Annotated in this window: 45 protein-coding genes and 5 pseudogenes; 22 read left to right on the top strand and 28 right to left on the bottom strand. The window is 42.2% G+C overall.

Features of this window, described 5'->3' with window-relative positions; genetic code table 11:
• Positions 1-89: 89 nt before the first annotated feature.
• Positions 90-452 carry a DUF3024 domain-containing protein gene (locus ED652_RS20415; RefSeq protein WP_122055993.1) on the bottom strand — a complete coding sequence of 121 codons (363 nt, stop codon included), beginning with the start codon at positions 450-452 and terminating at the stop codon, positions 90-92.
• Between the two features lie 266 nt (positions 453-718).
• Here ED652_RS20415 and ED652_RS20410 point away from each other — a divergent pair, with 266 nt between their 5' ends.
• Positions 719-1,534 carry a phosphate ABC transporter substrate-binding protein gene (locus ED652_RS20410; protein ID WP_065104576.1) on the top strand — a complete coding sequence of 272 codons (816 nt, stop codon included), beginning with the start codon at positions 719-721 and terminating at the stop codon, positions 1,532-1,534.
• 155 nt (positions 1,535-1,689) lie between these two features.
• Here the strand turns inward: ED652_RS20410 and ED652_RS20405 are convergent, their stop codons facing one another.
• The 3 genes from ED652_RS20405 to ED652_RS20395 form a co-directional block, all read right to left on the bottom strand.
• Positions 1,690-2,376: a MaoC family dehydratase gene (locus tag ED652_RS20405; protein ID WP_122055992.1), complete on the bottom strand. Its 687-nt coding sequence runs from the start codon at positions 2,374-2,376 to the stop codon at positions 1,690-1,692.
• A 338-nt stretch (positions 2,377-2,714) separates the two neighbouring features.
• On the bottom strand, positions 2,715-5,867 hold the full coding sequence (locus ED652_RS20400) for an efflux RND transporter permease subunit (RefSeq protein ID WP_122055991.1): 3,153 nt from the start codon (positions 5,865-5,867) through the stop codon (positions 2,715-2,717).
• 11 nt (positions 5,868-5,878) lie between these two features.
• Positions 5,879-7,015 (bottom strand): efflux RND transporter periplasmic adaptor subunit, encoded by a 1,137-nt coding sequence (locus tag ED652_RS20395; RefSeq protein ID WP_122055990.1) that lies wholly within the window; start codon positions 7,013-7,015, stop codon positions 5,879-5,881.
• A gap of 259 nt (positions 7,016-7,274) precedes the next feature.
• Here ED652_RS20395 and ED652_RS20390 point away from each other — a divergent pair, with 259 nt between their 5' ends.
• The gene (locus ED652_RS20390; RefSeq protein WP_004731749.1) at positions 7,275-7,718 is read left to right on the top strand and encodes a dCMP deaminase family protein; all 444 of its coding nucleotides are present in this window, start codon (positions 7,275-7,277) and stop codon (positions 7,716-7,718) included.
• Positions 7,719-7,856: 138 nt separating this feature from the next.
• Here the strand turns inward: ED652_RS20390 and ED652_RS20385 are convergent, their stop codons facing one another.
• The 3 genes from ED652_RS20385 to pepT all read right to left on the bottom strand — a co-directional run bounded on the left by ED652_RS20385 (position 7,857) and on the right by pepT (position 10,612).
• Complete coding sequence (locus ED652_RS20385; RefSeq protein ID WP_122055989.1) at positions 7,857-8,699, bottom strand: mechanosensitive ion channel family protein; 843 nt, start codon at positions 8,697-8,699, stop codon at positions 7,857-7,859.
• Between the two features lie 136 nt (positions 8,700-8,835).
• Entirely contained in the window at positions 8,836-9,303 is a 468-nt protein-coding gene (locus tag ED652_RS20380; RefSeq protein WP_122055988.1) for a DM13 domain-containing protein, read from the bottom strand.
• Between the two features lie 76 nt (positions 9,304-9,379).
• Positions 9,380-10,612, bottom strand: a complete 1,233-nt coding sequence (gene pepT, locus ED652_RS20375; RefSeq protein WP_122055987.1) for a peptidase T — start codon at positions 10,610-10,612, stop codon at positions 9,380-9,382.
• 348 nt (positions 10,613-10,960) lie between these two features.
• On the opposite strand from pepT, the gene ED652_RS23825 reads away from it, so the two are divergent.
• From ED652_RS23825 to ED652_RS20365, 3 genes are all read left to right on the top strand, one after another.
• Positions 10,961-11,107 carry a hypothetical protein gene (locus ED652_RS23825; RefSeq protein ID WP_009844784.1) on the top strand — a complete coding sequence of 49 codons (147 nt, stop codon included), beginning with the start codon at positions 10,961-10,963 and terminating at the stop codon, positions 11,105-11,107.
• 347 nt (positions 11,108-11,454) lie between these two features.
• Positions 11,455-12,507, top strand: coding sequence for an aldo/keto reductase (locus tag ED652_RS20370; RefSeq protein WP_122055986.1), 1,053 nt, complete (start codon positions 11,455-11,457; stop codon positions 12,505-12,507).
• A gap of 212 nt (positions 12,508-12,719) precedes the next feature.
• Positions 12,720-13,454: an RNA methyltransferase gene (locus ED652_RS20365; RefSeq protein ID WP_122055985.1), complete on the top strand. Its 735-nt coding sequence runs from the start codon at positions 12,720-12,722 to the stop codon at positions 13,452-13,454.
• A 97-nt stretch (positions 13,455-13,551) separates the two neighbouring features.
• On the opposite strand, the gene fdxA is transcribed toward ED652_RS20365, so the two are convergent.
• Positions 13,552-13,875: a ferredoxin FdxA gene (gene fdxA / locus ED652_RS20360; RefSeq protein WP_122055984.1), complete on the bottom strand. Its 324-nt coding sequence runs from the start codon at positions 13,873-13,875 to the stop codon at positions 13,552-13,554.
• Positions 13,876-14,129: 254 nt separating this feature from the next.
• Between fdxA and ED652_RS20355 the strand changes: the two genes are divergently transcribed.
• A complete protein-coding gene (locus tag ED652_RS20355) occupies positions 14,130-15,761 on the top strand; it encodes an NAD(P)/FAD-dependent oxidoreductase (protein ID WP_122055983.1) in 1,632 nt (543 codons plus the stop codon).
• Between the two features lie 131 nt (positions 15,762-15,892).
• Here the strand turns inward: ED652_RS20355 and bluB are convergent.
• Positions 15,893-16,397 (bottom strand): annotated as a pseudogene (gene bluB / locus ED652_RS20350) (5,6-dimethylbenzimidazole synthase).
• Between the two features lie 167 nt (positions 16,398-16,564).
• On the opposite strand from bluB, the gene ED652_RS20345 reads away from it, so the two are divergent.
• The 3 genes from ED652_RS20345 to ED652_RS20335 all read left to right on the top strand — a co-directional run bounded on the left by ED652_RS20345 (position 16,565) and on the right by ED652_RS20335 (position 18,972).
• Complete coding sequence (locus ED652_RS20345) at positions 16,565-17,761, top strand: DEAD/DEAH box helicase (RefSeq protein ID WP_010431064.1); 1,197 nt, start codon at positions 16,565-16,567, stop codon at positions 17,759-17,761.
• 113 nt (positions 17,762-17,874) lie between these two features.
• The gene (locus ED652_RS20340; RefSeq protein ID WP_102560538.1) at positions 17,875-18,279 is read left to right on the top strand and encodes a PPC domain-containing DNA-binding protein; all 405 of its coding nucleotides are present in this window, start codon (positions 17,875-17,877) and stop codon (positions 18,277-18,279) included.
• Positions 18,280-18,348: 69 nt separating this feature from the next.
• Positions 18,349-18,972: a PolC-type DNA polymerase III gene (locus tag ED652_RS20335; RefSeq protein WP_004731776.1), complete on the top strand. Its 624-nt coding sequence runs from the start codon at positions 18,349-18,351 to the stop codon at positions 18,970-18,972.
• Positions 18,973-19,042: 70 nt separating this feature from the next.
• Here ED652_RS20335 and ED652_RS20330 read toward each other — a convergent pair whose 3' ends face one another.
• From ED652_RS20330 to ED652_RS20305, 6 genes and pseudogenes are all read right to left on the bottom strand, one after another.
• Positions 19,043-19,903 carry a DUF6279 family lipoprotein gene (locus tag ED652_RS20330; RefSeq protein WP_122055982.1) on the bottom strand — a complete coding sequence of 287 codons (861 nt, stop codon included), beginning with the start codon at positions 19,901-19,903 and terminating at the stop codon, positions 19,043-19,045.
• Between the two features lie 135 nt (positions 19,904-20,038).
• Positions 20,039-21,064, bottom strand: a pseudogene (locus ED652_RS20325) (ISAs1 family transposase).
• A gap of 680 nt (positions 21,065-21,744) precedes the next feature.
• Positions 21,745-22,923 carry a hypothetical protein gene (locus ED652_RS20320; protein WP_162929970.1) on the bottom strand — a complete coding sequence of 393 codons (1,179 nt, stop codon included), beginning with the start codon at positions 22,921-22,923 and terminating at the stop codon, positions 21,745-21,747.
• Positions 22,924-24,182: 1,259 nt separating this feature from the next.
• Positions 24,183-25,424: a nucleotide sugar dehydrogenase gene (locus ED652_RS20315; RefSeq protein ID WP_122055980.1), complete on the bottom strand. Its 1,242-nt coding sequence runs from the start codon at positions 25,422-25,424 to the stop codon at positions 24,183-24,185.
• Between the two features lie 399 nt (positions 25,425-25,823).
• Positions 25,824-26,154: pseudogene (locus ED652_RS20310) on the bottom strand (hypothetical protein).
• A 150-nt stretch (positions 26,155-26,304) separates the two neighbouring features.
• Positions 26,305-27,394 (bottom strand): annotated as a pseudogene (locus ED652_RS20305) (helix-turn-helix domain-containing protein).
• A gap of 351 nt (positions 27,395-27,745) precedes the next feature.
• On the opposite strand from ED652_RS20305, the gene ED652_RS20300 reads away from it, so the two are divergent.
• The gene (locus ED652_RS20300) at positions 27,746-28,168 is read left to right on the top strand and encodes a hypothetical protein (protein WP_122055979.1); all 423 of its coding nucleotides are present in this window, start codon (positions 27,746-27,748) and stop codon (positions 28,166-28,168) included.
• A 44-nt stretch (positions 28,169-28,212) separates the two neighbouring features.
• Positions 28,213-28,680 (top strand): annotated as a pseudogene (locus tag ED652_RS20295) (N-acetylmuramoyl-L-alanine amidase).
• A gap of 198 nt (positions 28,681-28,878) precedes the next feature.
• Here ED652_RS20295 and ED652_RS20290 read toward each other — a convergent pair.
• The 7 genes from ED652_RS20290 to ED652_RS20260 form a co-directional block, all read right to left on the bottom strand.
• Positions 28,879-31,050 carry a polysaccharide biosynthesis tyrosine autokinase gene (locus ED652_RS20290; protein WP_122055978.1) on the bottom strand — a complete coding sequence of 724 codons (2,172 nt, stop codon included), beginning with the start codon at positions 31,048-31,050 and terminating at the stop codon, positions 28,879-28,881.
• 123 nt (positions 31,051-31,173) lie between these two features.
• Complete coding sequence (locus ED652_RS20285; protein ID WP_122055977.1) at positions 31,174-31,614, bottom strand: low molecular weight phosphotyrosine protein phosphatase; 441 nt, start codon at positions 31,612-31,614, stop codon at positions 31,174-31,176.
• A gap of 83 nt (positions 31,615-31,697) precedes the next feature.
• The gene (locus tag ED652_RS20280; protein WP_122055976.1) at positions 31,698-32,834 is read right to left on the bottom strand and encodes a polysaccharide export protein; all 1,137 of its coding nucleotides are present in this window, start codon (positions 32,832-32,834) and stop codon (positions 31,698-31,700) included.
• 623 nt (positions 32,835-33,457) lie between these two features.
• On the bottom strand, positions 33,458-35,731 hold the full coding sequence (locus tag ED652_RS20275) for a YjbH domain-containing protein (protein WP_122055975.1): 2,274 nt from the start codon (positions 35,729-35,731) through the stop codon (positions 33,458-33,460).
• A complete protein-coding gene (locus ED652_RS20270) occupies positions 35,731-36,624 on the bottom strand; it encodes a capsule biosynthesis GfcC family protein (protein WP_122055974.1) in 894 nt (297 codons plus the stop codon). Before ED652_RS20270 ends, ED652_RS20275 begins: the two co-directional genes overlap by 1 nt.
• Before the next feature lie 17 nt (positions 36,625-36,641).
• Positions 36,642-37,343 carry a YjbF family lipoprotein gene (locus ED652_RS20265; protein ID WP_122055973.1) on the bottom strand — a complete coding sequence of 234 codons (702 nt, stop codon included), beginning with the start codon at positions 37,341-37,343 and terminating at the stop codon, positions 36,642-36,644.
• A 101-nt stretch (positions 37,344-37,444) separates the two neighbouring features.
• On the bottom strand, positions 37,445-37,660 hold the full coding sequence (locus tag ED652_RS20260) for a hypothetical protein (RefSeq protein ID WP_122055972.1): 216 nt from the start codon (positions 37,658-37,660) through the stop codon (positions 37,445-37,447).
• Positions 37,661-37,910: 250 nt separating this feature from the next.
• On the opposite strand from ED652_RS20260, the gene ED652_RS20255 reads away from it, so the two are divergent.
• The 5 genes from ED652_RS20255 (at position 37,911) to ED652_RS20235 (ending at position 42,627) form a co-directional block, all read left to right on the top strand.
• On the top strand, positions 37,911-38,345 hold the full coding sequence (locus tag ED652_RS20255) for a rhodanese-like domain-containing protein (RefSeq protein ID WP_016786319.1): 435 nt from the start codon (positions 37,911-37,913) through the stop codon (positions 38,343-38,345).
• A gap of 99 nt (positions 38,346-38,444) precedes the next feature.
• The gene (gene secB / locus ED652_RS20250; RefSeq protein WP_004733234.1) at positions 38,445-38,921 is read left to right on the top strand and encodes a protein-export chaperone SecB; all 477 of its coding nucleotides are present in this window, start codon (positions 38,445-38,447) and stop codon (positions 38,919-38,921) included.
• A gap of 325 nt (positions 38,922-39,246) precedes the next feature.
• Positions 39,247-40,329 (top strand): NAD(P)H-dependent glycerol-3-phosphate dehydrogenase, encoded by a 1,083-nt coding sequence (gene gpsA / locus ED652_RS20245; RefSeq protein WP_122055971.1) that lies wholly within the window; start codon positions 39,247-39,249, stop codon positions 40,327-40,329.
• Positions 40,330-40,376: 47 nt separating this feature from the next.
• Positions 40,377-41,198, top strand: coding sequence for a serine O-acetyltransferase (cysE, locus tag ED652_RS20240; protein ID WP_009847961.1), 822 nt, complete (start codon positions 40,377-40,379; stop codon positions 41,196-41,198).
• Positions 41,199-41,475: 277 nt separating this feature from the next.
• On the top strand, positions 41,476-42,627 hold the full coding sequence (locus tag ED652_RS20235; RefSeq protein ID WP_122055970.1) for a murein hydrolase activator EnvC: 1,152 nt from the start codon (positions 41,476-41,478) through the stop codon (positions 42,625-42,627).
• 62 nt (positions 42,628-42,689) lie between these two features.
• On the opposite strand, the gene ED652_RS20230 is transcribed toward ED652_RS20235, so the two are convergent.
• Complete coding sequence (locus ED652_RS20230) at positions 42,690-43,328, bottom strand: TetR/AcrR family transcriptional regulator (protein WP_122055969.1); 639 nt, start codon at positions 43,326-43,328, stop codon at positions 42,690-42,692.
• Between the two features lie 108 nt (positions 43,329-43,436).
• The gene (locus ED652_RS20225; RefSeq protein WP_122055968.1) at positions 43,437-44,600 is read right to left on the bottom strand and encodes a nucleotide sugar dehydrogenase; all 1,164 of its coding nucleotides are present in this window, start codon (positions 44,598-44,600) and stop codon (positions 43,437-43,439) included.
• Between the two features lie 152 nt (positions 44,601-44,752).
• On the opposite strand from ED652_RS20225, the gene rfaD reads away from it, so the two are divergent.
• From rfaD to waaF, 4 genes are all read left to right on the top strand, one after another.
• The gene (rfaD, locus tag ED652_RS20220) at positions 44,753-45,694 is read left to right on the top strand and encodes an ADP-glyceromanno-heptose 6-epimerase (RefSeq protein WP_122055967.1); all 942 of its coding nucleotides are present in this window, start codon (positions 44,753-44,755) and stop codon (positions 45,692-45,694) included.
• Between the two features lie 176 nt (positions 45,695-45,870).
• A complete protein-coding gene (gene lpxM / locus ED652_RS20215) occupies positions 45,871-46,854 on the top strand; it encodes a lauroyl-Kdo(2)-lipid IV(A) myristoyltransferase (protein ID WP_122055966.1) in 984 nt (327 codons plus the stop codon).
• Complete coding sequence (locus ED652_RS20210; protein ID WP_122055965.1) at positions 46,854-47,576, top strand: glycosyltransferase family 25 protein; 723 nt, start codon at positions 46,854-46,856, stop codon at positions 47,574-47,576. Before lpxM ends, ED652_RS20210 begins: the two co-directional genes overlap by 1 nt.
• Positions 47,573-48,598, top strand: a complete 1,026-nt coding sequence (gene waaF, locus ED652_RS20205) for a lipopolysaccharide heptosyltransferase II (protein ID WP_122055964.1) — start codon at positions 47,573-47,575, stop codon at positions 48,596-48,598. Before ED652_RS20210 ends, waaF begins: the two co-directional genes overlap by 4 nt.
• 13 nt (positions 48,599-48,611) lie before the next feature.
• Here the strand turns inward: waaF and ED652_RS20200 are convergent, their stop codons facing one another.
• Genes ED652_RS20200 through ED652_RS20185 form a run of 4 tightly spaced genes read right to left on the bottom strand, consistent with a single transcriptional unit; the run spans position 48,612 to position 52,229 of the window.
• On the bottom strand, positions 48,612-49,547 hold the full coding sequence (locus tag ED652_RS20200; RefSeq protein ID WP_122055963.1) for a WavE lipopolysaccharide synthesis family protein: 936 nt from the start codon (positions 49,545-49,547) through the stop codon (positions 48,612-48,614).
• Between the two features lie 5 nt (positions 49,548-49,552).
• Positions 49,553-50,275 (bottom strand): glycosyltransferase family 2 protein, encoded by a 723-nt coding sequence (locus ED652_RS20195; RefSeq protein ID WP_122055962.1) that lies wholly within the window; start codon positions 50,273-50,275, stop codon positions 49,553-49,555.
• Positions 50,276-50,277: 2 nt separating this feature from the next.
• Positions 50,278-51,858, bottom strand: a complete 1,581-nt coding sequence (locus ED652_RS20190) for a capsular biosynthesis protein (protein ID WP_122055961.1) — start codon at positions 51,856-51,858, stop codon at positions 50,278-50,280.
• The gene (locus ED652_RS20185; RefSeq protein WP_122055960.1) at positions 51,849-52,229 is read right to left on the bottom strand and encodes a capsular biosynthesis protein; all 381 of its coding nucleotides are present in this window, start codon (positions 52,227-52,229) and stop codon (positions 51,849-51,851) included. Before ED652_RS20185 ends, ED652_RS20190 begins: the two co-directional genes overlap by 10 nt.
• Before the next feature lie 144 nt (positions 52,230-52,373).
• Between ED652_RS20185 and ED652_RS20180 the strand changes: the two genes are divergently transcribed.
• Complete coding sequence (locus ED652_RS20180) at positions 52,374-53,717, top strand: O-antigen ligase (RefSeq protein WP_122055959.1); 1,344 nt, start codon at positions 52,374-52,376, stop codon at positions 53,715-53,717.
• Positions 53,701-54,957 carry a lipid IV(A) 3-deoxy-D-manno-octulosonic acid transferase gene (gene waaA / locus ED652_RS20175; protein WP_122055958.1) on the top strand — a complete coding sequence of 419 codons (1,257 nt, stop codon included), beginning with the start codon at positions 53,701-53,703 and terminating at the stop codon, positions 54,955-54,957. Before ED652_RS20180 ends, waaA begins: the two co-directional genes overlap by 17 nt.
• Positions 54,958-55,014: the final 57 nt, after the last annotated feature.

Here is a 55,014-nt window from a genome sequence, read left to right as displayed (position 1 = left end):
TCATAGCATGATCCTGATTTTACTGAAAATCAAGCATCTTCAATGATCACAGGTATAGATAGGTGGATGACCTAAGACCACTGCGTTAACTAAGACCAAAAATAAGACTTAGGATCTTTTTCTATTTCAGACAAAATAGCATCAAGATCCTTAGATTTAGGAAGGTAGGGATAAGGTCCCCAGTGAATGGAATCGGTGCTGACTTCGGCTTCAAGCGGCACCATAACCAGCCAACAAGTCAACGACTCATCAAAAGTAACGCAGGCGATTTCGTTTGTATAATCACTATGGGATGAGTCGAGCAAATAGTGGGCCTGAGAGAACAAGACACCACCCTCACACTCTTCATATAAGGATTTACCTAGCTCGACAGGTAAACTGCGATTTCGAGAAGTACAGAGCTTTTCAGCCCCAATTAAAAGCCGGTTAAGTTCTATATGAATGACGGACATAACACCCCTTCTAATTTAATAGAAATTTCAATCAGTCTCTAATTAGCTTAGGACTCAACAAACACTTTAGCGAACAAGGGCAAATAAAATACCAACCGCGCTCTCATATCCGCTCTTCTTTCGTAAAGCCGTCCCTCACTCATGAACCAACGTTAGCGGTATTGGTTTAAAGATTCCGGACACTAAATCACGAATATGAATTTTCACAAAAGTGTCATATAACCGACCTATCATATGCGACAAATGTTATTAACTAGGAGTTGTTTATGTTACGAGTCGCGCTTGCCTCTCTTTTATCCTTAGCCCTTTCTTCTCATGCTGCTTATGCACAAGAAACCAATATTTCGGGCTCCACTTCTGTTGCTCGAGTGATGGATGTATTAGCAGAGGAGTACAACAAGACTCATCCTGATAATTACATTGCAGTTCAGGGCATAGGCTCTACAGCTGGCATTACCATGGTGAATAAAGGTGTCGCTGACGTGGGTATGAGCTCACGTTACTTAACCAACCGTGAACAGAGCGAAGAGTTACAGGTATTCCCAATAGCCTTTGACGGCCTAGCAGTCGTAACCAATCGTTCGAATGCCGTGAATAACATCACTCGTGAACAGCTATTCGATATCTACAAAGGTAAGGTAACGAATTGGAAGGAAGTGGGTGGTGCCGACCAACCTATCGCGGTCGTAACTCGTGAAGCTTCTTCTGGTTCACGCTACAGCTTCGAAAGCTTGCTTGGTTTAACGAAAATCATTAATGACCGTCGAGTGTCTGACATCAATCCAAATAACTTGGTTGTAAACAGCAACAGCATGGTAAAAACAATCGTTAACCATAACCCACACGCTATTGGCTTTATCTCTGTTGGCTCTGTCGATCGTTCGATTAAGGCAATCACATTTGAAGGCGTTGAGCCAACATCAAAGAACATTGCGAACCACAGCTATGAACTGGCTCGTCCGTTTTTGTTGCTACACAAAACAGATGCAGTTTCGGATGAAAGCAAAGATTTCATTAAGTTCGTGAAGTCAAAGCAAGGGCAAGATCTTATCGAAGAATACGGCTATACACGCATTAAGTAGCAAAGAGCTATTGAGCTATTGAGCTATTAGTTATGTTAGTAATGCTGTGATGTCTATTTGATATGACACAAACAAAAAAGAGAGAGCATTTAGCTCTCTCTTTTTTTGGAATCTATAATCTTCGTCTAAGAATAATTTCTCTTAAAAGCAAAGTATTAAAAGTGAAGTTGAATCACCGACACTATCACTGCACCAGGGCGACGAACCCCTTCGATTTCTACGCGGATTTCTCGCTCAATCTCTAAACCCTTTTTGATTGGCGTTACTTTTGTCAACGTGCTCTTAGCGCGAACGTTACTGCCAGACTTAACAGGGTAAGGAAAACGAACTTGGTTAAGACCAATGTTCACAACCATTTTAGCTGTTGGGAATTGAGATTTGTCTGGATCAACACTGTCAGTCAATCTTGGAAGAAGAGACAAGGTCAAAAAGCCATGTGCGATAGTCGTTTTGAAAGGTGAATCCGTTTCTGCCTTAGAAGGCTCAGTATGGATCCACTGCATGTCTTCAGTCACTAAACCAAACTGGTTAATGCGCTCTTGACTTACATTAATCCAATCGCCAGTATGAATAACTTCACCGATCTGCTGATTAAGCTCATTCAACACAAGTTGTGCTTCAGGCTTAATTTCGATCGGCTTCTCGATCGGCATAACTGGTGCATCTTCATTAACTGCAGGTTCGTGGTGATCACGAACCCATGCGAAGAAATGACTATTTTGCGTGCGGTTCAGGAAGTCGCCCCAATACTCTCTAAGAGCTGGAGACATCCATTGCATAAACTCAGAGTGTTGCGAAGAAACGCTATCGCCTCGGTGTTTAAATAAATCAATGACCTTCATAAGAACCTCAGTGCATAAAAATTTCAATATAACGTGTTAATTTTGAAACACTTCACACTATTGTGCAAATGTTTTCGAGCGTACAAACGTTAGCTGAACCACCACTTCCAGTTAAATATCAACAACTTAAAAATAAAACATCATTTTATTAGACACCTAAGTTTAGAGTGTTAACTCCATCACATAATAAACATCTGATTATATAAACTACTTTTTTATTCACGTTCGGAATAAGAAAAAGGCTTAGCATCACACTAAGCCTTATTTTTCGTAAGAGAATGGTTTTTATAAGGAAACGATTTTTACCAAAAAATTGTCCCTATGAGTAAAAAGTTCCTTTACTCATCATCGAGTGGAATCAACTTAGTATTACCACCGTGTGCTTTTTCCCGCTTACGTTGCACGAATGCATAGAAGCCTGGGATTAGGAACGTACCCGCTAACAACACACATAACAGACCACCGATCAGGGAAATACCCAACGAGTTCTGGCTCACGTGACCAGCACCCGCTGCGAAGATAAGCGGGAAGATACCTAAGATGAACGACCAAGAGGTCATGTTCACAGCACGGAAACGCAGCGTACCGCCCTTCACTGCCGCATCTTCGATTGATGCATCTTTCTCTTCACGCTCAACTTTCGCGAACTCCACAATCAAAATTGCATTCTTCGCGGCCAAGGCTATCAAGAGAACCAAACCAATTTGCGCATAGAGATTCAGCGGTGTGCCTGTCAGGTTCAGCGCCAAGAAAGAACCTAAGGTTGCAACCGGTACCACTAAGATAATCGCTATAGGGATTGTCCAACTCTCGTACTGCGCCACCATGAACAGATAGATGAAGATCAGAGCCAGTGCAAAAGCAAAGATTGCTTGGTTACCTGCTAGTACTTCTTGGTAAGCCATGCCTGTCCATTCGTACTGATAGCCTTGAGGCAGCACGTCAGCTGCGACGCGTTCCATCGCTGCAATTGCATCACCACTTGAGTAACCCGGCGCAGGTTGGCCTTGGATTACTGCACTGCGGTACATGTTGTAACGCCATGCTACATCTGGTTCAAAGATCTGGTCGTAAGTCACCAATGTGCTTAACGGGATCATCTCGCCATTAGACGAACGCACGTGGAATCGTTGGAGATCATCCATGCTGCTACGGTGTTCACTGTCAGCTTGCATGGTCACGCGGAAGTTCTTACCAAACATGGTGAAATCATTCACGTACAGTGAACCAAGATTACCTTGTAGCGTTTGGAATATTTCCGACAACGGAATGCCTAATTGCTGAGCTTTCTCACGGTCGATATCGACATAGTAGTGAGGAACGTTGGCACGGAAAGTACTGAACGTGTGTGCAATCTCAGGCTGTTTGTTCGCCTCCGCAATCACGTCATTCATTACCATCGCCAGATCAGTTCGGCTACGGCCTAATGTATCTTCAAGAACAAATTCGAAACCAGAAGCAGCACCCATACCCGGAACGGCTGGAGGTCCCATCGCAAATACAATCGCCTGAGGCAGTTCAGTGGCTGCTCGACCATTAATACGTTGCGAGATAGCTTGTGCGGAATGTTGACCATCCAGTGCGTTACGCATATCCCAATCATGCAGCTTTATAAATAGCGACGCGCCATTCGAAGCAGAAGCGCCCGTCATGAATGCGTAGCCGTTAACCAGTGTCACACCATCAACGCCCGGCTCTTGCTCAACCATCTCTAACAATTGCTTTGTCACATCTTCTGTACGAGACAGTGATGCTGCGTCAGGAAGTTGCACGTTAACCAGCAAGATACCTTTATCTTCTTGAGGTACAAACGCCGTAGACGTGGTTTTCGCAAAGTAAGTTACTGCTGCTAGCGCGACTACAAAGAAGGTAAATAGCAAAACGCCCTTTTTCACAAGGAAGCCTGCAATTTGACCGTATTTGTTGGTTACAGATTCAAGACCACGGTTAAACGCTTGATACCAACGTGCTGTGTTACCACCACCCTGTTTAAGAACCAATGAACACAATGCCGGAGACAAGGTCAGTGCGTTAATTGACGAGATAACAACCGCGATACAGATAGTCAGAGCAAACTGGCGATACATGATGCCTGTAATACCCGGAAGCATCGCTACAGGGATAAACACGGCGAGTAGTACCAACGTAGATGTCACAATTGGACCCGTTACTTCTTTCATCGCGATCAATGTTGCTTTACGCGGTGAGATCGTTGGGTCTTTGGCCATCGTGGTATCTACGTTCTCGATAACCAAGATCGCATCATCTACTACGATACCAATCGCCAATATCAAACCAAACAGGGTTACTGTGTTGATGGTAAAGCCTGTCATCTGCATGATCGCAAAAGTACCAATCAAAGATACCGGAATCGCAACCACCGGAATCAAGGTCGCACGCGCACTACCTAAGAACAGATACGTTACCGCGATAACCAGTAAGATCGCTTCAATTAGCGTTTTTACTACACCTTTGATCGACTCTGCAACGAAGAGTGTGGTGTCATAACTCGCCTCATAAGCAACGCCTTCAGGGAAGTTTTTGCTTAGATTGTCTAGCATCGCCATTACTGCTTTACCACTTTCCAGCGCGTTAGCGTCTGACTGAAGTGACAGCGTTACGATTGAAGCATCTTGACCACGGTATTTACCATTACCATCGTAGAACTTTTTACCCAGCTCAACACGTGCAATGTCTTTTAGGTAAACCGTTGAGCCGTCTTGATTTGCACGAAGCACAACATTTTCAAACTCATCAGCCGTTTCTAGTCGGCCTTTTGTTACCAAGTTGAACTGCACTTCTTGCGCGTCGTTATAAGGCGCGGCTCCGATACGGCCTGCAGCGACTTGAACGTTCTGCTCCGCCAACGCGCGATTCACGTCAGAGGTGGTTATATTCAGGTTAGCCATTTTCTCAGGGTCTAGCCAAACACGCATCGCGTATTCACCACCACCCAAAACGTTAACTTCACTAATGCCCTTTACACGAGCCAATTGGTCTTTAATGTTCAAGTTCACGTAGTTGATAAGGAATTGGTCGTTGTACTCTCCGTTCGGCGAGTAGAAGTTCAATACCATCAATAGGTCAGGTGAACGCTTCTTGACCGTTACACCCACCATTCTTACTTCTTGTGGAAGTTTCGATTCGATCTGAGCAACGCGGTTCTGAACGTTGACCTGAGCCATATCTGCATCAGTACCGACATCAAAGGTTACGTTAAGGTTATATGAACCATCGTTAGCACTTTTAGAAGACATGTAGATCATATCTTCTACGCCATTCACCGATGTCTCTATGGGGTCGGCTATCGCCTGTTCTACTACTTCAGCACTTGCACCTGTGTAGTATGCTGACACGCTAACAGAAGGTGGGCTAATTTTTGGATATTCAGCTACTGGTAAGATAGCGAGAGAAATCGCACCTGCCAGCGTTAATATAATGGATATTACAAGGGCAAACTTAGGCCTTTGAATAAAGAAACGACTCAACATAAATAGCCCCCTTACTCAGCTTGTTCAGCAGAAGCTTGAATACGAACAGACATACCATTACGTACACGCTGTAAGCCTTGAGTGATAACTGCGTCGTTCTTCTCTAAACCAAAATGAACGATCACACCACCTTCAACTTGTCGCCCCATCTCAATGTTTCTGCGCTCAGCAACTGGTGCAGTTTCACCTTCAACCAATAGCATCACAAAGTCACTTTCTAAATCGGTTTGAACCGCGCGGCGTGGGATAGTCACAACATCAATCGATTGTTTCTCACGTAGATCCACACGAACGTGTTGACCTGGCAGTAATCGCTGATTCGGGTTATCAGCAATGGCGCGCATCGCGATCGTACCAGTATTGAGGTTGATACGGTTACCCAAGAAATCAAGCTGACCTAGATGTTCGAACGCTTCACCATTCTCAAGCATGATCTGAACTTCAACACCTGCAGAATCGCTGCTGCCGTCGCCTTCGATGCGATCCATACCCAGCTCAATACGCTCACGCTCGCTGATACTGAACGATGCGTGGATTGGATCTAGGCTAACCAACGTAGTTAATACACCTGAAGACGGTGAAACCAAGTCACCCGTGCTCACTTTGGTGTCACTGATTCGTCCAGAGAAAGGCGCAATAATTTTGGTATGAGAAAGCTGGACATTCGCTGCATTGAGCTGAGCTTGACTTGCTTCAAGCTGTGCCTGAGAACCCAATAAGTTTGCTGTCAATGCATCAAATTCCGATTGAGAAATACTACCCTTAGGGAGAAGATTCTTACCTCGGTTGAAATCAAGCTCGGCTTTTTTAAGGTTCGCGTTCGCTTGAGCAACAGACGCTTTTGCGCTTGCTACTTCAGCTTCAAATGAAGAGGGTTCAATGGAGTACAGCAATTGGCCCTTTTCGACCATTTGACCTTCATTGAAATGACGGCTCTGTAGATAGCCAGAAACCTGCGCTGTGATAGCCGTATCTTCAACGGCTTCAATACGACCGATGTACGACTTACTTTGCTGGTGAGAAACAACGCTAACATCCTGTACAGCTACGAGAGGTAGAGGCGCTTGCTTGGCATTTTGAGCATCTTGCCCACATCCAGCAAGAATAAGAGAGCTTGCAAGAGCCGTAAGGATCAACTTTTTACGCATGGTTATACCGTCACTTGTTAGTATTTGAACAGTATAAAATTTACGTAACACACCCGTTACTATTGTCCGAGGAATATCAATTATAACGAACCAAAGTGTATCAATATGTTAATTGAAACTAAGTGCTTATAAAGTAATTACAAACGCGTTACAATTTCTAAGTAAATCAACCTCTCAGCTTTTGTTCTCTATGGATATTGTCTAACATCATGTATTGTCAGACAGATAAGCATTCACATTTAATTGTTAAGGAATTCTCATGATTTCAAAATGGGCTAAACGTTTCTATCAAATGGCGGAATTGGTCGGTTCTTGGAGTAAAGATCCTTCAACTCAAGTCGGCGCCGTCATCACTAAGCACAACCGTATTGTTTCAGTTGGTTTTAATGGCTACCCACATGGCGTGTCTGATAGTGCGGATACTGACGATCGCGAGATGAAATACCTCAAGACACTTCACGCTGAAGAAAATGCAATCTTGTTTGCTAAACGTGATTTAGACAGTTGTGAAGTTTGGGTAACTCACTTCCCTTGTCCAAACTGTGCAGCAAAAATCATCCAAACTGGAATTTCAGCGGTACATTGCCCAGAGCAAAGTGAAGATTTCCTTTCTCGTTGGGGAGATAAGATCAAGATAAGCCAAGATATGTTTGAGCAAGCCGGTGTAGAAGTAGACTGGTTGCCACTCGCTGACCTGGATTAATCTCTAACGCTAGGTCTCAAGGTCTAGATCTCAAATACAAAAAAGCCGAGAGTCGATATATTCGATCTCGGCTTTCTTTTTATTCGGACTTGCTAGCCTTTAGCCTTTAGCCTTTAGCCTTTAGCCTTTAGAACGGTATTAGTCACTTGAGGGAAATGCCAACGCGTAAGCTTCCATGAAATCCTTACGGATATCCTGTTCAAGGTGAATCGCTTTTTCTGTCGGACAGAAAATCATGAAGTGGACTTCTTGCTCACCCGTTGAGCTGCTCGTGATATGAATGTGCGGTTCAGAGCCAGGAAGGTCAACGCCAGCGTGCTTCTCAATCACACCATTGTAACGACGGGCAACATCGATAAACTCTTCACAATGCTCTTCAATTTTCACGATAAGACCCGGCACCATAGGGTATAGGTTTACAAAGTCTTTCACCGTCACAAAAAAGTTATGATAAACATAGCGCTTCATGAAGTTAAGGTTCTTTACCGGATAAGTGAAGAACATGCTATTAGGCAGCGTGGCAGTCTTGCCAGTGAAGTGATATTGCCCATGATACAAATCGATTTCTTGAATCACAGTCGCCATCAAGTTGTGCTCAATCACCTCACCGCTGATTTTGCCCACTTCAATCCAATCACCAATTCGGAATGAGCGAGAACTCGCACGCTGAATAGAGCCAGTAAAACAGAGAATGATCTCTTTTGAAGCCACGACTATCGCAACCGCAATAGCTGTAACAGACAGCGCAAATTCGCTGATTTCGGATTTCCACAGCACGAATAACGTCACAACAATAATCGCGAATGTGCCGTTTTTGGTACGTGACATCCAGTTACGTTGATCTTCACTAAGAAAAGCGACATCACCACGGATTCGAGACAAAGTGATTCGTCGGATTATTAATATAATGCAGATGATCAGCACACTAAAAATAAACTTATTAGCGAGTAAGAAATCTATTACTTGCCACACTTTTTCCATTACTTAATCCTTAGCATTACAACAGTTAGCTTTACAACGGTTAGATTTACAAGAAAGCCGTTAATATCAGTGCAATGAAAAAGCACTCAACTCCGGAGCGCTCCTTTTCATGCTTAATTCAGCTTAGGTAAGGCTATCATTTTATCTTGGCAGAAGTAATAAATTGGCCAAAAGTTTCACACCAAATCACAACGGTATTAAATCGCTTAAGATCAGTACCTTCTGGGAGACTAACCATAAATCGGTCGAATGTTTTCACATCACCGACTCTCAATAACTCGTTCTTGCTGTCATTGAATGCCTGTTCGGTTTCAATAAACTTAGGTGATAGGTAAACCTTATAATCCGGCCCCGGCGCCAATTCACCTTCAAAAGCTATCGCACTTTCAGAGACAGAGACGATGCCCTCTCCCCAATGCAAAAAGTCACTGTCTTGTCGGTCTTTGGTGAATTCACCTGTATAGATAGCCTGCTGACTGATCGCTTCAACAGAACTTGAGGAAGGAGAATCAGGCTCAATCAAGATAGGTAGTGCGTAGACACCAAGCCCAAAACCAAAAGCACCCACGGCTAAGTGGGTGCAAAGTAAAACTAACTTTTTCATCGCGTACTCCCTTATGCTTAAAGAGAGTATTAATGAATACTCTCAAAAATACAAAGAGATATCGCGTTTTAGACGGCTATTTTTGATAGTGAATAGCGGTACGTTGAGAGAGTTTCACGATCACTTCTACCGCTTGTTCCATGCCTTGAATGGTAATGAACTCATGAATACCGTGGAAGTTGTAGCCACCAGTAAAGATATTCGGACACGGTAGCCCCATGAAAGATAAGCGAGCACCGTCTGTACCACCTCGGATAGGCTTGATCATTGGCTCAACATCGCACTCAATCATCGCTTGCTTCGCTAATTCAATAATATGTTGATGCGGTTCAACCATCTCTTTCATATTGAAGTAGCTATCGGTTAGCACCAGCTCAACACAGCCTTTCTCAAGACGCTCATTCAGCTCATCCACTTTCTGTTGCATGAATGCCTTACGCGCTTCTAAACCCTCACGTTCAAAATCACGGATGATGTATCCCAGTTCAGAGCGAGCCACACCCATTTCAGCCGACTTCAGGTGGTAAAAACCTTCATAACCTTCTGTGCACTCTGGTGTTTCTTGCGCAGGCATCATCAGTTGGAATTGCGCTGCAATGTTCATTGAGTTCACCATTTTACCTTTGGCGGTACCTGGGTGAACGTTCACGCCATGACAGATAACATCAGCGCTCGTGGCATTAAAGTTCTCAAATTCCAACTCCCCTACTGGCCCACCATCGATGGTGTACGCCCACTTGGCGCCAAACTTTTCAACATCAAACAAGTTCGCACCGCGGCCAATTTCTTCGTCTGGCGTGAAGCCAATGCAGATATCGCCATGTTTGATGTCTGGATTCGCTTTAAGATGGGCAATCGCGCTAATGATCTCAGCGATACCCGCCTTGTTGTCGGCACCAAGTAGAGTAGTGCCGTCAGTCGTAATAAGGTCGTGACCATGTAAAGAATCAAGGTCTGGGTATTGGCTTGGGTTCAAACTCTCGCCACTTTCACCTAATTCAATCGTTCCACCTCGGTAATCTTTAATCACTTGTGGTTTCACATTTGCTCCGGAAGCATCAGGAGCGGTATCCATATGCGCCACAAAGCCAATCGCAGGCACTGGATAATCGACATTCGACGGCAGTTTCGCCATCAAATAGCCATTTTCGTCTAAAGAGACATCAACTAACTCTAATGCAACCAATTCTAACTTTAAGGCTTCAGCAAACGTGATTTGACCCGGTGAACTTGGGCATTGCTGATTAGAAGGATCGGATTTAGTATCAAAAGTAACGTAATTCAGAAAACGTTCGACAAGCTTTTCCATAATTCATCTCACCATGGATTAAGTAATTGATTTACTGACCTAATTATTATGTCGATAAGCGATGCATCGTTAAATAAATGCGAACACAGAGTCAGTAGCGAGGGTTTTCATCTTACGCCCCTGACCATGTATGTAATTGCTCTAAATCATTATTGTGCGAAATTAGATGCGCTTCCTATACTTGAAAACAGAGGGTTTCGTCAGTTCAACATTGCATACGGATGATAAGCGATCGCTTTGTACGCATTCTACGCCCTCCGCTCTCAGCCTAAAAAAAGTACAAAGTGGATGATGATCACTATTTATCCTTGATGCAGAATCTGCCATACGTTACACGGAAACACAGTTATGACGATTAATAAATATTTCATTTTCTCTCCTCAAGCCTCTGAGGAAACGCTTCAACCAGTATTAACTGAGAAAGAAGTTCAAAGGCAGGAAGCTCTAAGACAGGCTCAATCTCAAGGTGGGTTTGACACCAACGCGACCTCGTAACTTAATCAATATCAGAACTTGTTTATAGAACCCCTAAAAAAGAGCTCTACTTCTCGTTGATGTAGAGCTCTTTTGTCTCTGAACCTTTCTCCTATCCCAATGCAGCTTCATTCAGGCGCCTGATCTATTAACACCTTGTTATCTATCGCGTCTTTTGTATGTTGCTTCTCAATCATAAAGCAGACTCATTTGTTGCAATGAGAAATGGCTCATTAAACTTGCCCAAGCCATACCCTGTGTTGCCATTTTGTGCTAATAATTTATATTCGTTTTCATTCCTCACTCGCCCTTTTTCAATATTCACAATGCGAGCACTAACGAGCCTCACTACAGGAACCCCGAATTTAATGGAATACTCAAAACTAGGAAGTAGTCAAATTCCCGTTTCCCGAATCTGCCTTGGTAGCATGACTTGGGGGCTGCAAAATACGCAACAACAAGCTGACCAACAAATCGAATACTCGCTAAGCCAAGGTATTAACTTTATCGATACCGCAGAGATGTACGCAGTGCCGCCGTCTCCAGACACCTACGGTAAAACGGAAGCAATCATCGGTAGCTGGTTAGCTCGCAATCCGCAGCGCCGCCAAGAAGTCATCATCGCCAGCAAAATTGCAGGTCCGGGATTGCCTTGGGTTCGAGATGGTGGGCCAATCACGGGGGAAGCTGTAATTGCAGCGGTTGATGCTTCATTAGCGCGTTTACAAACGGACTATATCGATCTTTACCAACTGCATTGGCCAAACCGAACGACGCCTCACTTTGGCAAGCATTTCCCGAATCATATTCGATTCAGTGATATCGACCGAAAGCAGCATGAAGCGGAGATGCTAGAGATCCTACAAGCACTAGCGAGCTGCATTAAAGCAGGAAAAGTGCGTCATGTTGGTTTGTCTGATGACACCACTTGGGGTATTAACACTTACCTTAAGCTCAGTGAGAAGCATGATTTGCCGCGAATGGTCTCTATTCAGAATGAATTTAGCCTGCTGCACGCGAAAGACTGGCCTTATTTGATTGAAAACTGTGTGCATGAAGACGTCGCCTACCTACCATGGTCACCGTTAGCAGCAGGCATGCTGAGTGGCAAATACATTGATGGTGCGAGACCAGAAGGAAGCCGTTGGACGTACATGCAGCGTAAAGGCATTTTCCGCGACACTGAGTCTGCCAATGAAGCCGTAAAAGGATATGTCGAAGTTGCGAACGCTCACGGGTTTACACCGAGCCAACTAGCATTAGCGTGGTGTAATCAAGTTGATGGTGTCACCTCCACTATTATTGGCGCAACCACCATGGAACAACTGAAAGAGAACGTAGCAGCGTTCAGCAAACCGTTGTCAGAAGAGATCCTTACCGATATCAACACAGTGTTTAAGCGCTACCCTGCCCCATATTAAATAATCGGTTTAGCCTAGCTCTTCTCAGTTCGCCTAACCTTCTCGGTTCAGCGAAACTTAGGCAAGTAAATCACATAAGAGCGCGCTATTTAGTGCGCTTTTCTTTTTTAAGTGGGTTGCTTTTGCTTTTTAGTGGATCGCATTGAGTTATCACGCTTTTGGTTCTCTAACCTTTGCTCTATAATGCGCGGGCTTATATCTAGGATAAAAACATGATTTCAAAAAACCAATTAAAACTCCTTCGTGCTTTGGGCCAAAAGAAACAACGTAAAGCCCACGGCCTGTTTCTAGTTCAAGGTGAAAAAAACGTACTTGAGCTGTTCAATAGTGACTTAGTCGTAAAGAACGTCTTTGCTACGGCTGATTTTTTATCTGAAAATCACGCGTCACTGTTTGAGTTTGATTGTGTTGAAGCCTCGCTGGATGACCTAACCAAAGCAAGTACTTTGGTGAGTAACAACGCAGCGATTGCAGTTGTTGAGATCCCAACATTTGAACGACCAGAAGCAACAGGATTGATGATTGCGCTTGATGGAGTGTCTGATCCGGGCAACCTAGGTACGATTATTCGCGTCGCAGACTGGTATGGCATTAAGCATATCGTTGCGAGCAGCGATTGTGCAGACCCATACAACCCGAAAACGATCAGCGCGACCATGGGCAGCTTTGGCCGAGTACACGTAAGCCAAACAGACTTACCTGAATACTTAGAGCAAGCGAACCTGCCTGTATACGGGGCGTTCTTAGAAGGCGAAAGTGTTCATAAGACGGAATTTACTACCAACGGTATTTTGCTGATGGGCAGTGAGTCTCACGGAATTCGTGAACACGCCGCTAAATTCGTGACAGACAAGATTACGATTCCAGCATTCGGTGGCGCAGAGTCTCTGAATGTAGCAATGGCGACGGGTATTATTCTCGACAACATGCGTCGTCAGCATAGCTAAATTTCATAAGCTAACGAGCCAGTCGACAGTGCTCAGATATTAAAAAAGGCGTATTGATTAAATCAGTACGCCTTTTTATTTGAGTTATTTTCAACAATTACTTTTCTAGCATTGCCAACTTATCAGCGACACCATTCCACTTTTCAGCTTCATCCATCGGTGCTTTGACTTCAGTTTGTACCGGCCAGATTTCGGCAAGCTCGGCATTCACTTCAACAAAGATCTTTTGATCTTCTGGCAGTTCATCTTCTTGGAAGATCGCTTGGGCGTCGCATTCAGGTACACACAAACCACAATCAATGCATTCGATTGGGTTGATTACCATGAAATTCGGGCCTTCATGGAACGCATCTGCGGGGCATACCGCCACACAGTCTGTGTATTTACATTGAATACAGTTATCGCCTACGACAAATGCCATGATGCTCTGCTCTATAAGTTAGTCAAAATTGAAGAATGGAGGATAATACTCATCCCAAGGCAAAATTCAACATCATACGGCTCTAATATCGTGTCTATTTGCTCCATGTTTCCAAATTAGTATGACAGATAAATCAATTTCTCGTAAAATGCGCGCCATTGTGAGCTTATCGCTTCTTTCAACATCAGCGTTTTCATCAAACTCTGCGTTTAGAAGCGGTCTAGCTAAGACACCTATAAAGACGAGACATCGAAATGATACGTTTAACCGAAATTAAACTCCCCCTAGACCACGAAGAATCAGCCATTCAAGACGCTATTGAAGCAAAGCTTGGCATTAATTCTGAGCAGGTACTTTCTTTTAATATCTTTAAACGTGGCTACGATGCTCGTAAGAAATCAAAAATCTTACTTATCTACACGCTTGATGTTCTCGTTGAAAACGAAGCTGAGTTGTTAGAGCAATTCATTAGCGACCCGCACGTAAAAGTGACTCCTGACATGGAGTACAAATTCGTGGCTAAAGCGGTTGAGAACCAAACTGAGCGCCCTGTCGTTATCGGTTTTGGCCCTTGTGGTTTGTTCGCTGGCCTAGTGCTTGCTCAAATGGGCTTCAATCCAATCATCGTTGAGCGTGGCAAAGAAGTTCGTGAACGTACGAAAGATACCTTTGGTTTCTGGCGTAAGCGTACACTGAACACTGAATCAAACGTACAGTTTGGTGAAGGCGGCGCAGGTACATTCTCTGACGGTAAGCTATACAGCCAAGTTAAAGATCCAAAGCACTACGGCCGTAAAGTAATCGAAGAATTCGTTGCTGCAGGTGCACCTGAAGAAATCCTATACGTAAGTAAGCCGCACATCGGTACCTTTAAACTGGTTACCATGATCGAGAAGATGCGTGCTTCTATTATTGAGCTAGGTGGCGAAATCCGTTTCAGCACTCGTGTAGACGACGTTCATATGGAAGATGGTCAAATCACTGGCCTAACACTTTCTAACGGTGAAGAGATCAAATCTCGTCACGTAGTACTGGCTGTTGGCCATAGTGCTCGTGATACGTTTGAAATGCTGCACGAACGTGGCGTTTACATGGAAGCTAAGCCTTTCTCTGTTGGTTTCCGTATCGAACATAAGCAAGCGATGATCGATGAAGCTCGCTTCGGTAAAAACGCAGGTAATCCTATCCTAGGTGCAGCGGACTACAAACTAGTACACCACTGTAAGAATGGCCGCACTGTATACAGCTTCTGTATGTGCCCGGGTGGTACTGTGGTTGCAGCGACTTCTGAAGAAGGCCGCGTAGTCACCAACGGCATGAGCCAATACTCTCGTGCAGAACGTAACGCAAACAGTGCAATCGTTGTGGGTATCGACCCAGAGCGTGATTACCCAGGTGACGCACTAGCAGGTATCCGCTTACAACGTGAATTAGAAAGTGCCGCTTATGTTCTAGGTGGCGAGAACTACGACGCCCCTGCACAGAAAATCGGTGACTTCCTGAAAGGTCGTGATCCAAGTGAAATCGGTGAAGTAAAACCATCATTCACGCCGGGTATCCACCTAACGGACATTTCAAAAGCGCTACCTGATTTTGCTATCGAAGCGATTCGTGAAGCAATCCCAGCGTTCGAGAAGAAGATCAAAGGTTTCTCTACGCCAGACGGTCTACTAACAGGTGTTGAGACTCGTACGTCTTCTCCTGTCTGCATCAAACGTGGCAAAGACTACCAAAGCATCAACCTTAAGGGCTTCTTCCCTGCTGGTGAAGGCGCAGGCTACGCTGGTGGTATCCTATCTGCTGGTATCGATGGTATTAAAGCGGCGGAAGCGCTAGCACTGTCTATGGTTGAACAGAACCAAGCTGAGAAGATTGAGATCGCTTAGGCTCTCGGTTTATTTATCTAAATTGGTTTGTATATCTAAATCAGATAACAGCTAGCAAATATCAAAAAGGGCTCAATGAGCCCTTTTTAGATCTTGATACTAGCCATCGAGATTAATGCCGGTAGATGCAATTACTCTTCGTTTGACTTGATTTGGTCTGAGTTCCACTTCCCTTCATGAATCGCTGAATTGACGTCTCTTCTTGGTAGCCAGCCATAAGTTTTGAACCGCACACACGGTGCTGTACAGATCCATCTCTTGTTTGATGGTTCGACCTAGCACGACCTTTCCGGTTCGATTACGGTCACAAGTCACGCAAATACCGATAGGTGATTCGACGATGCCTTCTAGTTTTAGGCGCTTATACATCGCTTGTTTTTCATCGGTGAACATTTCCGCGGATTCTGTATGAGCCTGATTAAAACCGCCTTTGATTTGTTGTTTGGTTTCGATATCACGGACAACGACAAAGTCCCAAGGTTGCATAAAACCAACACTGGGCGCATGGTGCGCTGCGGTTAGCACACGCATCAAAACGTCTTCTGGGATCTCATCAGGAAGAAACTGACCACGAACATCTCGGCGAGAAAAAATCGTTTTATATACTGCATCGCGTTCATTCGGCGTAATTTCCATACATCCCTGTCTTATCGTCGTCTTATTGAGTCAGTATTATCCAACTAAAGTGTCTATGTTACTAGCGGTACACAAGCAACATGGTAGAATGCCGCCATTAATCTTATCCTTGTATAAGATTGTTGAACCTTTCCATCGCTATTTAGCCAAATCATACCGAGAAACTTATGCCATTTTCCAAGCTTGGATTAAGCTCACCTATTGTTAAAGCCGTTGCAAAACAAGGCTATGAAAAGCCAACCTCTATTCAAGAAAAAGCAATTCCGATTGTGCTTTCTGGTAAGAACCTAATTGCTGCTGCACAAACAGGTACAGGTAAAACTGCGAGCTTTGTTCTCCCTATCTTAGAAATGCTAAGTAAAGGTGAAACACAACGTAAAAAACGTATTCGTGCTGTTATTCTGACACCAACTCGTGAGCTTGCGATTCAGGTTGAGCAGAACATTACTAAGTACGCGAAGTTCCTAAACCTAACATCATTAGCTATGTACGGTGGCGTATCTTACCAACACCAGAAAGACCGCTTGATCGAAGGTGTCGATATTCTTGTGGCAACTCCAGGTCGTTTGATCGATATGTACGGACAACGTGCCGTTCATTTTGATGAAGTTGAAGTACTGGTTCTTGATGAAGCAGACCGCATGCTAGACATGGGTTTCATCGAAGACATCAACAAGATCATCGCGCGTTTGCCACAAAACATTCAAAACCTTTTGTTTTCAGCAACGCTATCAACGCCAGTTCGTGCGCTAGCAAAAAGCGCAATCAGTGAAGCGGAAGAGATTTCTATCGCCAAAACTGACGCTTCTAAAGCAAACATCGAACAATGGCTAGTTACAGTCGATAAAGACCGTAAATCTGCACTGTTAAGCCACATGATCACTGATGGTGAGTGGGACCAAGCGCTTATCTTTATCGAGACTAAGCACGGCGCGGCTAAATTGGTTGCTCAGCTTGAAAAGCGTGGCATCCAAGCAGAAGCTTTCCACAGTGGACGTAGCCAAGCGATTCGTGAAAAGATTCTGGCTGATTTCAAAAAAGGTCGTCTAAAGTATCTAGTTGCGACAGGTGTTGCTGCTCGTGGTATCGATATCGATAATCTAAGCCGCGTAGTGAACTACGACATCCCATTCCCAGCGGACGACTATGTTCACCGTATTGGTCGTACAGGCCGTGCTGATGCGTCTGGTGAAGCGATCTCTTTCCTATCGAAAGATAACTTCAAGAACCTGTGCATTATCGAAAAACGTCTTGGTCACTTGATTGAGCGTCGCGTTGTTGAAGGTTTCGAACCACGCAAAGAAGTCCCAATTTCAGTATTGAACTTCGTTCCTAAGAAAAAAAGAGAACAGCAACAAGACTAAATAATTTCAGCGACAGAAAATGTAAAAGTCGCGTTAACCAAAATGAAAATAAAACGAAGTCCTATGTGGCTTCGTTTTGTTCTTTGAAATACATATAAAGTTGAGGTAATAAGATGATCACTCCTATCGCAACGAGATTAACCCGAGGCCAAGACCTAAAGCTTGAGCTCCAAAAGCTAGTGACAGTGCACAATATCTCAGCGGGCTCTGTCGCATCTTGTGTCGGGTGTGTTTCTCAGCTCAATATTCGTTTGGCTAATGCAAACAACACCAAGCTAATCACAGCTCCGTTCGAAATTGTGTCTGTAATGGCAACGCTAACCCCAAACCACCAGCATGTTCATATATCCGTTGCTGATGAAAATGGCGATGTAATTGGTGGGCATTTGCTTGAAGGAACGATTATCGCAACCACAGCTGAATTGATTGTTCACCGCTACGATACTTTGACCTTCAACAGAGAGCATGATGATTCGACGGGTTACACTGAGCTCACGATCAGCAGCAACATACAATAGATTGACCCATAGCAACACCAGCGCCCCATATAAAGCGATACAACTAAATAAATAGTATTAGGAAACACGATGGCTCCAAATTCCGCAGACTCCGTTATCGTTCTCGATTTCGAAACCACAGGCTTATCACCAAACATGGGTGACCGAGCGATTGAAATCGGTGCGGTTAAATTAGTTAACGGCGAAGTCGTCGACACCTTCCAGCAGCTCATGAACCCTGGATTTCGCGTTAGTGGATTCATTGAAAGTTATACCGGGATCAGTAACCGCATGCTAAGCACTGCGGCCAGTTGCAGTGAAGTAATGGATGAGTTTGCAGACTTTATCCAAGGCAGCCAATTGGTTGCTCACAATGCATCGTTTGATAAGCGCTTTCTCGATGCAGAATTAGACTTTATTGGCCGAGACTATACAGGCAAGTTCGCTTGCTCAATGTTGATTGCTCGCCGTCTAATCCAAGACGCACCGACTCATAAGCTAGGCGACCTTGTGCGTTTTAAAAACATCGACAACGACGGTACTTTCCACAGAGCGTTAGCCGATTCGGAAATGACAGCACGGTTATGGTTATTGATGATTGATGAACTGCAAAGTGATCACGGTATTCAACAACCGAGCTTTCAACTGATGCAGAAGATATCTAAGACCGCTAAAGGCTCGATTCCAAAACTGCTGATGAGTAACAGAGGCTAACTCTCTGCATTCGGTTTGGGGTTTGTCAGAAGGCTAGTAGCAAACAGTCACTAGCCTTAATATAGCTACCCTACTCCTGCAGTGACACTAACGTCGTCTTGAGGCTTTCTAGCTCACTCATAAAATAAGCCCATTGTTTATCACTGCTCACTGCGGCGATATCCACCAAGAACTTCGCTGATATTTGCATATTCTTATCAAGCTTAGACTCCAGTTCTTGCGGATAATAATCTTCATTGTTCAAAAGCAGGTTCATAATAATTGGCTGCGCAATATGTAAGTCAGTCTTCTTTTGCATGAGTGTTGTGAGATCTTGGTATGTATTATTTTGATATTGGCGCCAGTTATCGTTGGTATTTACCCATTCTTGAGACCAAGTTGAAATAATCTGCTTTTGCTCTTTCGATACCGATCCTAGCCATCGCTCTAGCCTATCTTCTATTCGACTTCGATATCGCTCTCTCGAATCTTCATCATTCAATGATAATCTTTCTTCGTAATACTCTTGCTGCTTTTCTCTAAAGTTCTTTAAGAATTCGTTATCTTGCTCTGGGGTAAGCTGCATACTTAACGCATAAATATCTGGAGCGAACTTATTAACGATCGAGCGAATATGATTTTTAGTTTGTTCACTTTGATCAATGATAAAAGCAGAATTCATATCAGAACGGTCTAGATTTCGAATCGCTTCTAGTTGCGACATATACAGCGGAAGTTGGGTTTCTTTATGCCATTGCTGTAATAAGTCGAGGCGCTCTTCGAGCTCTGATTCTTGACTGTTGGATAGAGAAACAAAGTCTTCAATATAGCTAACCGCAAACCAGCTTATATTGTTGTAGGCAAATTTTGTCCCGCAACCAGCGAATACAAAACAGACTAATAAGACTAACCATCGACACAGGGCAAGATTACGAAGCCCCTTGTCCTGCAAGGATTTGCGAAAGGTAGCTGTTGTTACGGTTCGCTTTTTTCTGCTTTCTTTTGATNTAAGTGTTCGATTAAGTTCAAAGTGGCTGTATGATTATGGGTTTGGCAATATTAGATCATATTTGTTAACAAAGTGCGATTACGAAGCCCCTTGTCCTGCAAGGATTTGCGAAAGGTAGCTGTTGTTACGGTTCGCTTTTTTCTGCTTTCTTTTGATCCCAGCTTTGAAGCTGGTTTCTTCCGTCAGCAGGTTTAAAACAATATGCCTTATAACAGCTAAGTTCTCACCAGCTTGCTCTCGACGTATCCGACATTAAAACCAACGTCTAATCGCCAGTGCATCTGATTTTCAATGCTACAATGTGCTCGCGTGCTCTCTAGTAAAACTTTAGCCGTCAGTTTTGCTAAGCTTATGTAGTGCTTGATTTGCATTGTTTCTGCTGGCTTATCACCTTCTTGACGAATTGAAACGACCATGCCAATGGTGGAGATTTCCGCCCAATCAAGCGCTATATCACCTAAGAAATCTGTATTAATCATACTAGAATTAAATACTTGGCTAATCGCTTTTGATTACCTTTTACCGCCAATAAGTAATCTGCATCTTGAGCAACTATCTTTTCAGCTATATCCTTTTGACACCCCATAGCATCAATCGTCACTAAACAACCCCGCAAGGAAAGCATCTCAAGCAGTTCAGGGATCACTTTGATTTCATTACTCTTATCTGCAGTTTTAACTTGTCCTAGTACAACTTGATTTGCTGCACTAAACGCACTAACCATATGGATAGCACCACAACATCTGTCTTTATTGTACGTGTCTCTGAGGGTTTTTCCGTCGATAGCAATAACTTCGCCCTCAGTCACTGCATGACAGCCTTTCATCCATGCAGAAAAGAATCGTTGCAGTTGCTTAGCGGAAATAAGATTGATAACTGGGGTAATGGTATCGTGCACCGGTATGTCTTGTTTGAAATCACCATAACGTCTAAGCCAATCCAAGTTATCTTCACTAAAATCTTCAATATCCTCCCAACCTTCAGCACCAGCAATCACTGAAGAAATGGTTAAGAAGATAATATCGGTTAGCGTGTGCTCAATTTCCCAACTTGGCGAGGTTCTCAAATAACTGAAATGTGATCCAGAAGGGTTAATCCGTTCATTATGCTAAATATCTGCAGTTAAAAAACAGTAGATGATCACACCTAAATCTCATCATCAAATCGATCTTGAATGTATTGAAATTATTGTGGTTTCAATGTATAAATTAATGGAAAAATCACTTCACGTCACCCCTTATTCTATAAGGGTTTTTATGATCTTACCCTGATATATTCACATGATAATATCATACCTAGCAGGATAAGGTTATGAGAAATGACCGCCACTAAAGTTCAACCGATCCTAATACAACGTAGTTAACAACACGAAAAGACGCTAACTAGGGAAATAGCAACACAACAATTGTCTCACCATATTATTTGAAGACAGTTACTTTCGGTAGCAATGAATTTAACCTCTGTTGCCTCGTAAAATCTTTCATTTACTTAGTAAAGTATCGTCCCCGATATATTAATATCTTAGCAACCTTCCGTACTAGGTCTCATTACTAATTTAAAATCATCTAGACACCTGATAAACTCTAACTGATATATACCCCAACAGACTTGCTTATTAATCTAGACATTTACTGTTAACCAAACAACATGACCAAACGCTATCTCTTATTCAATAAAATATTATTTCCGAAAACCTTACTGAATAGATAGAGACCCTATTAATAATTTACTATAACCTCTATCATCACTAAACATACATTAGGACTAATCCACACCATATAAAATTAGCGCATTAATTTTATGGCTAACATCTTTTCTTTAAAAATATCTTTAGTATCATTAAACATAAAGTCAAGAATAACACCTGAAAATATTGATGTGAATAATGCGGCAAAGCACACTCCCTTAATTCCGGCTAAATAATAACCTAACAACAAAGATATTACTGAAACGAAAAATGATAATATAGCTCTGTAAAAAATAAATTTTGTCCGATTACTACATATGAGGAACTTTCCTGTTAATACTCTTAAGATCAAGAATGGCACTCGAAGAGATAACAACGAAACTAAAAAAATTGTATCCTTATAATCTGTCAAGTACGTATTAACAATTATTACATTACTAATGATTATTAATAGAGATAGTCCTGAACACACCCAAAAAAACATCGAATATATTCTTATTCTACCGTCACTCTCTAGATTAACAAAATAAGCCATCAAGGATGATACAATCAATGACGGAAGCAATACACCAAAGCTAACAATTTTAACCGAATAGGTATAGTAACCTAAATCTAACGATGAGCTAAAAAAACCAATGATATATATATCAAACTTTGAAGAAACTGTGCCCAAAACACCTGAAATCCAAACAAAAATGAACTTCTTATTTAAAACAACATCTTTTATCCCAGTTTTACCAATCTCATAATTAGACTGCTTTATGTTATTTAACCCCGATATAAAAAGAACTAAATTATATACAGCAGTTTCAACAAGGAATATAACAGATAATGTTTCTAAATCAGGGCTAATATATGCACAATAAAGCTTCATTAATGTACCTAATGATACAGTTAACATGTTAACTTTAAATACTTCCCTTCCCCCTCCTTTAGATTCATGATTCTGAACACCCAAAGAAAATGAAGATAAAACTATTGCCAAGCAAAAGAATAAGTTGCTTGATATTAATGTGAAATATCCAACAATAGCCAACATTATAGATAAGAACAGTCTAAACCCGATTATATACGTATACAATTTAGGGTAAACTGCATTTTCCATATGCATTTTTGTAATATTTTCAGATATTCCAAAGTTAGCTACAACCACTAACAAAGTGAACCCAGCCATTAGATAGTGATACTTCCCCATCACCTCCACACCTAATTTCTCACTCAGAATCAAAAAAACCAAAAAGTTAGTAGTAAATACTATGATTTTCCCTATAGTCATATACATTGAACTTTTGAGCAGCACATTCCCCTTGAATTTCATACTTTAAAAAACCAAAATAGTGATTAAATACTAGTTATAGGGCAAGATCACGAAGTCCCTTGCCCGACAAGGACTTAAAAAAGGTAGCTATTGCTACGGTTCGCTTTTTTCTGCTTTCTTTCTATCCCAGCTTTAAAGCTGTTTTTTCCATCAGCGGGTTTAAAGCCATTTGTTTTATCACGGATAACATCATCACCAACTTTCTCTCGACGTATCCGACATTCATCTTATTTAAAGCCAACGTCTAATCGCCAGTGCATCTAATTTTCAATACTCCAATGCGCTCGCGTACTCTCTAGCAAGGCTTTAGCTGTCAAGTTTTCTGAGCTTATGTAGTCTTGATTTGCATTGTTTCTGCTGGCTATCACCTTCTTAACGAATGGCAACTACAAGCCAATGGTGGAGATTTTCGTCCAATCAAGCGCTATATCACCTAAGAAATCTGTATTGTAAACAACCATGTCCTTTCTCCGAGTGACGTATTTACACCTTCAAAACTATTAGGCATATTAGAATTAGACTCTTGGCTAATCGCTTGCTCTAAGCGTTTTTGATTATCTTTTACAGCTAATACGTAATCAGCGCCTTGAGCAACAATCTCTTCGGCAATCTCTTTTGGTACCCCATAGCATCAATCGTAACTAAACAACCTCGCAAGGGAAGCATCTCAAACAGTTCAGGAATCGCTTTTATTTCATAGCTCTTATCTGCAATTTTAACCTGCTCTAACACAACTTAATTTGCTGCACTAAAGACACTGACCGTATGAATTGCGCCATAATGTTTGTCTTAGTCGTACGACCTCTGAGGAATTTGCCGTCGATAGAAATAACTTCACCCTCAGCCATTTCATACCAGTCTTTAATCCACACATGGCAAGGGGCTCGAATAACTGAAATATGGTCCAAAAAGGCTTAATCCGTTCATTAGGCTACATAACTGCTGTAAAAAACTTTATATGGTCACACCTAAATCTGATAACAAAATAGATCTTGAATGTATTGAAATAATTGTAACTTCAGTGTACGGATTTGTAAAAAATCACTTCACGCCATCCTTTATTCCATACGGTTTTTTCTGCTCTTGCCTTGGATAGCTTCCCTTGGGTTAGAGTTATTGTGCCCTAAGCGCTGATGTCATCAATAATGCAGCGAACACTGCGAGCCAATAAGCCTTCGTTGCAGGTAACCAAACTTTAAGATACACAAACCTTAACCTTAGACTGTTAAAAAGCCTTTGAAATCGTAAATGAATTTATTATTTTCTTTTTTACACAAGTCAATAAGCTCATCATGCCCTACAGTTAAAAATAGAGCATCATACTCGCTAAAAGTTACAGAAGATTGTATTTCTAAGCTATATTCATGAATTACTTCATTTTTATCCGCCCATGGATCTACTATATCGACATCGAAACCAAGTTTAGTAAGAGCAAGAAACAATTCGTAAACTTTTGTATTTCTTATATCAGGGCAATTCTCTTTAAAGGTAAAACCAAGCAAAGCGATTTTACAATTAATAGGGTTAATCTTATTTTTAATTAAAGAGTGTAAAAAATCATTAGCAAGATACGCTGGCATATTGTCGTTAATTTCTCTGGCTTGTCTCATTAAATCAGGAACATAGCCAGAAATAGTAGATTTATGTAAAAGATAATATGGATCAACACCTATACAATGCCCACCAACTAACCCAGGCTTTAACTTCATAAAGTTCCATTTGGTTGCAGCTGCTTCAATTACTTCATGAGTATTTATTTCTAACTTTTGTAATACTTGGTGCAACTCGTTAATGAGCGCTATATTTACATCGCGCTGTACATTCTCTATTACTTTCGAAGCTTCTGCGACTTTGATGCTTGAGGCTTTATGAGTTCCTGCTGTAATAATGGTTTTGTAAAGTTGATCAACAAATTCGGCAATCTCATCATTCGAGCCACTTGTGACCTTTAAGATATTCGTCACTCGGTGTTCTTTGTCACCCGGGTTAATACGCTCTGGAGAGTAACCAGCAAAGAAATCTACATTAAACGTTAAGCCTGAAACACGTTCTACTACAGGTAAACACGTCTCTTCGGTAGCGCCAGGGTATACCGTAGATTCATAAATCAGAACATCACCTTTACTTACAATCGAGCCCAAAGCTTCTGATGCTTTGATCAATGGGGTTAGATCTGGCTGCTTATGCTCGTCAATTGGCGTTGGTACCGTAACAATGTAAACATTGGCTTCTTTAAGTTCGTTAAGATCTGCCGTGTACGTAAGAAACTCCGCATCTTTAAGCTCTTCTTTTGAGCATTCAAGCGTGAAATCTGAACCACTTTTAAGCTCATCAACGCGAGATTTGTTGATATCAAAGCCTAACGTTGGCATTTTTTTACCAAACTCTACAGCGAGTGGCAAACCAACATAGCCCAAGCCAATTATCGCTACCTTGGTATTTTCAAACATGGACGTCATAATAATTCCTAAAATTTTTAATTCTTAATTCTTAATTCTTAATTCTGCGAGTCATTTACTCACAAAAATGCCTCAGTTGTATTAAACACACTGAGACACTTTTTATCCATTTTAAGACAGTCTATTTTAGACAGCTCTTTATAAAACCTAAATTTTGCTATCTTTTTAAAACCGCCCCAATAGGTAGCCAAAAAGCAGTCTTTCTGTGGCTTGTAACGCGTTCAACTTGCTATGCAATTGCATTTGGGTACGCTACCGCCCTTAGGTTTGGCTCCTAAAGGCAATAATTACAATTTGTACGCTTTATGCGGTTTTCATACGATTTTAAATATGCTGCGCATTCTAGCAAAGTAAGTGCATATTAACCAGTTTGAAATTAACCCTATTTGGACTGACCTCTCACCAAGCATTTACCCAGCGGAAGCTTTGTACGTCTTGCAGGTACTGAGTGCCTATGTAATAGCGGTTTTCTTGTACTGCATTGCTAACGCTTTTCTATATCAATAAAGATGTTGCCGTTGCGGTACAGCGACACGAAGCTTAGGTTGTTGTTTACAAACAATAACGCTTTAATCTCTGTCCGCGTTAGTCCTTGTGGGTAGTGACTAACCAGCAGCTTCAAGAACTCGCCAATACGCCCTTCCACTCGCCCTTCCACTCGCGCTACCTCTTGCTCTAAAATGGTTACTTTTTCTTCCGTTGTCAGTTTTTTTAGGCTGGTATCTTCCATGGTGCCCTCTCCCTAATTCTACTTTTGTTTCTTGACGTTTTTTGGCTGTATTCGCGTTTGGTCTGCCCTTGCCTTTGGTTTTCCTTAGCTTTTAGTTCCCTAAGCTTTGGGCTGAGTGAACAAGCACTTCATCTGTGAATAATCGAATGGTCACTGCTTAGAATCCGTGCCGGTCGATTTGGATTGAACTAGGGCCTTGATACGCGCTTCAAACGGGTTGGTGGTACTCTTGGCTTTGTAGTCCGCTAGGGCCTGAGAAACAGGCGTGGGTTGTTGAAATTTACTTTCGGCTTGGTTGCTTTTGATTGGCTGCGCTTGGTTTGAAGCTGTTGTAGGCGCATCTGCTTTTCTTGATCCTACGGCTTTTATCGATTGATCTTTCTTTGAGAGTTTCACCATTTTTGTTTGCTTAAAGACTGATGAAGAGTCTCGTTTCGCCTTGGCTTGTGCGCTTCTTCTTAGCCAGCCATTCACAAAGTGGCCAATGTGCTCAAAGGGTTTGCGCTTATCGGGGTTGATGTACAGCCACGCTTGCATGGCATGTAGTTCTTGCAGCACATCTAACTTTGAGTAGGTGCGTTCTAATATTGTGGTGAACTCATGATAAATCGGTGCGCTGCCCTCTTTGGTGAGCAGGTGAATCACGGCTTCATTCTGTTGGCTTATGGCAGTAGTGGTGGCTTGAGGTGTCGTTGACTCTTTTTCAAGAGACAAGGCTGTTTCAAGATCTGGGGCTGTTTACAAGGAATGTTTTTTTTATGTTCTTTATGAAAGATTATGTGTGCCAGGTGATCACTCTCCGTGTTCGATCTTGAGTCACCCTGGTGGGTGTCTGAATGATCTGTTTTCTGCGCATGCTCTGTTGTCTTTGTTCGTTCTGTCTTCTGTGCATTTTCTAGCGAGGCTGGCGGTAAGTCGGTTTGTTCTACATTAGCGTTATCTAGGTCGGTCTGCTGAATCTGGCTATCGTTGGGTTGGCGCAGCTGATATATATATTGCTGCGCTGGCGTCCTGAATCATCAAACCGTTTTATTCGCTTCACAAAGCCTTGTTTTTCCAATTCGTGAATGTGTCGCTTAACGGTTCTTACCGACACTTCACAATATTGTGCTAGGCAACTAAGGGAAGGAAAACACACTCCGCGCGCGTCTGCATTGTCGGCCAGTTTTAATAGCACCAACTTGCTAATCGGCGATCCGGTTTTTAATGGGATGATAGAAAGAATGAGGGAAACACACATAAATAACGCTCCTTGTTAAAGGATATTGGGCTTGGTCTAGCGATTGCCTTGGTCTATCTCTTACTCTCAATTTGGCGATTGAGCTGATCTGGCTAGAGCCATTCGTTTTCACAACAAGTTATTAACACCTCTTTTTTAGGCATTAGGGGCAAAGTTAAGGCGAGATAAAAAGTAACAAAAAGTGTTTCTCCTGCTTGCTCTCATCGATACGCAATAAAACCACTACCCATACTGATAACCTTCGAAGCACCTCTCACTTTCTTGTGTTCCTCTGTTTTCGCGTTATTACCGCCAACCCCAATCAAGAATGTTGAAGTACATTGCCCTCCCCATACAGCAACAAGGTGCTTAATGAAGGCGATAGTTTCTCTTTTTATTTCAGCGTATCAACTCGGGATGGCCAGCATCGAGTGCCGTGTTAATTACCTCAATAAATCACGCCATCCGTTATTTTTTAGTAATAGTGATGGGTCTAAAACTAGCGGTTATAAAGAAAGCCAAATGGAAGGTTATTATTTTAATGAGGATGAGTGCGGTAATGTCCCCAGTTATGAGGATCTTTGTTGGATGATCAGCCGAGCGTGGCGCAGGCAGCCACTGGGTTATTACGTGATGTATTTACGTTATGTAAACCACTACTCTGGCTATGTAAAAACCGTAGCAACCAGTTTGCGACAACACATCGTATTGCACCCTAATTTAAAAGAATCGTTATCAACGTCTTTAATCGCCTATTTACAACACGAGGATTTATTTTGTCAAACACTCCACTAGCAACTGATCGAGTTCCACACCAGCCGTTAAAAGCGTCTACTGTTTTGCAAGATCGGGCTAGCACGGAAGAGCGCAGTCCTTCGTTAGAGCCTTGTTTTTCACTCGCGCCCTATTCCTTCAGTCTGGTTTCGGTTTAACTCCGTTTGCCTCATTGCCCGGCATTCTCATTTATTACGGTGCATTGCAGCGCCACGCCACCACAGCAAGATGTAGACGTAGCCGAGATTCGCCGATGGCATAAAAAGAAAGGCAGGCGCGATGTCGGGTATCACTTTGTTATTCGTCGCAATGGGGATGTCGAACTTGGCAGGCTACTGTCGCAAACTGGCGCGCATATGAAAGGACACAACAAGAGCAATGTTGGGGTTTGTATGGTCGGTGGCTGTAATGCTGCTATGCAACGAGAAGACAACTTCACACTTGCGCAGCGTAAGGCACTGTTTGGTTTGATGGCGGCGTTACAAGAGCAGTTCTTGATTTCAGATGAAAATGTTAAGGGGCATAAAGATTGAGGCGTGAATAAGGCGTGTCCTGTTTTGAGGTTGAGAGCAGATACGGGATGCGAAGAGCTAGAGGAGCAGATGAGGGTGACGGGTAAACGAGATACGAAGAGTGGCGCTTTTCGTATCTTGCATCTGCCCTTCGCTCTTCAGCTCTTCAGCTCTTCAGCTCTTCGTTACCCGATTACTCGAATCCCGTATCTGCTTTCTTTACTTCTTGTCGCTCGAATACGTATAGTTGTAGTAACCGTAGCCGTACGAGCTTGATGCTTTCTTCTCGATGGCGTTGAAGATAACTCCTTTCACTTCGATACCGGATTGTTCAAAACGGTTACGAGCAACGTCGATCTCTTTTACGGTGTTTTGGCCGTAACGCGCAACCATTAATGTGGTGCCAGCAAAGGCGCCAACAATACTTGGGTCGGTTACCGCCAGTATTGGTGGGGTATCGACAATCACCAAGTCATACTCTTTAGATGCCCATTCCATTAACTCTGCAAAGCGCGGGTGCATCAGCAGCTCAGATGGGTTTGGTGGTACTTGGCCGCGGGTAATGATTTCTAGGTTTTCAACTGGGGTCGACTTCACTGACTGAGCGAATTCTGCCTTGCTACTTAATACATCAGAAAGGCCGTTGTCCCAGTTAACACCAAAGCTTTGTTGTAGATAACCTTTACGCATATCCGCATCAATCAACAATACCTTTTGACCTGTTTTTGCGGCTACTGCAGCAAAGTTGGTAGAGATGAATGATTTTCCGATGCCCGGCGCAGGGCCAGAGATCATCAAAATGTTGTTTTTCGCTTCTAACATCGCAAAGTGCAAACTGGTACGAAGGCCACGCAGCGCTTCAACCGAAAGGTCAGCAGGGTTAGATTCGGCAAGCAGTGCTTGGGTCCCTTTAGTCTTCTGTTTCTTTGACTTAAAGCGGTTGGTTAACTCAATCTGTAAATCGGATTTTGGTACCGCAGCGTAAACCGGCAAGCCAATTTGTTCAATTTGGTCTGGGTTTTCAACACCGCGGTGGAACGCCGCTTTCACTAATACAAACGCCACACTTAGCATGCCACCCAGTAGCGTCGCCAATACAACAATCAGCGGCTTCTTCGGTTTAACAGCACCAGCATAGGCCTGAGCGTCATCTAATATACGAACGTTACCAACCGTACCCGCTTTAATAATGCTCAGCTCTTGAACCTTGTTTAAAAGCTGGATGTAGATTTGTTGGTTTACTTCAACATCACGTGTCATGCGCAGTACTTCACGTTGTGTTTTCGGCAGTTTTTGTACTTGCTTGTTTAGGCGCTCTTTCTCACCCAATAGCGTTTTACGTTTATCAAGCAGAGCTTTGTATGCTGGGTGATCTTTAGTAAAGCGTTGGCTAATTTCACTCTCTTTAAACGTTAGCTCATTCAATTGCGCTTCAAGCTCGACCATTACCTTTAGGGTTGATTGTGCTTCTAAGCCTAAGTCGATCGATTCGTTCTTTTGGCGGTAATTGTTCAGTACATCTTCATAGCCGGTTAGCTCAGATTTAATTCCTGGAAGGTGGCTCTCTAAGAACTCTAGGCTCTTCTCTGCTTCCGCTGAATTACGCTTCACGTTCTGTAAGAAGTAGATCTGGCTAATATGATTAAGGATTTCAGAAATCTGCTGTTTGTTTTCACCTTCAAAGCTTAACTTTAAAATACCGGTCTGCTTACCTTGCTCAGACAGAGATAAAGAAGCTTTCAGCCATTCGATCGCTGCCAAGCGGCTTCGCTTGCCAATCGAGAATTCAAAATCGTTATGCGATTCAAAACCTGCCACAAACATGCTGTAGTCATCTGCTGTGGCTAGTTCACCCACTTTACCTTTTAAGATAACATGTTCATCGTCACGAACCAGTTGGTAAGTGCCCTGCTCGGCATCGATAATCTGAATGGTGTGTGCGTAACCATTCGCGTAGCTTGGAAAGGTAAAACGACTCACTGCGATGTGGTTGATATCGCCCGTTAGGCGAGCGAACCCTTTACCGACAATCGGTGTATAACTCGGTGCGGTTACGGTGGTTAAATTGAATTTATCGACCGTTTCGCCCAAGATCATACGAGATTTGATGATCTCCACTTCCGTCGTGGCAGAAGACTCCTGAGAGAACATGTCACCCATATCGCCGACCATCGATGAAATACCGCCAGAGCTCTTCTCTTCAATTTGAATCAGTGCATCCGCTTTGTATATCGGCGTTGAAAGCAGAGCAAACGCAATACCAAACACAGCAAAAACGAATGTGGTCAGCATGATTAACCATTTAGCATCTAATAAGATACCAAGTAGTTTCCCTAGATCTATCTCATCAGAGTTATCTGTGTGTGATTGCTGAGATGGTTGTGTTGTCATCAGATTACTACTTCCTAAACTAGTATTTTGAAGAGAAGTTAAATACGGCTTATATACTTCTCTCTTATATAATTCTATTAATGGCAATTCACCATAGCTTAACGGGCTATAGTTAACGCTTAATTACAGTTTTTTCGCCCAAGCTTGCGCGGCTTCATCAATCAATTTGTAAGCATATTCAAACGCTTCACGGCTTTGACGGTGCGGGTCGGGAATGTCTTTTTGGCCAATCCACTGACCAAACAACATGGTTTTACCACGCGCTTCCGGTGATATTTGAGTGAGCGCCTCCATATGGCCCTTCTCCATCACCAATATCAAATCATACTGGGCACAAAGCTGTGGCGTCACTTGTTGAGACTGATGGTTTTCAACATCCACCCCGTTTTCTGCGGCGATTAAAATCGCCGTCTCGTCTGCTGGCTTACCAATTAAACGACTTTTTTCGACAGCAATACCAGCAGAAGCCACTTCTGTGTTGGGAAGCAACTTTTGAAGAGCGCGCTCTCCTGTCGGGGAACGGCAAATATTACCCACGCAGACGACTAAAATTTTATTAAACATAACTGACTTCTAACTGTAATGGGCTCATAAACATAAAAATCAGGTCACACATAAATGTGACCTGATGGTTGCTCTATCTTAGCCTAAGGCCAATTGCGGATACGTAACACACCTTCGGTTAATTCATTGAAGCCTGAAATGGTCGGAACCAATTGTCCAATCACACGGTTCCAACGACTAATAGGTGCTGCCGTTACATAAACAATATCGTAAGGTTTTAAATCAAATTCAGTGCCAATCACCAATGCTGAAGCATCTTCCATATTGAGTTGGTAGATATCGGCCATACGCTCTGACTTATCATCAGAAGTGCGAATCACAAACACACCTGTTGCATCGGCTGAAAGTTGGTTGATACCACCTACGTTACTGAGTGCTTCTGTTAAGCTCATGCCGACACGATCAATTTTTAATAGTTTAGGCTCATTGACCTCACCCATCACAAATACTTTCTGATTGTCGTTACGAGGTACGTGAACAATATCACCCGCCTGCAGTAAGCGGTTTTGCGTAAGGTCACCACGTTGCATCAAGCCATACAAAGACAGGGTTTCTTCAACGCCATTACGCGTTAGTGAAACGTTTCGCCAATCGGCGTCTTCAGACAAACCACCAGAACGGTTCACTGCATCGAGTAACGTTAAAGGGATATTGGTGATTGCTTGCTGGCCAGGTTGAGACACTTCACCTGTAATATAAGTTTTCTTAGATCGGAAAGCCGCGACGTTAACATCAACCTGAGGGCTTTCGATGAACTTTGCTAACCGAGTAGCAATATCAATACGAACTTCGCGAACGGTTTTTCCCGCCACTTCAACGGTACCAATATACGGGTAGAAGATTGTGCCATCAGCATGAACCCAGTTGCCTGCTTCTGTGCTGCTACGGTAAGAACCGGCAGGAATCGTCAGTTCAGGGTGATCCCAAATGGTAATGTTTAAGATATCACCGATACCCACTTGGTATTCATATTTTGCGATATCAATATCAAGCTCAGGGTTGGCTTGTGAAACCGACAAAACGTTAGTTTGATAACTCGATACTGACTGAGCCGTCAATGGGTAAAGATTAACCACATCAGAAATGTCAGATTCTTGCTGTTCTTCAGAAGGAAGAATCACATTCTTATTGTCGGTAGAAAGGTGAGTCCCTGGAGTAGTACACCCTGCCAGTAAAGCAGGAAGGAGCGCTAAAAGGAGGCGATTTTTATTAATCTTCATGTTTACCAATTCATAGAAACGGAATGTGTCTGGCGCCTAAAAGGACATCCAAAGAATAGAGGTATTTTGATTTCATCAGTTACACAAGAGGGAGTTCGGGGGAAGTAGCAAGATATGACTCCCATTTAAATAAGTGGGGAAAATGCTACCGCCCTTTGATAATCCGCGACATCACACTGCGTAACTTACTTGATTTACTCACTTAGCTGGCCCCAAAAGACGCTTAAAATTGAACAGGGCTATCTAACTAACTGAGCAACTAAACGTCGCAAAAAATACCACTGCACACGGTTAGTTTAATTCGTGAACATTATCCACAATTTATGCTTATTATCAACCTAGTTGAATGGTTAAAGAGCAGATACGGGATTCTGAAGAGCAGTATAGAGATACGAGTAAACGAGATACGAAGAGCTTAAGAGCAGATGCGGGATTCGAGTAAACGAGATGCGAAAAGCCTAAGGGCAGATACGAGTAAACGAAGAGATAAGAGCAGGTTCAAATCTCGATTATTCGATACCGCTCTTTCCCTGCTCTTCGTATCTCGCTACTCGTTACCCGAATCTATCTTTTCTCGCTCTTCGCTACTCGATTACCCGCATCTCGACACTGCTCTTTCCGCTCTACTTCACGCTACTTGGTCTTTGGAACCAAGGTGAGCGAGCGTCGGTTTGGTCGAACAAGTTGTATTGCTTATTCAAGACTTGTCCACCATCACGAGTCAGCGGTTGCCATGTGAATTGTGAACGGCTTGAGCTCGGCTTAACCGTGATTAGATCGAATGGAATTGATACGTAAAAGCCTTTGGTGTAGCTGCCTTCACCGTATTCTTCGGTGGTCATGTCGGTTAAGCTAACAAACGCACCAGCGATAACACCGCTCTTGAACTGCTTAGAGAAATCGATACGAGTACCAATATCTCCCGCTAAGAACTTACCCACACCAACTTTAAATAAAGTCTCACTTAAGAAATCCCACTGCGGCATGTAGTAGCCGGTAACAAATCCGGTGGTGCCTTTATCAATCACCTTGTAGTAAGCCTGATCTTTTTCATGGTATTGCAGTTCTTCATCAAACGTACCAAACCAACTTTCTGGATCACGCTGACTGATGGCTGTCGCGTCGGCACCGATTGCCCAGTTGCTGTTGTATGGGCGGTAAAGTACTTCACCACCAACACCCGCAAACATGCTCTCTAGGTAACCACCGTAAGCTTGGGTGTAGATACCGCTGCCATAGTCTTCAAACCACGTCAGCTGCAAGCGATCTAAACGAACAGGCTCGTCAACGTAAGAACGGAAAAGCGTTCGCACTCGTGGCGTTTGCGCTGTGCCATCTGTTGGAATTTCATAATTAAACTTATCGTAGTTGTCGATCAAGTTGATATACAAAGAACCTGACAGCTCAATGTTGTTGGTCGCCCAGAAAGACGCATTAGTGTATAAGCCTAGAGCATAGAGGTAAAAATCTTCCGCTGAGCCAAAAGATTGCGCCAAGTTAGGCGCGACAGACACGTCAAAACGTTCTCTGCCGTCGTAATAAGCGATCGCCGATTTCGATTCAACATCACTTGGCTGTGCAGCGTCTTGAATATCCGAGTCCAAATACTGGTATGTAGCGACTTGCTTAAATTGATTGGCATCGATAGCGGTTTGATTTAACTCACCTGCGTTGCTAGTTTCAACAATCTTATAGGTGTCGATATAGTCAGGGACATGGTTAGCAATAACCGTTGCCCCACGTTCCAGCGCAACTTCTCGATTGCGATATTTCACCTGCTCGCCTTTCACAATCAGCGTATTGTCATCGACCAAGATCTGCGCTTGCTCATAACCCGCAACGGTCTCAAGTTCTTGGGTCAACTTAACCAGTTCAACCTCATCCATACTGCTTGCTTCGCTTGGTCGCAAAGTTGCCGCTTCGGTATCTCGCCACACGGAGGCTATTTGATTAAAGTTGGTGGTTAAGTCAAAGCCCATGGTTAAGGTATCACCACGCTCATAACTGACTTTTGCCGTCGCCCAATCAGTAAAACGGTACACAGCACCCACGTTCCATGGCGTATGTTGTGTCATGTCGACACCACCACGCATAACTGGGAAATCTTGTGAATAGTCGTTGCTGTCGTATTCAAGCTTAAGCGTTAATGGCTTATAAGGTGTTTGATATTCTAAACCACCATAAATTGCCGCATCGCCTTTGAACCAACGCTCAAAATCAACGCTGCCACCGTTGCCTTTGACATCAGACGGTCGTTCACAAAAACGGTCACTGGCTTTACAGAATGGATTGGTGAAATTACCACTGGTGCCCATGTAGCCCCAGCCCATGCCTAACGTGACATCAAGTGGGCCAAATCGCTTGCTCGCCGCGACAAATTCGCCATCAAATAACCCTGTGCCACCAAAGTCACGCACTCCGACAGAAAGCTCCGGCAAATAGTAGCCTTCTTCCATTAAGCGAACTTTAAAATCGATGCCTTTGTCAGTGTACTTAGTACAACCACTGAATGAGTTTTGCGAGCAGTCTGCGCTGCCATTACCGCTATAAAGCAGATCCTGAACTTGGGTATAGCGAATGGTGGTTTCTAACCAAGGCATCAATTGCAGGCTAACGTTATAAAAATAATATTCGTTATTGAACGATGCACTTAGGTTGAATTCGCCTTCTGGAGCCATACGCGCGGTAGGCATTTGCATTAAACCCACCCCCCCAAAGTCCGATTGAGAGTGTTTTAGCGTTGGCGTACTAAAGCCAGAAACCTCGACTTGAGAAGGTTGCTCTTGCGTGGTGGCAGAAAAGTCTTGCGCACTAACAGCAAAACTGCTGACAGCCAGTAAGGCACCTGTAATCGAACTTGCGAGCAGAGTTAATGGAAATGATTGAGTAGCCGACATTACAGATTAACCTTATGACGTAGAAGTTCGACAATGTCTTGATTCAAAGTGGAAAACTCAGAAGGGAGCGAATCAAAGGCGATAAAAATAATAGCACCGGGAGCAAAATAAGCGGGCTTACTGTTCCAGTAGGCATAACTGATTTCATTCACTTGCCCATCGGGTTGGATGACAAATGCCGTGCTGTTATCAGCAATATCTAGCAGCTGGCCTTTTGGCAACCGCGTTAAATAGTTATCTAGCTGAGCGTGTTCAACCAAAGGCAGCGTCTGAGCTTGCTTTACCGCGCCGACTACATTCACAGAGGTTGGGCGAGCGGTTAGATATAACTCAAAGTGCTGTTGTTCCATTGATTTAGCGCTAACCCCTTGCGAAGCTGGCTTTTTTAATGCCGTAGCTGACTGTTTCGACGCCGTAGCTTGTTGTTTTGATGCCATAGCTGACTGTTTCGATGCAACAGCTGGCTTTTTTGAAACCAATAAGGGATTCTTATCTGCCTGAGACATCACTGCATTTTGGTCTAACTCAATAAAGTAACGTGCTTGATAATCAAAAGATTCGAGCTGCTTAATCACAGATGTTGCTTGTTGCTCTTGTAAGGCAAAATGCTTGAGCTTATCCAACACCTGTTGTTTTACCTTGTCTATCTGCGGTTGAGCATTCCGATCAAATAACTGGGCAGACAGCGGAAAGTACCCTAACGCGCCATTCGCATTGGCGTCCGTTAATACTTGCTCTAAGCGCGTAGGTTGCGAATATTGCAGCGTGATACCTTGTATAGGTAGCTCGACCGTAAGCACTGGAGCTTGGCTTTGAGCCATGGCAAGTGGTGGCACTAGAACGCTACAAACCGTAAGTACTGCTGTGTACCCTAGTTTTTTTAAATAATTCATTTTATTCACTCACCACTTTATTCTTTAATTTGATCGGGCTTTGACTTATTCGTTTGATAAGGCTTTAGCAAGGTCAGCTCTAAACGGGTCATCTCAGGGCCAAGGTATTGAACCGTTTTGACGACCTGTCCTTTTTTGTTTACCCAATACAAATTCTCAATATCTTGTCCTAGCGCTGGGTAACGGACCTGCTCGACAAACTTGCGCGTTGCAATGTTCGCAATCGGGGTTTGTACGGTTTCTTCATTAAGATATGTTCGAACGATGTTTGCACTGTATCCAAATCGGTAATCTGGTTGCCAATCGTAAGTGGCTTGCCACTCTTGAGCCTTGGGCGTTGCCGACAAATCAAAACTCGGTACTAATGCATTGGCCGGTTTAACGGTTAAACCAGATAGATTTTCATAAGGCAGTAATAAGGTTTGAACCACTCGTCCATTTTCCGTCACGATCATGGCTTTGTCTGATGACATCCATTTGAGTTGTTCAGCCCCGGTTACAGGGTTTTGACCAACAAAAGCCAACACCATAAAAATCTTACCTTGGTCGTTAATTTCGGCATAGATACTAGCGTAAGGCAGATCTTGAATATATTCGGCCGTGGTACTGACGTCGGCATCACCAAAGAAAGCTTCATTGAATGTGGAATTAAGATCTTGGAACTGTTGTGAGCAACCAGTAACTAGCAGCCCTAAAAATACGATAAGCGGTTTGATCATGATTATTTTGCTTCCTAGCGAGGCGATTTAGGACACAGTGATATAAAAAAACCATTTTATGCTTTCACATAAAATGGTTTTATACAGGCTACAACTATAAATTAGTTAGTTGTAGTTGTAGTTGTAGCGCCGCCGTCGTTAGAAGCAATAACAACTGCTGCGGCAACTGCGACTGCTGCAGTTGTTACTGCTGCTGTTGTTGCTGTACCCGCTGCTGCTGTTGATGCGCTAGCACCTGCTGCTGCACCTTCTGCTGCTGCAAAAACACCGCCAGACAAGCTAACAGCTAGTGCTGCCGCTAAAGCCATTTTTTTCATAATGATTCCCATTAATATAAACGTTTATATGCTGAGGCTAAGAATGTCCTCAACCGATTGTTCAGCTTAAACAATCAATTGATAATATTAGTGAATAAATTTGTTCAAGTAAATGCATAATTTGTAGACAGAAGTCATTTTATATATCCCCCGTCATCACAACCCTATGCTTCCTCTGTATTCTCCTATCCTTTATCGCTATACTCCTGACCTATAGTTTTTCGCCCAATAACGAATAAGAGTTCAAGATATGCAAGAGTTAGTTCCATTTGTTCAAGAGAATATGATTTTAGCCATCGTATGGATCGGCTTGGTTGTTGCCATCATTGCGAACGTTATCAAGACATCAAACGCAGCCTATAAAGAGATCACGGCCGCGCAAACCACACACATGATTAACCGTGAAAACGGCGTTGTGGTTGATATTCGTACTAAAGATGAGTTCAAAAAGGGCCATATTACGGACGCAGTTCACATTTTGCCGTCAGACATCAAAGCAAATAGCTTTGGTAGCCTTGAAAGCCACAAAGCAGACCCAATCATCGTAGTATGCAAGACAGGTCAAACTGCTCAAGAAAGCGCTAACCTACTGGTTAAAGCAGGTTTCGAAAACGTAAGCGTACTGAAAAGCGGCTTAGTGGCTTGGAGCGAAGCTAACTTACCTTTGGTTAAAGGTAAGAAATAGGTTAAAGGCAAGAAGCGGCTGACCGATAAACTAACTTTCAGGCTCTGTTCGATAAATACAATGAACAGAGTCTAATTTAAAATTTTTAAGGACAAGAAAATGGCTGAAGCAGCACAACAAGACGCACAACAAAACTTCGCAATCCAACGTATCTTCCTAAAAGACGTCTCTTTCGAAGCGCCAAACTCTCCAGACATGTTTCAAAAAGAGTGGAACCCAGATGTAAAACTGGACCTAGACACTCAAAGCCGTGAACTTGGCGAAGGCGTTTACGAAGTAATCCTACGTCTAACGGTTACGGTTAAGAACGCAGAAGACACTGCATTCCTTTGTGAAGTTCAACAAGGCGGCATCTTCTCTGCAAGCGAAATGGAAGCTGGCCAACTGGCTCATTGCCTAGGTGCGTTCTGCCCGAACATCCTGTTCCCATACGCTCGTGAAACGATTTCTAGCCTAGTGGTTAAAGGTACGTTCCCACAACTGAACCTAGCGCCAGTAAACTTTGATGCTTTGTTCATGAACTACCTACAAAACCAAGCTCAACAAGCAGAACAAACTGAAGGCGAGCAAGCTTAAGTTTTCAAGTAGAGCTTAAGTTTTCAAGTAGAGCTTAGGTTTTCAAGTAGAGCTTAAGTTTCGAAATAGAACTACTCTGACTAATGCTCAAATCGCTTATTTTTAAGAAGCTGGGCTTTTATTAGATAGCTAGTTTTCGTTAAATAGTTAGCTTTTAAATGCACATCGCAGCTTCTGCGATGTGCATTTTTTATTTACACTGTACTTTGATAGAGAGATTTTTCTTCTTAGTAGAGCACTTTTTTTCTTAGTAGAACTCTTTTTCTGCTTAGTAAAGAGTTTCTCCCGAACTCCTCGATTTCCCTCATTATTTTTAGGTGGAAGCATGACAGAAACAACTCGCCCGACTCACGCGAAAGCCGCTTACGGTAAAGATAGCGCTTACGCTAAAGACAGCGCTTACGGTAAAGACATCGCCATGACAGTGATAGGCGCAGGTTCTTATGGGACATCTTTAGCGATCTCTCTAGCGCGTAACGGTGCCAATGTTGTTCTTTGGGGACATGACCCTGTTCATATGGCTCGCCTTGAATCTGAGCGTGCGAACAATGAGTTTCTACCCAATATCGCTTTCCCAGACAGCTTAATTATTGAGTCAGATATAGAAAAAGCCGTGACTTCAAGCCGAGACGTTTTGGTTGTCGTTCCAAGCCACGTGTTTGGTATCGTTTTAAATAGCCTTAAGCCTCACTTAACAGAGAGCTCTCGTATCTGCTGGGCGACCAAAGGCTTAGAGCCAGAAACAGGCCGCCTACTTAAAGATGTCGCTCACGATGTGCTTGGTGATGGCTACTCGTTAGCGGTTCTATCAGGCCCTACTTTTGCCAAAGAGTTAGCGATGGGTATGCCAACGGCTATCTCTGTCGCTTCACCTGATGAAGTTTTCCTGGAAGAGCTGCAAGAGAAGATTCATTGCGGCAAAACATTCCGCGTGTATGCAAACTCAGATTTCATTGGTATGCAGCTTGGCGGCGCAGTGAAGAATGTTATCGCAATTGGCGCAGGCATGTCGGATGGTATTGGCTTTGGTGCTAATGCTCGTACCGCACTAATCACTCGCGGCTTAGCGGAAATGAGCCGCTTAGGTGCAGCTCTTGGCGCGCAACCAGAAACCTTTATGGGCATGGCAGGATTAGGCGACCTAGTACTCACCTGTACTGATAACCAATCACGTAACCGTCGCTTTGGTCTGGCACTTGGCGCAGGCAAAGATGTCGATACCGCACAAGAAGAAATTGGCCAAGTCGTTGAAGGTTATCGCAACACCAAAGAAGTTTGGTTATTATCAGAACGCATGGGCGTTGAGATGCCAATTGTTGAACAAATTTATCAAGTGTTGTATCAAGGGAAAGATGCACACCTGGCGGCGCAAGATCTGCTTGCTCGAGACAAGAAGTCCGAGCGATAACATCGCTTATTAAGTCGTGGAATGAAATAGATAAAATGGATGGAAAAATGAAACACTGTGAACAGCAAAAAGTTTGGCAATGCATTGTGAAGGAAGCTCGACAGCAGTCAGAGCAAGAACCTATGCTTGCGAGTTTTTACCATGCCACCATTATCAACCACGAAAGTTTAGGCGCAGCCCTTAGCTACATCCTAGCAAACAAGCTAAAAACAGCTTCAATGCCAGCAATGGCAGTGCGTGAAGTGGTTGAACAAGCATTCAAACAGGACCAATCGATTATTGATGCGGCAGCTTGTGATATTTGCGCGACAGTAAATCGAGACCCTGCAGTCGAGATGTACTCGATGCCTCTGCTTTATCTAAAAGGCTACCACGCTCTGCAAGGCTACCGAGTGGCTAACTGGTTGTGGAAGCAAGGCCGTATCGCACTTGCCACTTACCTACAGAACCAAATTTCAGTTGCTTGCCAAGTGGATATTCACCCGGCGGCTCGTATCGGTAAAGCTATCATGCTCGACCACGCTACAGGCATTGTGATTGGTGAAACTGCCGTCGTTGAAAATGATGTCTCTATCCTTCAAGACGTTACCTTAGGTGGTACGGGTAAAGAAGGTGGCGATCGTCACCCTAAGATCCGCGAAGGTGTAATGATTGGTGCCGGCGCTAAAATTCTCGGTAATATTGAAGTGGGTGAAGGCGCGAAGATTGGCTCTTGCTCTGTGGTTCTGCAAGCCGTACCACCTCATACGACTGTCGCTGGAGTTCCTGCAAAAATTGTAGGAAAACCGAAAACCGACAAGCCATCTTTGGATATGGATCAAGGCTTCAACGGTCGCTCACAAAACTTCATCCATGGTGATGGGATTTAAGAGCAGATACGGGATGCGAGTAACCGAGATGCGAAGAGCTTAAAAGCAGATTCGGGATTCGAGTAACCGAGATACGAAGAGCTTAAAAGCAGATTCGGGACGCGAGTAACCGAGATACGAAGAGCTTAAAAGCAGATTCGGGACGCGAGTAACCGAGATACGAAGAGCTTAAAAGCAGATTCGGGATACGAGTAACCGAGATGCGAAGAGCTTAAAAGCAGGTTCGGAATTCGATTCAGCAAAATTCTAAAAATTAAGAGCAGATGAATACAACTAAATGACGATAATGATGAAACAAATTCGAGCCATTAGCCGGACTCTTCTGATATCTGCCAGCCTTTGCGCTGCTCTGTTATCTACATCGTCATTTGCCGCCTCTCAGGGAGAACTGAAAGGCGTATCGAGCGAAATATCTCGCCAACAAAAAAACCTTTCCTCACAGCAGAAAAAACTCGATAGCTTGCAAGCAAACCTCAAGAAACAAGAGCTATCCATTGTTTCGCTTGAAAAGGCGATTCTAGACAGTAAAAAGCAACTCAATACCGCTAATGCTAATATTGCTAACTTAGACACCAAGATTAAAGCACTCACAGCACAGAAAAAAATCCATACCGATAAGTTAGAGCAACTGATTCAGACTTACTACATGACAAGTCGAGCTAAAGCGTCTTCTCACATCCTCAATACTGGTGTGGAAGAAGATCGCATCAGTCACTACTACCAACACCTTGCCAAAGCGCGCTCCGCAATAATCAAAACGATTGAACAGACGCAACTTGAATTAGAAGAAAGCCATAAACAGCGTCAACTTGAGCAAGAACAGATAGCAACATTGTTAAAACAGCAAACCACCAAGCGCGATAAGTTATCTCAGACTCAAACGCAGCGTAAGAAAACCGTTGGCAGTATTAAAAAGAACATTTCGGGTGATAAGAATTACTTGGCGGAGCTTCAACGAAATGAAACTCGCCTAAAAGCTGAAATAGCGAAAGCAGAGAAAGCGGCTCGAGAAAGACGTAATGCAATCCCTATGGATGGGTTAGCCAAACGTAAAGGCAAGCTGCCTTGGCCAATCAAAGATAAAGTTCTACATAACTACGGCTCACGCCAAACGGGTCAAATTAACTGGAAAGGCATGGTAATCAAAGCTAAGTACGGCCAGCAAGTTAAGTCTGTTTATTCAGGCACGGTGGTTTTTGCAGAGTATCTACGTGGTTATGGCTTAGTGGTGCTACTTGACCACGGTAAAGGCGATATGACGCTCTATGGCTTTAACCAAGCACTTTTAAAGAAAGAAGGTGACAAAGTTAAAGCGGGTGAAGCGATTGCGCTTGCAGGTGACACTGGCGGCCAAACTCGCCCATCACTGTACTTTGAAATTCGCAGAAACAGCCAAGCTCAGAATCCAAAGAGTTGGTTAGTTCGATAAAGAGCAGATACGGGATTCGAGTATCGTTCTTCGTTGCCCGTCTCTCGCTTACTCGTCTCTTTCTATTTAGAGTTCAAAGCCCTTACACCATCTTCCAACAGTGTCAGCTGTTCAAAGCCCTGTGCTGTTGCAATCGGTTTAACCGTCGCGATCATCTGTAGCATTCCTTGATGTACAACTTGCTCAGTAATTTGAGCTTTTGGAGACATCGCAGATTGATAAGCCAACCAACCCGATGCGATCAAGTGAAGCGACGTAACCATCGACTTCATTTCCGCATCCGTTGCTTTAAGCAAGTTCAACTCAACGAAGGCTCTCATGATATCGACAAGGTTGGTTTGCAATCTTTCTTGCACAGCCATGTAATCAAGGTGGAGTTGTTCATCACGTGACAATATTTCAGGCAGATTCGCATAGAAGAATCGGTACTTCCACATCAGTGTGAAGATAGAATCTAAGTAGGTCTTTAGTAGCGTCAGGCTTTCTTGTTGGCCTTGAATCGGCGTGAACCTTTCAAGCAACTCTACTGAATAGAGAGTGAAGATATCACGGACAATTTCTTGTTTATTACGGAAGTGGTAGTAGAGGTTACCAGGGCTAATCTCGATATGCTCAGCAATATGATTGGTCGTAATACTGCGCTCGCCATGCTCATTAAAAAGCTCTAGAGCAGCGTAAACAATCTTGTCACGTGTTTTCATTAGTTACTAGTATCCCTATCCGTTTAGTGGTTCAGTATATCGCCACTAAGCGGATAGATCGAGCTGATAACATCTGGTCGAATTAGCATTAGCTAAAATAAAACCAGATCAATCACTGCCAAAGAGGTCTCGTGTGTAAACCTTATCTGCAACGTCTGCGATCTCTTCTACCATTCTGTTGGATACAATCACATCTGATACGGCTTTAAACTCTTCTAGGTCAGAATAAACCTTCGAGTTAAAGAAGTGCTCTTCTTCTAACACCGGTTCGAATACGACCACTTCAATACCTTTAGCTTTCAAACGCTTCATGATGCCTTGAATCGAAGAAGCACGGAAGTTGTCCGAACCGGCTTTCATTATCAATCGATAGATGCCAACAATCATAGGAGATCGCTTGATAATAGAATCCGCAATAAAATCTTTTCGGGTGCGGTTAGCATCAACGATGGCACCGACAATGTTGTTTGGTACATCTTGATAGTTAGCTAATAGCTGTTTGGTGTCTTTAGGTAAGCAGTAACCACCGTAACCAAATGAAGGATTGTTGTAATGATTGCCAATTCGAGGATCTAAACCCACACCTTCGATGATCTGACGAGAATCTAAGCCATGCGCTTCCGCGTAAGAATCGAGCTCATTGAAATAAGAAACACGCATCGCCAGGTAGGTATTTGAGAAGAGCTTTACTGCTTCCGCTTCTGTGGAGTGAGTAAATAGTACGTCGATATTCTCTTTTTCTGCGCCTTCAACAAGAAGGTTTGCAAACACTTTAGCTCGCTCAGAACACTCACCAACAATGATCCGTGATGGGTGCAGGTTATCGTACAGGGCTTTGCCTTCACGTAAAAATTCTGGCGAGAACATAATGTTTTCACAGTTCAAATCTTGCTTAACGCGCTCAGTATAACCAACAGGTACCGTTGATTTGATCACCATAACGGCATTCGGGTTAACCATCATTACGTCACGAATCACCGACTCTACAGAACTGGTATTAAAGTAGTTCGTTTTAGGGTCATAGTCGGTTGGCGTAGCGATAATAACGAAATCCGCATCTTGATACGCTTGCTTATCGGTTGTGGCTTGAAAACTCAAAGCACGATTAGCCAAAAACTCTTCAATCTCTACATCCATGATTGGCGATTGCTTGTTGTTCAACATTGATACCTTTTCTTCGACGATATCAACTGCAACAACATCATGATTCTGCGCTAACAACATCGCATTGGATAAACCTACATAACCGGTACCCGCAACTGCAATTTTCATTATAATACCTATAATTTCGAGTGCTTACTGCGCACTTACCTAAGACTAATCTGCTCATATCATACTCCGCTTAAGGAATTATTCCACTAGCCCGTCTTTGTCATTCCTTGCTATACTCACCAAAGTTTTGTATTCAAAAGAGTAGGAAAAATATGATTATCGTAACTGGTGGTGCTGGCATGATCGGCAGCAATATTGTGAAAGCACTCAATGACGCAGGCCACAACGATATTCTAGTTGTCGACAACCTCAAGAACGGTAAAAAGTTCAAGAACCTTGTAGACCTAGACATCACTGACTACATGGATCGCGACGACTTCCTAACTCAAGTTATGGCTGGCGATGATTTCGGCCCTATTGAAGCTATTTTCCATGAGGGTGCTTGTTCTGCAACGACCGAGTGGGATGGTAAATACATGATGCTTAACAATTATGAGTACTCAAAAGAGTTACTGCATTACTGTATTGAGCGTGAAATCCCCTTCCTATATGCCTCTTCAGCTGCAACTTATGGTGAGACAGAAACTTTTATCGAAGAAAAAGAGTATGAAGGCGCATTAAATGTCTACGGTTACTCTAAACAACAATTTGATAACTATGTTCGCCGCCTAACTGCGGATGCTGTAGCGCATAATGAGGCGTTACCTCAAATTACTGGTTTCCGTTACTTCAATGTTTACGGTCCACGTGAAGATCACAAAGGCAGCATGGCCTCTGTTGCTTTCCACCTAAACAATCAAATGAATGCCGGTGAGAATCCGAAACTGTTCGCAGGTAGCGAAACATTCCAGCGTGATTTTGTGTATGTCGGCGATGTTGCAGCAGTAAACCTATGGTTCTTAGAAAATGGTGTCTCAGGTATTTTCAACCTAGGTACTGGTAACGCAGAGTCTTTTAACGAAGTTGCCAAAGCGGTAATTAAGCACCACGGTAAAGGTGAAATCGAAACCATTCCTTTCCCTGAGCATTTAAAAGGCGCTTACCAAGAGTTTACTCAAGCTGATCTTACAAAACTTCGAGCAGCAGGCTGTGATGTGGTATTTAAAACCGTAGCGCAAGGCGTTGCTCAATACATGCAAATTGTAAATAAGTAACATCACATTAAACGTAGAGGGTGGGGGTACAACACTCCCTTACCCTCCTAATGTGTTACTAGGCAAGGCAAAAATTAGATTATTGCTGCAAGCAAAATACTCTATATCTCCATCGAATACGATAAATATAAAGTGGTATAGAAAAGCTAAGTAACTTTTAAGGTTAGTGATTTTAAATGACAAATCAACGCGATGACTTTGATTCAAAAGCTTACAACCCTAGCTTTCGATGGGCCTTCCTCGCTCCTAAGTTATGGGGAACATGGTTAGCAGTTATATTTGCACTCCCAGTAGCCATACTTCCATTACGTTTTCATCAGTGGTTAGCAAATATTATTGCTTTAAAACTAGCTAAATCGCAAAAGGGCCCAGCTCATAGGGCTCGGGTAAATTTTGAGCTATGCTTTCCGAATCTCAGTTTTCAAGAGCGAGAGCAATTAATTTATAAGACACTATACACTGCTAGCGTATTTGTACTTCGCTTTAGCTTACTTACCTTAAAATCAAAATCTTGGTTACAGAAGCAGTGTGAATTCGTTGGGAAAGAAAACCTAACCAAGCACATTGATAACGGTGAAAATGTCATATTATTAGTCCCACACTCATGGGCTATTGATATTCCCGCTGTAATGCTTGCTTCAATGGGTCTCCCTGTCTCTGCAATGGCAAAAAAGCAAAAGAACCCAGTATCTGATTGGCTTATGCATCGTCAAAGAGTTCAATACGGCGGCCGTGTTTATGAACGTTCAGGAGGAATAAAACCATTTATCAAGTCTGTCAAAGATGGATACTTGGGGTATTACTTACCAGATCAAGACCATGGTGCTGAGCTTAGTGAATTCGTTAGGTTTTTTGATACAACGAAAGCTACCTTGCCAGGGCTAAGTAAATTGGCGAAGTTATCTAGAGCTAAGATAGTTCCGCTTTTCGCATCCATCGATCCTGAAACAGGAAAGTATTCATTAGAAATCTTACCTGCCCTTGAACTACAAAGAGAAGATCAAGCAGATGCTAGGGCAATGAATCAAGCTATTGAAACATTTGTAGAACCTAAGCCTGAACAATATATGTGGATTCTCCAGCTTCTCTATACACAGCAAGATGGAACGAATTTCTATAATTTGTTTAAACCACGCTATGACAGTGACTGGAAAGTATAATGAAGATTTTTGTCGTGAGTTTAGCTCGCTCTATCGAGCGTCGTAAACGAATTGAAAACAAGTTAAATCAAGAGAGTGTCGAGTTTACATTTTTCGATGCTATTGATGGGTCAATTCCCGAATTTCGTCATTCGGAAAAAAAACATCCAAGTATCACTCAATTAAGAAAAGGTTATCAGCTGAAAACAAGCGAGATAGCCTGTTTTGCTAGCCATTATGAACTTTGGTTACATTGTATTTATCTCAATGAACCTATAGTTGTTCTTGAAGACAATGTTGACCCCGTTAAAGGGCTAAAACAAGTACTCGAAAACATCTATCCTTTAATTGAGAAGTACAAATATATAAAATTATCTGCAACACATAAAAGAACCTTCCACAGAATTACCACTTTAGAGGCGGGTTATTCACTAGGTGGTTACGCCGCTGGGACTTGTGGTACGACGGCGTACATTATTTCACCATCCAGCGCATCGAAGTTTGTGGAAAATGCAAAGAGCTTCATTGAACCAGTTGATGATTACATGGAGAAGCCTTGGAGACATAAAGTTCAAGCATACAGCATTGCGCCAGATCTTTTTACCAGAGCTCAAATAACATCAACAATTGGTGTAAAAAGAAAAGATAAGTCAAATATGACGTTATTCAACAAAATCTATGCTGAATTATTCAGGGCTTATGAGTCAACCTTAAAGTTTTTATATTGGAAGAATAAAGCATGAAAATTCTTGTAATTGGCCCATCATGGGTGGGTGACATGGTTATGTCACAGTCCTTATATATAACACTGAAAGAGCTGTACCCAGATTGTCAAATCGATGTCATTGCTCCTGGGTGGTGTAAGCCGATTTTAGACCGTATGCCACAAGTCCATCAAGCAATTGAAATGCCACTAGGCCACGGAGAGTTTAATTTATTTAAACGCCACCAACTAGGTAGACAGTTAAAAGATCATAATTATACGCACGCCTACATTTGCCCTAACTCAGCAAAATCTGCATTAATCCCTTGGTTCGCAGGTATTCCAAAACGCACTGGCTGGAAAGGTGAAATGCGTTACGGTCTGCTCAACGACTTGCGCCCAAATAAAAAAAACTTTCAGTATATGGTTGAGCGTTACGTAGCACTTGCCCACCCCAAAACAGATATGATTGGTTCTAGCTCTCTAGGTGGGTTAGAAAACCTTCCTCACCCCAAACTGGCTATTGATATCACAGCCCAACAACAAACCTTAGAAAAATATTTATTGTCACAAGAAAGATCTGTTATCGGCTTATGTCCTGGGGCAGAATTTGGCCCATCCAAGCAATGGCCTGTTGCACATTACGCTCAGGTAGCGAACGAGATGATCAACCAAGGCCAGCAAGTGTGGTTGTTTGGCTCTGCAAAAGATAAAGAAACTACCCAAAGTATTAAGTCTTTAGTTGAACATAGCAATCAGCAGTACGTCTTTGACCTTGCTGGGAAAACGAGCTTAATTGAAGTCGTTGACTTATTGGCTGCTTGTAAATCAGTGGTTAGTAATGATTCCGGGTTAATGCACGTCGCGGCAGCAGTGGGTTGTCATGTTGTTGGGGTATACGGCTCTACTTCACCCAAATATACACCACCATTAGCAAAACAAGTTGATATAATAAGCACTAATATTGAATGTCGCCCCTGCTTTGAACGTGAATGTCCATTAGGGCACTCAAAATGTCTAAAAGACTTAAAACCAAACCAAGTATTAAAAGTGCTTATCTAAATAAATAATTATATTACCTAATTATTTTTCTATACTTATTCAATTTGTACTTTAAGTATTGATTGATATTTTGAATCATAGAACATTTAGGTAACTCACTTTTGTGTTCTTGGCAATACAACGACACCCACTTAGGGTAGGTCATTATTTTCCTAGGCGGGTGGATAGGTAAATGATACTTCAAAGACGTAATGCCAAGTTGCTCCTCCCCTAACACTATAAAGTTATTAATTAGTAGTTTATGGTACAACTCCATCGCAATTGAATTATTGTCATAACTATTTTCAAATGGTATGTCACGACCTTGACTCAGGTAGGTATAAGCAAAATAAGTTTCAGGGGTATATCTAAATACATCACTTTGACGATACATATAATCAGGCTTAAGATGTGTCAAATAATATTCAAAGTCATTCTTATCATATAGATTCACATCGAATATCTTGCTTACATCTTCTCTTCTTCCTGCATATACGAAGTCACAGACCCAAAACGGAACTTTCAATCCAGAGATATGAGAACGCGTTGAGAAATCGGCAACGCATATATGGTTCTGACCTAAGCTGAAATCTGGATCTCGTTGCAAATTTAGGTTTAAAAAATGAGATAGAGAGTTAGAAGTGAAAATCAAATCAGTTCGACTCTTAATTACATATTTTCGACTGGCTTTTGCTACCCCTGATTTTGAGCTGATAATTTGACGATTGATGTTTAAAGGTACTTTCCCGTATGTACCATCACCAGGATCATCGCTTAATATAATATGGTCGCATAAGGATTTATACTCCAGTGGAATGGTGCTACCACGCCATGTTGACAAAATGACTTCTGCAAAAGGATAGTGCTTATTTATAGATCGCAACACATCTAAAGTTGATTTTTTTTCAGTAAAAAACAACTGCCCTTGAACCACAATTGAAATATCTTCACTATTGATCTTATTACTCATGATACTTATTTTCTAAATTCATCGTATTCACTTGGAACGCCACAGAAAATCACATCCTCTCTATTTATCAAGTGGTAGTGAACTTCTTTATTACTTGCAATAAGCTCATTATAAAGTGGGGCAATATATAACTCGCCTTTTTCCCATTCAGAAACAGGTTTTTCAATATATTTATGATAAGCAAACAAAAAATCATAGCAATTTTTGAAGTAATACAACCCCGTGCTACATAAATCAGAAACGGGCAACTTTTCAGTAGTTAGAACAACTCTAGTGCTAGTTTTCGATTCTGGCTTGGCGAATGACCAGTTATCACCAGAACCACGGAACACTTCTAAATACCCTTCGCCTAATAGATCAAGTTGAGGGAACGTAAAATTAGGCCTAAAAGTATCGATATTAAAAACTGTCAATGACACTTCTTTATTTACTTCAGCTTTTTCTAACCCTAATGCAACAGTCTCCGCTTGACCTCTAGTTTCTTGATCCAAAATAACGATTTTAAAATCTTTGATACCGAGAATCTCACACTCTTGCTCTACAAAATAAGCGCTCTCATATACGTCTCTCAAAATAAAGACAAACACTTCTGATTCAAAGTAAGCTTTAAAGCTCAATACTGCATGAGCAAATAACGATTTACCATGTGCATCTAGCATATATTTCGGCTGCGTATAGCCCGCTTTAAAAAAACGTGAACTGAGACCTGCCATTGGAATTACGATCATAATTATAAATCTTCTTTAATCATTAACTGATAAATACGAAATGAATTTGCAAATAAGGCTTTTTGTCGAATTTCATCATCTGCATGTAAAGGTAACATAGATAAGAAAAGCTGGATCTGCATTGCGTAAAGTTGTTTAGCGCTAAGACCATAACGTTGATTAACAAGTGAAAAAAATGTCTCTTGCATTGAACTATGCTTACTCAAATCATTGATATAAAATTCAATATCTCTCCCACCAAGTTCTACTGTGTAGTTGCCTGCAATGATCCAATCATACATGCCCAAGATCGAGTGACTAAGTTTCGCAACATCATAAAGGTAGTCACCATAAATAGAGACCTCTCCAGATGGAGAGATACCACGTGGGTCAATAACTTTGATTCGAGCAGTCCTAAAGTCGTACAATATGTTACTAAAACAGAAGTCACCATGCATTACCGTCGATGTTTTTTGGTCTGATGGTAAGTTATCTTGACTTGTTTGAATAAGATCAGAGATTGTTGCTTTGAATTGCTTATTATAATTCCAGACTTCATTTAAATTAATACTGTTCACTGCACAGTATTCTTTAACTCTTTGTTCTGTCTTCACACAGAAAAGTTCATTTAGCATGTCTTGGTTTTTCCCAGACAATTCAGATTTCTCTTGATCAATAAAGTCTAAACAACTGTCTAAGATTTGACGCCAAATATTGCTCGGTAATTCACCAAAAACAAATAATTCGTTCAGTGCCGTGTAATGCAAGTATTCTAAGCGATAGCTAAAGTGTCTATCTTTAGTTAAAAGTCCGCCTAGGTATTGAGGAATATAGCCACGCATAGAATAAGGTATATTTTCAAACCAATTGGCCTCTGCTTTAATCTTGTCTTGTTTCTGGCTACTTTTTTCTATCCACTCGGGAGTAATAGTCAACGAATTAAATGCGCGTTGAGTAGTAAAGTTAGCTTTAGAGCGGTAATAGGTATTAATATGACCAAAATCCAACCAGCCATCACTTTCTAACAGAGTCAATTTAGTATATCGATTGTAATCATTCACCCCTTGAATGAAATCCCAATGATTTCGTGTCAATGATCTAACAAGCTCTTTAGGTTTGCTAAAACAAAAATAGCCACACACCACTTGTTGAACCTCAAGAACTGGTGATGATTCTTCAATCAAAAAAACCGTACTATGGGGACTTACTCTTGCCCAATCATAATTATCACGACTTTCAGCCACCGAAACGAGGTCTGTACCCATTGGTAAGCGTGGAATTAATGTGTCACCAAATAAGATATGTAAGTCACAATTGATTTTTTGATCAATTAAATTCAAGGCTGCAACCACGGCCGAGCCAAGCGATATATTCGCGGGTGTACGAACAACAACAACCTGGTGTAACTCAAGCCAATTTAGATCGGCCTTACTGAGATTGTAATCTTCCGGTAATGTTAAAAAAATATCAACACCCTTTGGAGCGCAAGCAACTTGATGCTGAAACAAACGACGATTGCCTAACGGCAACATGCTCGGAGGTAAGGCGCCAAATTCTGATTTTAGTGCTTGATCTACATAAGCAGACGACATAATCAAGAACATGGTTTTTCCTTATCGAGTAGCACTGTTATCTCGTCAAATGACATCGAAGCAAATTCAGATGGGCGCACGGCACGATCATCAATATAAAACCCTTCCTTACCACACCAAGGTTTACCTACTATTATCTCATCATAAGGGACAGAGTGTGTGTCCAACCACTCAGATATAATTGGTAAGGTGTGTACATTGATGAGTCCAACATTCCCTTCATAGGTGCGCATGTTTCTTGCTGTAAAAATAGCAATGGAGAAACCTTGTTCTTGATAAAGAGCAAGTTGCTTAATTACCTCTACGTTAGGAGAAACATTACGATAATCAGATGTATCCCCTAAGGTAATTGTACTGTCTAAGTCCACAACAAGTTTTTTCATTTTCGCCTCTGAGACATAAATTTTAGGTTAGCTTCCATTCTAATCGATGAGACTTTTCCTGTACACTACACCCTACTTTTGTTTCTATTCATGTGATAAGATCTTCGCATTTAACGTATCTTACCCATTTTAGTGGCTCCATACATGAATTTGAGCAGTATTGATTCAAAATTAGCATCAATTATACATTCTAAAAACTTCTCAACCTTGATGCTTTTTTGCCTCGTAGGTTATGCATTACTAAAAAGTGCATCACGAGTATATGGTGATGTGTTCCAAACAACTTTTGTTGTAGGCACAGTGATAGCTATTTACTTGGAAAGAAGACATATTTTTAAAGATAAAATGTTACTCTGCCTATTATGGGCCCTGGTTTTACAGATACTTAGCTGGATTAACGCAACAATTCAACTCCCTCAACTAGCACAACCAACCCCTGATTTTGGGAATTTGGCGAATCTATTTTTTTTTATTTTCATCGCTTATTGGTTAAAAGGTAATATAAAATCTGTTTATATTTTATGGGCTACGATGTTAGTTGGATTTATATTAAGCTTTTATATTCACTCCCCCCATTTCATTCAAGATTTAGTACAAGGTGCAAATGGGAGACGCATCGACTTTAATGTGAACAATGCTCAGCATCCAGCTCTTTGGTCCGGTATTGCTTTTTTACTGTTAAGTTACTTCATTGTTAAGATTTCATATATTTCACTATTCAAAAAAAAGAAAAAAAACATTATAATTATAACTTTTCTTTTATTATTTAACTCATTTTTTATTTTTGTCATTTTCGCAACCCAAACTAGGCAAGTATTCTTAGGCATTATCACTTCCGGAGTTTTTGGTCCTATCATTTTCATTTTATCGCAAAGAAACAGACTATCTCTAAAAATAATGGCACCATTAACCATGGTGCTTATCATCCTTCTATTTACTATTAATAACACCAAAGTATTGGACGGTTTAGAAAAAAGAACATCGCGTGAAAATAACACATATCAAGCACTATTATCTGGAAATATAGATAAAGTACCTTACAATAGTTCAGGGATTCGTATCAACATTTGGTATGAAGCGATTGGTTGGATCAAAGAAAGGCCAATATTAGGAAGTGACCAAGATGTGCGCGATGATGTAATCAAACTCTCAAAGCGAATTCCAAGAAACATAAAGAATAAAATTTTTCACTTACATAATTCTTTTATAGAGGTGACTTTATCATATGGATTATTAGGGCTTTTTACTATCTTATTCATGTTCTACTGGTTGTTGAAGTCGACCTCCCAACTTACACCTAAAGGAAAGTTCAATGAGATTAAGTTGATTGCTTTGATTTTCCTAATATATTGGTTTGTAGTGAATAATTTTGAATCTTATTTTTTCTCTAGTACTGGATTGTTAGTTCATAATATAATGTTTGGTACTATTTATACTTTTTACTTTACCCAACAACTAGATAAAGAAAGAAATGAAACTATTATATAGCATGTTGCTATTCCTTATTTCACCCTTACTTCTTTGGTCTCTATACTCCAAGAAAGAAGGAAAACCAAGCATAGGCTCTCGGTGGAAAGAACATTTTGGTTGCACTCCGCCATTAAACACCCAGCAATCTCCCATATGGATTCACGCAGTTTCTGTTGGTGAAGTGATAGCTGCAGCACCAATAATTAAAGCTATAAAAGCTCATAACCCAGGTCAACCGATACTTGTAACAACAACTACTACCACCGGGGCTGAGCAAGTAGAAAAACTGGGGAACCTAGTCGAACACAGATATATGCCAATTGATTTTAATTTCGCGGTACGACGATTTTTAAAGTCCATTCGACCGGAAAAAATGCTCATAATGGAAACGGAGCTTTGGCCTAACACTCTAAATACAGTTGCAAACTTTGGAGTCCCGATAACAGTTTTAAATGCTCGACTCTCCGAAAAATCGTACCGTGGTTACAGAAAGGTTCAGCCTATATTTAACCTGCTTTCTAAGCACCTTTCCCACGTTTGTTGCCAGTATAGAGAAGATGCAGAGAGATTTATAAATCTAGGTATCGCAAAAGATAAGGTGTATGTGACTGGCTCTATAAAATTTGATATCGACATTTCGGAAAAAACTCAACGATTAGGAATGGAGTTGCGAAGCGAATTTGGTCAACGTCCAGTTTGGGTTGCGGCGAGTACGCATAAAGGAGAGGATGAAACCATCTTAGATGCACACCGCTCTCTCCTGCGTACGTTACCTAATGCTCTACTCGTTTTAGTCCCTCGCCACCCTGAACGTTTCAATTCAGTATTCGAATTGTGTAAAAACTTAAGTTTTTACACTGTTAAACGAACTTCGAGTCAGTCAGTTACCGAGGACACGCAGGTTTATCTTGGGGATACCATGGGGGAAATGTTAACTCTTATAGGGGCATCTGATATTTGCTTTATGGGAGGCAGTTTTCTGGGGAGTAAAGTCGGAGGACATAATCTACTTGAGCCCGCAGCGTTAGCTAAACCCTCACTCACCGGTCCAAGCTACTATAACTTTTCAGACATAACTAAAAAACTAATCAAATTGGGGGCAACCGAGGTAGTCCATTCATCAGATGAACTCACACAACGATTAGAGCACCTGCTTATTCATCCGGAACAAGCTCAAGAATTAGGGAAGTATGCAAAAAAGTTCATCGAAGAAAACTCTGGCTCTGTAACAAAAACTTTAAAAATAATTCTCAGTTAACTAGGGCGTGTTGATCTTTCGTGAGTGTTTTTTGAACAGCATGGTAAAGAGTTATAA

This window comes from Vibrio sp. Evd11, from assembly GCF_900382755.1.
Lineage (GTDB): Bacteria > Pseudomonadota > Gammaproteobacteria > Enterobacterales > Vibrionaceae > Vibrio > Vibrio lentus.
The sequence above is the reverse complement of the archived record's forward strand: the minus strand, read 5'-3'. Positions and strand labels throughout refer to the sequence as shown.

Bases quoted from the DNA above. Each gene is read 5' to 3' on its own strand.
- ED652_RS20355 (WP_122055983.1), top strand. From the start codon at position 14,130: ATGATACGTTTAACCGAAATTAAACTCCCCCTAGACCACGAAGAATCA.
- ED652_RS20385 (WP_122055989.1), bottom strand. From the start codon at position 8,699: ATGGAAAAAGTGTGGCAAGTAATAGATTTCTTACTCGCTAATAAGTTT.
- rfaD (WP_122055967.1), top strand. From the start codon at position 44,753: ATGATTATCGTAACTGGTGGTGCTGGCATGATCGGCAGCAATATTGTG.
- ED652_RS20345 (WP_010431064.1), top strand. From the start codon at position 16,565: ATGCCATTTTCCAAGCTTGGATTAAGCTCACCTATTGTTAAAGCCGTT.
- ED652_RS20335 (WP_004731776.1), top strand. From the start codon at position 18,349: ATGGCTCCAAATTCCGCAGACTCCGTTATCGTTCTCGATTTCGAAACC.
- ED652_RS20390 (WP_004731749.1), top strand. From the start codon at position 7,275: ATGATTTCAAAATGGGCTAAACGTTTCTATCAAATGGCGGAATTGGTC.
- ED652_RS20180 (WP_122055959.1), top strand. From the start codon at position 52,374: ATGAATTTGAGCAGTATTGATTCAAAATTAGCATCAATTATACATTCT.
- ED652_RS20200 (WP_122055963.1), bottom strand. From the start codon at position 49,547: ATGAGTAATAAGATCAATAGTGAAGATATTTCAATTGTGGTTCAAGGG.
- ED652_RS20315 (WP_122055980.1), bottom strand. From the start codon at position 25,424: ATGACGTCCATGTTTGAAAATACCAAGGTAGCGATAATTGGCTTGGGC.
- ED652_RS20415 (WP_122055993.1), bottom strand. From the start codon at position 452: ATGTCCGTCATTCATATAGAACTTAACCGGCTTTTAATTGGGGCTGAA.
- ED652_RS20225 (WP_122055968.1), bottom strand. From the start codon at position 44,600: ATGAAAATTGCAGTTGCGGGTACCGGTTATGTAGGTTTATCCAATGCG.
- secB (WP_004733234.1), top strand. From the start codon at position 38,445: ATGGCTGAAGCAGCACAACAAGACGCACAACAAAACTTCGCAATCCAA.
- ED652_RS20320 (WP_162929970.1), bottom strand. From the start codon at position 22,923: ATGACTATAGGGAAAATCATAGTATTTACTACTAACTTTTTGGTTTTT.
- ED652_RS20265 (WP_122055973.1), bottom strand. From the start codon at position 37,343: ATGATCAAACCGCTTATCGTATTTTTAGGGCTGCTAGTTACTGGTTGC.
- ED652_RS20290 (WP_122055978.1), bottom strand. From the start codon at position 31,050: ATGACAACACAACCATCTCAGCAATCACACACAGATAACTCTGATGAG.
- fdxA (WP_122055984.1), bottom strand. From the start codon at position 13,875: ATGGCATTTGTCGTAGGCGATAACTGTATTCAATGTAAATACACAGAC.
- ED652_RS20285 (WP_122055977.1), bottom strand. From the start codon at position 31,614: ATGTTTAATAAAATTTTAGTCGTCTGCGTGGGTAATATTTGCCGTTCC.
- cysE (WP_009847961.1), top strand. From the start codon at position 40,377: ATGAAACACTGTGAACAGCAAAAAGTTTGGCAATGCATTGTGAAGGAA.
- ED652_RS20410 (WP_065104576.1), top strand. From the start codon at position 719: ATGTTACGAGTCGCGCTTGCCTCTCTTTTATCCTTAGCCCTTTCTTCT.
- ED652_RS20190 (WP_122055961.1), bottom strand. From the start codon at position 51,858: ATGTTCTTGATTATGTCGTCTGCTTATGTAGATCAAGCACTAAAATCA.
- waaA (WP_122055958.1), top strand. From the start codon at position 53,701: ATGAAACTATTATATAGCATGTTGCTATTCCTTATTTCACCCTTACTT.
- ED652_RS20235 (WP_122055970.1), top strand. From the start codon at position 41,476: ATGACGATAATGATGAAACAAATTCGAGCCATTAGCCGGACTCTTCTG.
- ED652_RS20365 (WP_122055985.1), top strand. From the start codon at position 12,720: ATGATTTCAAAAAACCAATTAAAACTCCTTCGTGCTTTGGGCCAAAAG.
- waaF (WP_122055964.1), top strand. From the start codon at position 47,573: ATGAAAATTCTTGTAATTGGCCCATCATGGGTGGGTGACATGGTTATG.
- pepT (WP_122055987.1), bottom strand. From the start codon at position 10,612: ATGGAAAAGCTTGTCGAACGTTTTCTGAATTACGTTACTTTTGATACT.
- ED652_RS20195 (WP_122055962.1), bottom strand. From the start codon at position 50,275: ATGATCGTAATTCCAATGGCAGGTCTCAGTTCACGTTTTTTTAAAGCG.
- ED652_RS20340 (WP_102560538.1), top strand. From the start codon at position 17,875: ATGATCACTCCTATCGCAACGAGATTAACCCGAGGCCAAGACCTAAAG.
- ED652_RS20280 (WP_122055976.1), bottom strand. From the start codon at position 32,834: ATGAAGATTAATAAAAATCGCCTCCTTTTAGCGCTCCTTCCTGCTTTA.
- lpxM (WP_122055966.1), top strand. From the start codon at position 45,871: ATGACAAATCAACGCGATGACTTTGATTCAAAAGCTTACAACCCTAGC.
- gpsA (WP_122055971.1), top strand. From the start codon at position 39,247: ATGACAGAAACAACTCGCCCGACTCACGCGAAAGCCGCTTACGGTAAA.
- ED652_RS20210 (WP_122055965.1), top strand. From the start codon at position 46,854: ATGAAGATTTTTGTCGTGAGTTTAGCTCGCTCTATCGAGCGTCGTAAA.
- ED652_RS20395 (WP_122055990.1), bottom strand. From the start codon at position 7,015: ATGCGTAAAAAGTTGATCCTTACGGCTCTTGCAAGCTCTCTTATTCTT.
- ED652_RS20230 (WP_122055969.1), bottom strand. From the start codon at position 43,328: ATGAAAACACGTGACAAGATTGTTTACGCTGCTCTAGAGCTTTTTAAT.
- ED652_RS20370 (WP_122055986.1), top strand. From the start codon at position 11,455: ATGGAATACTCAAAACTAGGAAGTAGTCAAATTCCCGTTTCCCGAATC.
- ED652_RS20405 (WP_122055992.1), bottom strand. From the start codon at position 2,376: ATGAAGGTCATTGATTTATTTAAACACCGAGGCGATAGCGTTTCTTCG.
- ED652_RS20255 (WP_016786319.1), top strand. From the start codon at position 37,911: ATGCAAGAGTTAGTTCCATTTGTTCAAGAGAATATGATTTTAGCCATC.
- ED652_RS20185 (WP_122055960.1), bottom strand. From the start codon at position 52,229: ATGAAAAAACTTGTTGTGGACTTAGACAGTACAATTACCTTAGGGGAT.
- ED652_RS23825 (WP_009844784.1), top strand. From the start codon at position 10,961: ATGACGATTAATAAATATTTCATTTTCTCTCCTCAAGCCTCTGAGGAA.
- ED652_RS20275 (WP_122055975.1), bottom strand. From the start codon at position 35,731: ATGTCGGCTACTCAATCATTTCCATTAACTCTGCTCGCAAGTTCGATT.
- ED652_RS20300 (WP_122055979.1), top strand. From the start codon at position 27,746: ATGAAGGCGATAGTTTCTCTTTTTATTTCAGCGTATCAACTCGGGATG.
- ED652_RS20270 (WP_122055974.1), bottom strand. From the start codon at position 36,624: ATGAATTATTTAAAAAAACTAGGGTACACAGCAGTACTTACGGTTTGT.
- ED652_RS20380 (WP_122055988.1), bottom strand. From the start codon at position 9,303: ATGAAAAAGTTAGTTTTACTTTGCACCCACTTAGCCGTGGGTGCTTTT.
- ED652_RS20260 (WP_122055972.1), bottom strand. From the start codon at position 37,660: ATGAAAAAAATGGCTTTAGCGGCAGCACTAGCTGTTAGCTTGTCTGGC.
- ED652_RS20400 (WP_122055991.1), bottom strand. From the start codon at position 5,867: ATGTTGAGTCGTTTCTTTATTCAAAGGCCTAAGTTTGCCCTTGTAATA.